The organism is Echinicola salinicaeni (genome assembly GCF_014280965.1).
Lineage (GTDB): Bacteria > Bacteroidota > Bacteroidia > Cytophagales > Cyclobacteriaceae > Echinicola > Echinicola salinicaeni.
In genome coordinates, this window is sequence record NZ_JACODZ010000002.1 from 576,714 (window position 1) to 630,781 (window position 54,068).

At 38.5% G+C, this 54,068-nt stretch carries 49 protein-coding genes (1 of these 49 only partly in view); 27 read left to right on the forward strand and 22 right to left on the reverse strand.

Annotated elements, in window-relative coordinates:
• On the forward strand, window positions 1-1,168 hold the 3' end of the coding sequence (locus H7U17_RS05595) for a DNA polymerase III subunit alpha (protein WP_186755660.1). It extends 1,757 nt beyond the left edge of the window; the window shows 1,168 of its 2,925 coding nt (coding positions 1,758-2,925); its start codon lies off the left edge, out of view; its stop codon occupies window positions 1,166-1,168.
• Between the two features lie 624 nt (window positions 1,169-1,792).
• On the opposite strand, the gene H7U17_RS05600 is transcribed toward H7U17_RS05595, so the two are convergent.
• The 16 genes from H7U17_RS05600 to H7U17_RS05675 form a co-directional block, all read right to left on the reverse strand.
• The gene (locus tag H7U17_RS05600; protein WP_186755661.1) at window positions 1,793-2,044 is read right to left on the reverse strand and encodes a hypothetical protein; all 252 of its coding nucleotides are present in this window, start codon (window positions 2,042-2,044) and stop codon (window positions 1,793-1,795) included.
• 1 nt (window position 2,045) lies between these two features.
• Complete coding sequence (locus H7U17_RS05605) at window positions 2,046-2,285, reverse strand: hypothetical protein (protein WP_186755662.1); 240 nt, start codon at window positions 2,283-2,285, stop codon at window positions 2,046-2,048.
• A 360-nt stretch (window positions 2,286-2,645) separates the two neighbouring features.
• Window positions 2,646-3,059, reverse strand: coding sequence for a hypothetical protein (locus H7U17_RS05610; RefSeq protein ID WP_186755663.1), 414 nt, complete (start codon window positions 3,057-3,059; stop codon window positions 2,646-2,648).
• 793 nt (window positions 3,060-3,852) lie between these two features.
• On the reverse strand, window positions 3,853-4,119 hold the full coding sequence (locus tag H7U17_RS05615) for a hypothetical protein (RefSeq protein WP_186755664.1): 267 nt from the start codon (window positions 4,117-4,119) through the stop codon (window positions 3,853-3,855).
• Window positions 4,120-4,162: 43 nt separating this feature from the next.
• Window positions 4,163-4,816, reverse strand: coding sequence for a hypothetical protein (locus H7U17_RS05620; RefSeq protein WP_186755665.1), 654 nt, complete (start codon window positions 4,814-4,816; stop codon window positions 4,163-4,165).
• Window positions 4,817-5,134: 318 nt separating this feature from the next.
• Window positions 5,135-5,638: a hypothetical protein gene (locus H7U17_RS05625; RefSeq protein WP_186755666.1), complete on the reverse strand. Its 504-nt coding sequence runs from the start codon at window positions 5,636-5,638 to the stop codon at window positions 5,135-5,137.
• Window positions 5,639-5,747: 109 nt separating this feature from the next.
• Complete coding sequence (locus H7U17_RS05630; protein ID WP_186755667.1) at window positions 5,748-6,638, reverse strand: rhomboid family intramembrane serine protease; 891 nt, start codon at window positions 6,636-6,638, stop codon at window positions 5,748-5,750.
• 308 nt (window positions 6,639-6,946) lie between these two features.
• Window positions 6,947-7,345, reverse strand: coding sequence for a hypothetical protein (locus tag H7U17_RS05635; protein WP_186755668.1), 399 nt, complete (start codon window positions 7,343-7,345; stop codon window positions 6,947-6,949).
• Window positions 7,346-7,558: 213 nt separating this feature from the next.
• Window positions 7,559-8,182, reverse strand: a complete 624-nt coding sequence (locus H7U17_RS05640; protein WP_186755669.1) for a hypothetical protein — start codon at window positions 8,180-8,182, stop codon at window positions 7,559-7,561.
• A 151-nt stretch (window positions 8,183-8,333) separates the two neighbouring features.
• Window positions 8,334-8,975, reverse strand: a complete 642-nt coding sequence (locus tag H7U17_RS05645; RefSeq protein ID WP_186755670.1) for a hypothetical protein — start codon at window positions 8,973-8,975, stop codon at window positions 8,334-8,336.
• 136 nt (window positions 8,976-9,111) lie between these two features.
• Window positions 9,112-9,762: a hypothetical protein gene (locus H7U17_RS05650; protein ID WP_186755671.1), complete on the reverse strand. Its 651-nt coding sequence runs from the start codon at window positions 9,760-9,762 to the stop codon at window positions 9,112-9,114.
• A 78-nt stretch (window positions 9,763-9,840) separates the two neighbouring features.
• Window positions 9,841-10,449, reverse strand: a complete 609-nt coding sequence (locus H7U17_RS05655; RefSeq protein ID WP_186755672.1) for a hypothetical protein — start codon at window positions 10,447-10,449, stop codon at window positions 9,841-9,843.
• A 493-nt stretch (window positions 10,450-10,942) separates the two neighbouring features.
• A complete protein-coding gene (locus H7U17_RS05660) occupies window positions 10,943-11,608 on the reverse strand; it encodes a class I SAM-dependent methyltransferase (RefSeq protein WP_186755673.1) in 666 nt (221 codons plus the stop codon).
• The gene (locus tag H7U17_RS05665) at window positions 11,601-12,677 is read right to left on the reverse strand and encodes a saccharopine dehydrogenase family protein (protein ID WP_186755674.1); all 1,077 of its coding nucleotides are present in this window, start codon (window positions 12,675-12,677) and stop codon (window positions 11,601-11,603) included. Before H7U17_RS05665 ends, H7U17_RS05660 begins: the two co-directional genes overlap by 8 nt.
• A gap of 458 nt (window positions 12,678-13,135) precedes the next feature.
• The gene (locus tag H7U17_RS05670) at window positions 13,136-13,654 is read right to left on the reverse strand and encodes a DUF2947 family protein (RefSeq protein WP_186755675.1); all 519 of its coding nucleotides are present in this window, start codon (window positions 13,652-13,654) and stop codon (window positions 13,136-13,138) included.
• Between the two features lie 264 nt (window positions 13,655-13,918).
• On the reverse strand, window positions 13,919-14,170 hold the full coding sequence (locus H7U17_RS05675; RefSeq protein ID WP_186755676.1) for a helix-turn-helix transcriptional regulator: 252 nt from the start codon (window positions 14,168-14,170) through the stop codon (window positions 13,919-13,921).
• 1,404 nt (window positions 14,171-15,574) lie between these two features.
• Here H7U17_RS05675 and H7U17_RS05680 point away from each other — a divergent pair.
• From H7U17_RS05680 to H7U17_RS05690, 3 genes are all read left to right on the forward strand, one after another.
• Window positions 15,575-16,957: a TlpA family protein disulfide reductase gene (locus H7U17_RS05680; RefSeq protein WP_186755677.1), complete on the forward strand. Its 1,383-nt coding sequence runs from the start codon at window positions 15,575-15,577 to the stop codon at window positions 16,955-16,957.
• Window positions 16,947-20,150: a SusC/RagA family TonB-linked outer membrane protein gene (locus H7U17_RS05685; protein WP_186755678.1), complete on the forward strand. Its 3,204-nt coding sequence runs from the start codon at window positions 16,947-16,949 to the stop codon at window positions 20,148-20,150. The genes H7U17_RS05680 and H7U17_RS05685 overlap by 11 nt, the downstream gene beginning before the upstream one ends.
• A gap of 72 nt (window positions 20,151-20,222) precedes the next feature.
• Complete coding sequence (locus H7U17_RS05690) at window positions 20,223-21,590, forward strand: RagB/SusD family nutrient uptake outer membrane protein (RefSeq protein ID WP_186755679.1); 1,368 nt, start codon at window positions 20,223-20,225, stop codon at window positions 21,588-21,590.
• Window positions 21,591-22,889: 1,299 nt separating this feature from the next.
• On the opposite strand, the gene H7U17_RS05695 is transcribed toward H7U17_RS05690, so the two are convergent.
• A complete protein-coding gene (locus H7U17_RS05695; RefSeq protein WP_222439143.1) occupies window positions 22,890-23,192 on the reverse strand; it encodes a DUF6520 family protein in 303 nt (100 codons plus the stop codon).
• A gap of 696 nt (window positions 23,193-23,888) precedes the next feature.
• The gene (locus H7U17_RS05700) at window positions 23,889-24,344 is read right to left on the reverse strand and encodes a MauE/DoxX family redox-associated membrane protein (RefSeq protein ID WP_186755680.1); all 456 of its coding nucleotides are present in this window, start codon (window positions 24,342-24,344) and stop codon (window positions 23,889-23,891) included.
• 779 nt (window positions 24,345-25,123) lie between these two features.
• Here H7U17_RS05700 and H7U17_RS05705 point away from each other — a divergent pair.
• Window positions 25,124-25,699 (forward strand): cyclic nucleotide-binding domain-containing protein, encoded by a 576-nt coding sequence (locus H7U17_RS05705; protein ID WP_186755681.1) that lies wholly within the window; start codon window positions 25,124-25,126, stop codon window positions 25,697-25,699.
• Between the two features lie 525 nt (window positions 25,700-26,224).
• Here H7U17_RS05705 and H7U17_RS05710 read toward each other — a convergent pair.
• From H7U17_RS05710 to H7U17_RS05725, 4 genes are read right to left on the reverse strand one after another with little or no spacing between them, the layout of a single operon-like run.
• A complete protein-coding gene (locus tag H7U17_RS05710) occupies window positions 26,225-26,467 on the reverse strand; it encodes a hypothetical protein (RefSeq protein WP_186755682.1) in 243 nt (80 codons plus the stop codon).
• Entirely contained in the window at window positions 26,461-26,688 is a 228-nt protein-coding gene (locus H7U17_RS05715) for a hypothetical protein (RefSeq protein ID WP_186755683.1), read from the reverse strand. Before H7U17_RS05715 ends, H7U17_RS05710 begins: the two co-directional genes overlap by 7 nt.
• On the reverse strand, window positions 26,618-27,079 hold the full coding sequence (locus H7U17_RS05720; protein ID WP_186755684.1) for a DUF5675 family protein: 462 nt from the start codon (window positions 27,077-27,079) through the stop codon (window positions 26,618-26,620). The genes H7U17_RS05715 and H7U17_RS05720 overlap by 71 nt, the downstream gene beginning before the upstream one ends.
• Before the next feature lie 2 nt (window positions 27,080-27,081).
• Window positions 27,082-27,846 (reverse strand): hypothetical protein, encoded by a 765-nt coding sequence (locus H7U17_RS05725; protein ID WP_186755685.1) that lies wholly within the window; start codon window positions 27,844-27,846, stop codon window positions 27,082-27,084.
• 1,300 nt (window positions 27,847-29,146) lie between these two features.
• Between H7U17_RS05725 and H7U17_RS05730 the strand changes: the two genes are divergently transcribed.
• From H7U17_RS05730 to H7U17_RS05835, 22 genes are all read left to right on the forward strand, one after another.
• Complete coding sequence (locus H7U17_RS05730) at window positions 29,147-29,344, forward strand: hypothetical protein (protein WP_186755686.1); 198 nt, start codon at window positions 29,147-29,149, stop codon at window positions 29,342-29,344.
• A gap of 1,415 nt (window positions 29,345-30,759) precedes the next feature.
• Window positions 30,760-31,704 (forward strand): hypothetical protein, encoded by a 945-nt coding sequence (locus H7U17_RS05735; protein ID WP_186755687.1) that lies wholly within the window; start codon window positions 30,760-30,762, stop codon window positions 31,702-31,704.
• Between the two features lie 103 nt (window positions 31,705-31,807).
• Entirely contained in the window at window positions 31,808-32,509 is a 702-nt protein-coding gene (locus H7U17_RS05740; protein WP_186755688.1) for a class I SAM-dependent methyltransferase, read from the forward strand.
• Entirely contained in the window at window positions 32,490-33,305 is an 816-nt protein-coding gene (locus H7U17_RS05745; protein WP_186755689.1) for an ABC transporter permease, read from the forward strand. Before H7U17_RS05740 ends, H7U17_RS05745 begins: the two co-directional genes overlap by 20 nt.
• Window positions 33,306-33,503: 198 nt before the next feature.
• Complete coding sequence (locus tag H7U17_RS05750; protein WP_186755690.1) at window positions 33,504-34,751, forward strand: ABC transporter ATP-binding protein; 1,248 nt, start codon at window positions 33,504-33,506, stop codon at window positions 34,749-34,751.
• Window positions 34,735-35,289 carry an acyltransferase gene (locus tag H7U17_RS05755; RefSeq protein WP_222439144.1) on the forward strand — a complete coding sequence of 185 codons (555 nt, stop codon included), beginning with the start codon at window positions 34,735-34,737 and terminating at the stop codon, window positions 35,287-35,289. The genes H7U17_RS05750 and H7U17_RS05755 overlap by 17 nt, the downstream gene beginning before the upstream one ends.
• Before the next feature lie 46 nt (window positions 35,290-35,335).
• Window positions 35,336-36,064 carry an FkbM family methyltransferase gene (locus H7U17_RS05760; RefSeq protein ID WP_186755691.1) on the forward strand — a complete coding sequence of 243 codons (729 nt, stop codon included), beginning with the start codon at window positions 35,336-35,338 and terminating at the stop codon, window positions 36,062-36,064.
• Window positions 36,057-36,968 (forward strand): hypothetical protein, encoded by a 912-nt coding sequence (locus H7U17_RS05765; RefSeq protein ID WP_186755692.1) that lies wholly within the window; start codon window positions 36,057-36,059, stop codon window positions 36,966-36,968. Before H7U17_RS05760 ends, H7U17_RS05765 begins: the two co-directional genes overlap by 8 nt.
• A 4-nt stretch (window positions 36,969-36,972) precedes the next feature.
• Window positions 36,973-37,956: a glycosyltransferase family 2 protein gene (locus H7U17_RS05770; protein WP_186755693.1), complete on the forward strand. Its 984-nt coding sequence runs from the start codon at window positions 36,973-36,975 to the stop codon at window positions 37,954-37,956.
• Window positions 37,957-37,963: 7 nt separating this feature from the next.
• Window positions 37,964-38,725, forward strand: coding sequence for a glycosyltransferase (locus H7U17_RS05775; protein WP_317172695.1), 762 nt, complete (start codon window positions 37,964-37,966; stop codon window positions 38,723-38,725).
• A 2-nt stretch (window positions 38,726-38,727) separates the two neighbouring features.
• Window positions 38,728-39,651, forward strand: coding sequence for a hypothetical protein (locus H7U17_RS05780; protein WP_186755695.1), 924 nt, complete (start codon window positions 38,728-38,730; stop codon window positions 39,649-39,651).
• A 5-nt stretch (window positions 39,652-39,656) separates the two neighbouring features.
• Window positions 39,657-40,829 (forward strand): glycosyltransferase, encoded by a 1,173-nt coding sequence (locus H7U17_RS05785; RefSeq protein WP_186755696.1) that lies wholly within the window; start codon window positions 39,657-39,659, stop codon window positions 40,827-40,829.
• A gap of 11 nt (window positions 40,830-40,840) precedes the next feature.
• Window positions 40,841-42,016 carry a glycosyltransferase family 4 protein gene (locus tag H7U17_RS05790; protein WP_186755697.1) on the forward strand — a complete coding sequence of 392 codons (1,176 nt, stop codon included), beginning with the start codon at window positions 40,841-40,843 and terminating at the stop codon, window positions 42,014-42,016.
• Between the two features lie 3 nt (window positions 42,017-42,019).
• A complete protein-coding gene (locus H7U17_RS05795) occupies window positions 42,020-42,946 on the forward strand; it encodes a glycosyltransferase family 2 protein (RefSeq protein WP_186755698.1) in 927 nt (308 codons plus the stop codon).
• Window positions 42,943-43,815 (forward strand): glycosyltransferase family 2 protein, encoded by an 873-nt coding sequence (locus H7U17_RS05800; RefSeq protein ID WP_186755699.1) that lies wholly within the window; start codon window positions 42,943-42,945, stop codon window positions 43,813-43,815. The genes H7U17_RS05795 and H7U17_RS05800 overlap by 4 nt, the downstream gene beginning before the upstream one ends.
• 312 nt (window positions 43,816-44,127) lie before the next feature.
• Complete coding sequence (locus H7U17_RS05805; protein WP_186755700.1) at window positions 44,128-45,078, forward strand: glycosyltransferase family 2 protein; 951 nt, start codon at window positions 44,128-44,130, stop codon at window positions 45,076-45,078.
• Window positions 45,079-45,423: 345 nt separating this feature from the next.
• Complete coding sequence (locus tag H7U17_RS05810) at window positions 45,424-46,362, forward strand: glycosyltransferase family 2 protein (protein ID WP_186755701.1); 939 nt, start codon at window positions 45,424-45,426, stop codon at window positions 46,360-46,362.
• On the forward strand, window positions 46,359-47,447 hold the full coding sequence (locus tag H7U17_RS05815; RefSeq protein ID WP_186755702.1) for a glycosyltransferase: 1,089 nt from the start codon (window positions 46,359-46,361) through the stop codon (window positions 47,445-47,447). The genes H7U17_RS05810 and H7U17_RS05815 overlap by 4 nt, the downstream gene beginning before the upstream one ends.
• A 419-nt stretch (window positions 47,448-47,866) precedes the next feature.
• Window positions 47,867-49,012, forward strand: a complete 1,146-nt coding sequence (locus tag H7U17_RS05820; RefSeq protein ID WP_186755703.1) for a glycosyltransferase — start codon at window positions 47,867-47,869, stop codon at window positions 49,010-49,012.
• Window positions 49,013-49,450: 438 nt separating this feature from the next.
• Window positions 49,451-49,750: a GIY-YIG nuclease family protein gene (locus H7U17_RS05825; RefSeq protein ID WP_186755704.1), complete on the forward strand. Its 300-nt coding sequence runs from the start codon at window positions 49,451-49,453 to the stop codon at window positions 49,748-49,750.
• Between the two features lie 497 nt (window positions 49,751-50,247).
• On the forward strand, window positions 50,248-51,435 hold the full coding sequence (locus tag H7U17_RS05830; protein WP_186755705.1) for a hypothetical protein: 1,188 nt from the start codon (window positions 50,248-50,250) through the stop codon (window positions 51,433-51,435).
• A 1,179-nt stretch (window positions 51,436-52,614) separates the two neighbouring features.
• Entirely contained in the window at window positions 52,615-53,634 is a 1,020-nt protein-coding gene (locus H7U17_RS05835) for a glycosyltransferase family 4 protein (protein ID WP_186755706.1), read from the forward strand.
• Window positions 53,635-54,068 lie beyond the last annotated feature (434 nt).

Consider the following 54,068-nt stretch of genomic DNA (forward strand, 5'->3'; position numbering starts at 1 on the left):
CTACCTGCATCCCAAGATGAAGGAATTGCTGGAGGAAACCTATGGGGTGATGGTCTACCAGGAGGATGTGATCAAGGTGGCCCACCATTTTGCCGGACTGGATATGGGGGAGGCGGATATCCTCCGCAGGGCCATGTCGGGCAAGTACCGATCCCATAACCGCTTTAAGCTGATAGAGGAAAAGTTCTTTGCCAACTGCAAGGATAAAGGCTATCCCGATGAGATCAGTAGGGAGGTGTGGAGACAGATGGAATCTTTTGGGGGCTATTCCTTTTCCAAGGCCCATTCGGCTTCTTTTGCTGTGGAAAGCTACCAGAGCCTTTTTTTAAAGACCTATTATCCCATGGAGTTTATGGTGGCGGTAATCAATAACTTTGGGGGCTTTTACAGTACACGATTTTACTTCCATGAACTGAAGAAAGCAGGGGCCAAGGTCTTTCCGCCGTGTGTGAACGAGGGCCAGTACCTGACCTCCATTAGGGGAGATGAGGTGATCGTAGGCTTTGTGCATATCCAAAACCTGGAGCGGAAAACTGTTTCCCGCATACTGGAAGAAAGGCAAAGGCATGGGGCTTATGTTGGACTGACGGACTTTATCGAGCGTAGCAAGGTGGATGCCGAGCAGCTTAATATCCTGATCAGGGTAGGGGCGCTGCGGTTTACGGGCATGGAGAAAAAGGAACTGCTCTGGCATGCCAATTTCAAGCACAAGCGCATGGAGAAGGTACCGTCAAGAGAGGCGATCTTTGCAGAGGAGCCAATCGACTTTAGCTTGCCACGGTTTCCCAAGAAGCCACTGGAGGATGCCTATGATGAGATCGAGCTGATTGGCTTTTCCCTGGATGATCCTTTTAAGTTGGTAGATGATGACCGTCAGGGGCTTTCCTATGTCATGGAAATGCCCCAACTTGTGGGCAAGCAGGTATGTATGCTGGGCAGGATCGTGACCACCAAACCCGTGAGGACGGTACGTGGGGACTATATGGCCTTTGGGACCTTTCTGGATGAAAAGGGTGATTGGCTGGATACGGTGCATTTCCCGCCGGTACTAAAGAAATACCCGCTGAACTCGGGAGGATTTTATAGGCTTTATGGCAAGGTGGTGGAGGAGTTTGGTGTTTATGCCCTTAAGGTAAGTGCCTTGAGGAATGTGGGATTGAGGAAGTAGGTGAGTGTTTATAGGGTAAATGATAAAGCAGTTTATCGTTACTGGAATTACAAATTCCAGGGATAGTAGGGTGGAGTGGATTACTCTACGAAATCAGGTATTCCGGCCTTTGGAGCATTCGGTTTTGGAGCGGTTGCGGAGGGCGTTAAGAAAATGAGTTAGCTTGCGAAGTGGACGAGCGAGATCCACTCATTTTTAGCCCATAGCAAGTGTTCCAAAATCAAATTGAGGAAAATTGTTCTGATCGAAACAGTAATAAGCTCAATTTGAAGAAGGCTCCATCGGCCTAGATTTTTGGTCCTTTTCATCAATGGAAAAGGACAGAAAAAGAATAAACCAAAGAAAATATAGCTACGTGCAACATTACGAATAGTCTTATAATTATATCTCCATTTTCAATTCCTTTTACTCTATCAACCATTAAATCTAAACATCTCCCCATTCCCAGCAAATACCCCACCTAGGGTATTTTTACCAATCCCCAAAAACAAAAAAGCCTCGGCTTTGACAAGATTTTCATGGACATTGTTTTTATTATTGAAATTACAAATTCCAAAGATAGTAGGGTGGAGTGGCATACTCCACCCAGTCGGGGGTGGCATTCTTCACCCGTCAGGGTTATTATTATTGGTCTTTCATTTTTAAAAAGTATCCTCTAAATGAATAGTCTGGATCTTTTAGTTTCCATTTTTGATGACAAGAATTACACTGATAAATATATTCACCGTCATCTTTGTCTCTAACCCCGTCTGGTTTGAACTGAACATGCTTTATTTTTTGAGTCCCTAATTTCTTGGTTAACTCCAGGTCAAACCTTATCCAACTTTCTTCTGTAGGGAAAGAGTCTATTTCATTTTTGAAACAATTCTCACACATTCTAAATAATTTCTGATTCCAACAAGCATAAAGTGAATTGTGAACCTTCATCTTGTAAATGTCCTTTTACTTTAAGTGATTTTAATTGTGCTAATCGTTTTTCGTCACTCTTGTTTTTGAAAATGACAGTCATATTTCTTTTATTTCCTTTAAAGTCAACATTGGTAGATAAGTAAAGATGTCCACCGTCAACTCCGGTCGATTTGATTTTATAGTCTCTTAATTCAAATTCTACTTTCATTTTATGGATTCTGTGTGGCCTTTCTAAATGACCTTTAACTTATTTGTATTCCCTGTGTTCCTCAGACTCACCCTTCCAATTTACCGGAATAAGTCTGCTTTCAATCCCTTCTATTCTATCAACCATTAAATCTAACCATCTCCCCATTCCCAACAAATACCCCACCTAGGGTATTTTTACCATCCCCTAAAACAATAAAAGCCTCGGCTTTGACGAGGTGTTCTATGATCTAGGTTTTCGTTACTGGAATTACAAATTCCCAGAATAGTAGGGTGGAGTGGCATACTCCACCCAGCCTGGGACACCCGAATGCTTAGTTATTTTGTAACATTGTATTCTTTCTTCTTTTCAGTTCTCACATCACTTTTTTACTTTCAATTCTATTTCGCTGCAACAAACACGGATTGTTTTATCGTTTCGAAAGATATAAATAATATCATCATCAATCTCCGGTTTCCTTCTTTCCATAAATCCGTCATTGATATTTCGCATTGACTTTGGGAAATAGCCGATAACACTCAACGTATTTTCATCTTCTGGGTATTCTTCATTATTCCCTTTTTCATAAAACTCATAAGTTATGTTCTTATGTATAAAAGTCAATTTCGAGAATTCCTTTTCATGTACCCAATCTTCATTTCGCCTTAGAAATTCAATCAGTATATTTTTTCCATCAGATTTTTTTGATTTCAGTTCAAAATTGTTGTGCAGGTCAACATGTATTCCGTGATAGTTAACACCAATGTTATCTTCGATCTCAAAATTTGTTTTCATTTTCTATTCTTTTGTTATTTCCAGGATATTGCACCAAATCAGCGCAGTATAAATCAAGCAAAATATCGCAAAGGCTCGAGTTAAAAAATGAAATACTATAAAAAACATTGGTGCTATTTCCACTAAATCTGGGTTCTTTTTTTTTAGTCTTCTTTTTAGGTTTTTCGTTATTATCGGACCTAAAGTCCAAAAGAAGAAAAATCCACCTATGAAAAATAAACTCAATTTAATTTTTAATTCCAATTCTAAATGAATTTTGTCAATGTTGCACAACTCATTTTTACATCCGATTTCCCTGACATACCCTTCCAGTATACCGAAATAAGCCTGGATTTAATTCCTTTTACTTTATGAACCATTAAATCTAACCATCTCCCCATTCCCAACAAATACCCCACTTAGGGTATTTTTAAGGTATTATGCCATACCAAATGGTTATTATGATTAAATTCTCAATTTGTTTTTTGCAAAGATCGCACCCGATTATTTTTTAAAAGCTGAATAGTGAAAATGAGATAAATTATAAGAAAAGGTATTCCGAAAAAAGTGAATAGAAGGGGAGGGAATAGCCAGGTTAGGCCAGATATTACTAAAATAATGGTCCGCGATGATTTGTGATCATATTCTGCTGATAAATATATTGTCAAACCATAATTTATTCCTCCCAATAGAAATGGTAGGAACCATGGGTATTCGATTGAAGAACCAAAAAGAGAGTGTTCCAAAAGTAAATACCCGAAGCCAAGATAATTAATCACTAGGGTAATCCACGTACCGTAGTAAATAGCCTGTTTCATTTATCCAGTATATTTCGGACTTCAGATTCAAAATTAGGGTGTTTTAGTACCCAACTTTCGAATTCATAATTCCCAATGTTGACGAAATAAGATGGTCCACCTCCATGATACTCGGAATAAGGATAGCACCTGATGAAATTATTCTTTTGGTCAGTTAGGTATACTCTCCAGTTAACTGAGTCAAACTTGACTTCAATAAGTTTCTCTGTGAGTGGATCGGAAGCTGGTATTACTTCATGTCCTTGGATTTCTAATCTTTTCATTGGTATGTGGATTTGTGCTAAGCTGTTCCAGCCGTCAGAATGCTTAATTATTAGTTTTCATTTCATTTTCAATATTAATAGCTTGTCTAACCAAATATTCGCGTCCATCTTCTTTTGCTAATTTGATATACTGGGATATTAATGGCGATCCAAACTCATAAAGCACTGTCAATGCCATCATTCTTTGATATTCACTCTTTGGGTCATCTTGATTCCAATTCCAGGCTTGTTCACAATACTTTTCAGTTAAAGACGAATTTAATAGACCTAATGACTTAATTGCCATTCTTGATACATATTCAATATTTTGTTGTAGATAGAGTTCAAGTAATTGTTCTGCTTTTGACTTGTTATCAAGTTTGTAAAGTACTTCAGCTATTTGCCATTTTGTATTAGGACTATTAAAGAACAGACCTTTTTCAGCTATAAATTCAAAAGTCTCAGGTTTTTCTGTAATAATCTCAATTATTGAATTGCATTCATTATCTCGTGCAATTATGTATAGAATGTGATTAATTTCTTCATCAGCCCAATTCGAATAATGACTGTCATTTAAGAAAGCTTCAAATTCAGTCCAGATTATTGGCCAGTCAGAATAATCACATTCCCATTCTCCACCACGTTCATCTTGGGAAATGTCAGAATAGTCCTCAGCCCATTTTTTAAACTTTTCTATTTCGTCAAAAAGCTTGTTCATTTTTTATTGCTTGGTAACAGGCCTAAAAACACATTACGTTTATTCCTCATATATCTTTATTTTAAAAAAAGCCCTCCAATCGGAGGGCTTCCATAATTTATTGAATAGGGTTTAAACAACTTATCTCAATTTCTCAGCTTCTCTAATTTAAGAAATTTGAAGGTTTAAATCCACTAGAGGCCACTTGCTTTATAATACTATTGGCAAATAACAAAAGCTTCCCCCATAATTACCCTGATTCCCAGCAACCATTCTTTCAACACTGCATTCATGCCTGCCGATTTTTGGAAGGTTCGGCCGCTGTGGCCAGCCGAATGCTTAGTTATGTGCTTTCGTTTTTTCTTTTATTTTTTTCAAAATTCTTTCTTCGAATTCCTTTTTATCAGGTTGGTTTTTCCACCACCAAAAACTCTCATTTACTGTTCTCCAATTCCCTAAAGTCAAGCCGCTGTTTATGCCTACAAAAGCAAATGTCGTTGAGTTTTTAGTTTTAGGTCTGGTCCAAGTATGAAGAATTTCGTTTTTGTCTGGGTAATAGAAATATACTGAATACCAATAGTCTTTCTCATCTCGTCTTCCATCTTCTAGGTCAAAATCTTGTCCATTTGGAATATTAACTGTTCGAGGTAAGTCCAATTCAGGATTTTCATTCTTGACTTCATAAATTATAGTCAATAGTGAATCTTCTGGTATGTTGAATTCATAAGTTTCAGCTCTTGCATATGAGCCTGGTGCAATCAACCAAGCGCCCACATAAGCAAATAACAAGAATATTACTATTCCTCCGAGGCATCCGAAAGCTATTTTATTGTTTTTTTTCATTTAATGAAGCACAACGATCAGCTAAGCACAGTCGACTTGGCTTTTCTTAATATTTCAAAAGTATCTGATCCAGATGCTCTTTGCAAATAACTAAGTAAGCCGATTGGGCTTAGCGTCTGTTAGCTTGCGTCACTCTTTCCAGTATTGAAATATTCTTTAATGTTGATAGTCCCAATATAAAGCCAAGCATCATCCCTGTTATCAATCCACCAATATGAGCAGCATTGTCAATTCCAGTTCTTGTTAGACCGAAAACAATGTTGTAACCCACAAACCACAGAATGTTAGGAATGAATGCACGTTTTAAACCTTGCTCATTTGAAGTTATTAAAATTGACAGAGTTAAACCGAACAGCCCAAAGATAGAGCCCGAAGCTCCAACACTTACTAAATTCACATTCCAAGCAGCACTCGCTATTCCTGCTCCTATTCCAGTTATCAGGTATGCAAGAATGAACCATTTGCGTCCAAGAGTTACTTCGACCATTGGTCCAATATAGGCTAGAATCGCCATGTTCATTAATATGTGAATGACACTTCCATGCAGGAAAATATGTGTTACCAACCTCCAAGGTTGATAACCAAGTGAGAGTTCAGTTAGGTTGCCGCCCCAGAGAAGTAAATCGTAAGGTGACGGCTCCATAGGGTGAATTCCGGCAATTAACATTGCCACATATATTATCGTGTTTGCGTAAATAATACCAGGGACAATCCTAGAATGGGCTCTAAAAGTGAAGAAATCGAAATACAATTTTGCTACTTCTTTTGCTTCTCTCTTTTTACGTTTTTCTTTGGCTACAGTTCGCTTTTGTTCTTGTTCGGATTTGGATTCCAACTGTTCAAGTAGTTCCAAATTCGAAGTTGACAGTTCATTTCTCTGTTTTAGAACCCATAAACATGCTAATACTGCATCATCGGTATATTGTCCTCTGAGGCTAATTATTTGTTCCAGTTCTGCGCTGGATTTGGGTGACATTTTTGAGGAGAATAAATTTTCCATTCTGATATGCAAGCTAACTCGTTTATCTTTAAACCAAAGCTTTAAAAAAAAACCGTCATTTGTTGGCTTGGTATATATTTGGTGAGTTTTATTTTAAATATCCTTTGGACATACCCTCCAAAACTAAAAAGTCCATTTCATAAATAAAATACCCCACCTAGGGTATTTTTACCAATCACCTAAAACAATAAAGCCTCGGCCTTGAGAAGTATTTTAAGATATAGTTTCTTTTCCAGGAATTACAAATCCCCAGGATAGTAGTGTGGAGTGGCATACACCTCCTCGTTGGTGGAACCCCATTTGTCATATTACAAATTGTTATGCGCTGCTTTTTTGTTTTTTAATCTTATTAGGTCATTTATTGCTACTAAAGTCACAATCAAAATAATAACAACTCTTATATAAGTTTCACTCGTAAATCTTTCTGCCAGAAACAATGATAATACGGTAATTACAATTATGAAATCAAGAACTAATCCTAAGATTAAAATCCACTTTTTAAACTCAGTCCTTTTTATCTGAGTCCAGCCGCTATGTAGTAGGCATAATCCATAAATCTCAATACAAGCAAATCCAGCAATAAATCCGATTAGTAACTGTGTATTTTCTGCATTTTGTCCTATTGTCATATTAAGTGAAATAACACCAATAATAAGGAAAGTAATGCCAGAAATAAGTTTAAATATTCCGATAATTTTGTTTTTCATGTGAGTTATGCGCTTAAAACATCCTTGGATAGCCTGCCCTGATATTTTCGAGGAAGCCGGTCAAAAGAATGGTTGGCTTACAAGAAGGGAATTACAAATTCCAAGGATAGTAGGGTGGAGTGGCATACTCCACCCAGTCGGAGGTGTGAGAGCCTCAACCTGAGCCAACTGGCTCAGGTCGGGCTACTCGATTGGGCACAGTTTTTATTTTTTTCAATTGCATGTCGTATGAGGATGGGAGCACAAGTTGTATGACGGCATCCATCCAATTTTCGTATTATTTTCTAATGTCAGTTCAACTTTGAACCAATTTCCTTGAACCGCAAGAACTCTTACTTCATGTTCGGTCCATCCCTTACGAGGGTCAAACTGAGTTTTGGTCGAGTTTGTGTCAGGGCTTTCGAAAATGTAAGGTGTTAAGTGGTCTTCATAGTTTCCGTACAACATCCATTCACTTAATTCAGCTTCGCATTCGCTCAGTTTTATCCAACTTCCTTCAAGCTTTTCTATGGTCTCGTTTCCTTTAACATACCCTAGTTCCCATCCTTCGGAGTTATTTTGATTTCCGCCATTCAGAATCATTATTGAGTCAATTTTTACTAGGTCGTCAATTGAAGCGTTGGCATGGAAGTATGCATAAATAAAGTCAAGTGAATCATTATCCCATTTCCAAGTATCGTTTCCTGTCGAATCGTAAAATTGAATCGAAGTATTTCTATCTAAGTCAAATCGGAGCTCAACATCACATGATTTGTAATCATTTGATTTTTTTTGTCCCGAACAACTAGTTATTGTCAACAGGAAAAGAGTCAATATTTGGAAAGTAATTCTTGTCATTTTCAAATTGTGCCCAACGGATGGCAATAAGAAATGTAGGGCATTTCGAAGCACCTACCTATCAAGCTACCAAGCCGTTTATTAAATGTTATGTCGTTCAAATTTAGCACTTTCAGCCCTATATTTTTTATTGCGTGTTGTACCACGTTTTTTATTCATAACAATGCATTTTTCTTTGCCTTTCCTCAAAGTGCTTTAAGACAATTCCGCTTACTGGATTTATATGTAAAATTTCTTCATCGGAAAAGCATTTTTCTTTGTAAAGAGTATTAAATACAATCCAATAATAATCTTTTGTAATAGTGTCAAATTCCAATCGTTTTGAAATTGGTTCAATTGACTTTTTTAAATTCTGTAACTCAATTATACTATCAATTTTATTTTCAGTTAACCAATCAGATGGTTCGTTTCTCAAAAGAAATTTAGGGATTTGGTCAACGTAAACTTCTCTGATTAAATTCAGGTTTGAATCTAATTCCACGTAAACTGTTTTTCTTGTGTATGGATATTGAAAATCAGGATGATTTAATACAAAATTTATATGTTTCCCATCGATAAATTTCCCTTTCGTTTTTTTTCCTTTGCTAATATCTCTCCATTTATATTTTCCAGTTTTAGTTTGATATTTATAGTCTGAATTATGTCCGAGTTCAAAATATTTAAACAAAGAATCTCCAACTGCTTCTTTCAAATAAAATTCTGCTTTTTCAATTACTTCTGAAGTCAGATAAGTTTGAGAAAATGATAACTCACAGGTTAAAATCAGTATTAATATAGTTAATGTTCTTTTCATTTCTCAAATGTGGTACAACGATTTGCATATGGCTTGTGGCGGTTTCGAAGCACTTTCCTGTCCACCGAAACCAAAGTTGGCTAAGGAGCAAAAACCTTGGTGGTAGCCGTTCACCCGCCATAAGATATATGCTGTGTTAGCTGCTGGGCTTTTTTCTTTTTAAATACTTTTTTAGTTTTTCTTCCAATTCTTTAATGTCGTTTGAAGAGTAACTAATTGTTCCTTCCTTATCAATTTTCCAAGCTTGATAATCATAATTTTTTCCGTCAATCTCAATTTTCGAGGTACTTGCTCGACCAAAGCACAAATCAACCGTGTCATTTCTGTCTTGAAAGCTTAACCCTGCTTTTGTAAACATCTCTGTTTTAGGCAAGTCCGAATTAATTTTGTTAGAGGTCAATAGAACTCCATTTTCCGGGATTTCTTTTTCATATGTCCACGTAAAAAAGTTGACTGGTAGTTGTTCCGAGTCTTTTACATCATAGATTGTAACTACAAATTCAAAGTCTCTTTGGTCGGGAATTATGTATGTCTTAGTTCTTTCTTGCCATAAAAAGCCAAAAGCAATGACACCTACAAGTCCAATTTCAATTAGGAATAGTTTCCGATAACCTTTAATTGTCTTTTGTCCAAGATAGTCGAGTAGAAGTCCGAAAATAGCAACTGGAAGAAGGTAAAAAAGTCCAAGAAAACCGAAGCCCATTGGTCCTGGGAAAATTGCACCATAAATCGAGGCTATTATCAATAGTCCACAAATGATATTTATTGGTGTCGGTTTGTATTTCATCGTCTTTTTGCCTTGCAGCTAACGCTTAATGTATGAATGGTAGCTTTAGTTTTCACAGCTATGATTTCATACATAATGTTACCAGCTTTTTTTCTTTTTTCCTTTTTTGGTCAAATATATTTCTATTAACCCATTTTGTGCATTCTGTCCGTATACAGATGGGTCAGAAGATTCATAATCAGCTATATACTCAATGTCTTTAACTGTTAAATTATTCACAATTTCCTTTGCATCATAAATTTCATATGCTCGTCCATCAATTATTACTTGTTTGCATTTGCTACATAGAAAATCATGTATTTTAAGTTTAGGAACATTCGCATTGAGGTTTTCTCTAATTCTGCCCAATATTTGACTTTTATCATCATCTGATTGGCTGTAACCTGTTCCCAAAAGAATAATAAAATCACAGTTCTTATGAATCAGTCTTGACTCGGATAAATCAGCTAATTCAGTCACAATAATTTCACTCAATTCATACTTTCTAAACTCACTATTAATTGTTGAGGAATCAAATACAATCCCGTTGAATATAATTGATTCACATAGATTAATAGTATCCAAATCAACCCAAAATTTTGCTTCAATATTGTCTCTGATTGTTGAAAAATCAGCTTTTTGGGCGGTTAAATCCAAAGAGAGGCAAAAACAAATAATAAATATAAGTATGGTGCTTTTATTCTTCATCGTTTAATTGCTGGTAACGAGCGTATAAACGCATTGCGGATATATCGCCTATATTAATATTTTGAAAGAAGGCCTTAAAACCCATTATAAGCTCCTTTTTCCATTTACAAACACTTATAAGCATTTACAAATGGACATACCCCTCAAAACTAAGAAGAGTATAGTTACAAAGAAATACCCCACCTACGGTATTTTTACCAATCCCCTTATACAATAAAGCCTCGGCTTTGACAAGGTCTTCGTGGATAAGGTTCTTCTTTACTGGAATTACAAATTCCCAGGATAGTAGGGTGGAGTGGCATACTCCATCCAGTCGGGGTACGAATCCATGCTTTCCTACTACCTCAAATCGCAACCTACAATCAAGTGAACCGCCGTATACAGCCTGTCCCGAACTTGATTCGGGAAGACCCGTACGTACGGTGGTGTGTGAGGCGCACTCCCGCTTGAGCGGGACAGGCTGTGGGCTTATAGCTCACGGCCGTCTACACGATTAGCAGTTCGGGCATTTTGTTAGTATAATCGTTGTAAAGTCTCTGTTTACAATGTCGCCTGTTTTACTTTTTACGGTTTCTGTCTGTGTGTCTGAACCGACCGTTTGAAATGGTGTTGTGTCAATAAGTTGATTTATTTTTTTGTTGTCGTATAGAGTAAAGCTGAATTGTGTAAACGGTAACTGTTCCATAAAATCTTGTTGAGCAAAGGTTATGTTCAGTATTCCGTTTGGTTTTAATACACGGAACAATTCAGCTAAAAGCAATTTTGGGTCCGTCCAAAAATAAATGGTATTTACCGTAAAAATTTTATCGAAATGATTATCCTCAAAAGGAATATTCTGTCCGTCATACATATAAAAAAGGGCTTGTTTGCCTTCAATGAAACGTTGATTTACTCGTTTCGCTTCATTGTTCATCAGTTCAGAAATTTCAAGTCCGTAATATGTCAGTTTGTTTTTCTGTTTGAGGACATAAGAAAGATGTTTGCAGTTGCCGTGTCCAAGTTCTAAAATATGGTCATTGTTGGATATGTCTAAACGGTCTATGGAATGAAACGTCATTTTAATATTGGTCTCATTCATCTTATCGGCAATTTCGATGCCTTTAAGTCCGTCTGGTTGCCTCAACTGTTCGGCTAATGTTTTTAATTCCTCATTATTCATTGTTGCGAATATTTTTGTATTTTACTTCAATAGTGCTGTCGTACCGTTTCAAATTTTCCAAAAATTCAGGAATGTTTTCTATGATTTGGTGTATATGCCTGACACCATTAGAAAAGTTATTCTGTATTACATAAAGGACTGTTTCAATGGCTATGTATGCAGTTGTTTTCCCTTCGCCTTTCCCCTCAAGGCTACATTCATAAATTTCGTTTGCTGTGTTTCCTGCTACGGCTTTTACAGCAAATTCATCGCTTCCTATTTTCATTTTTTTGAATAGGTAAATACAAATATTTTGAAATATTTTATAGTTGAATATTTTGGTTAAACCTGATTTTCTCAACAAAGCAACTAAAGAAGTCAGTATTGTAGAGTCAAAAGCCATTCTTGTCAATACTTGCTTTGTATTTATCGTTTTTGCGAGCGTGTGTTGGTCTGAAAAATTGAACGTGTAGAATTTTCGTTTCCCTGCAAGATTGCTCTTTTGGGGAAGAGTAAAACTCTTTATCGTTTTTGTTTTACCGCTATCATTAATGTTATATGACGAATGTATATTGTCAAAAGTCCAACGATATGCAGCATCTCCGTGTTTTTCCCCAATACCTAACAGTATAAAAATATCTATAACATTGGTTTCAGAAATCTGATTAGCACAATGCTGAGCCAAGAGATTGGTAATGCCCGGTGCAAGTCCTATACTCAAAGCAACTATTACGTTATTTGATTTTGCTTTCTCATCTAATAGTTCTATTTGGTCAATAAAAGGCTGATTAGCTGTGATGTCAATATAATGCACTCCTGTTGCTATACACAATTCTACAAATTTGGTATCTTTTTGGTCTATACACATAACGGCCAATTTTGTGTTTTCTAAAACGGCATTGTCAGTTTGATTATCTATATCTAAATGATATGGAATGACATTGTGGTCAAGTGTTTCGGACAAGATTTTTGCTTTTTCAAAACTTCGTCCTGCTACAATAATTTTTTTAGGATAAAGTTCGGCTAAATGTCTGCTTATGATACTGCCCACTTTGCCATAACCTCCTACAATAAGAATGTTGTCTTTCATTTCGTTATTCTAGTTGGTGCAAAATTGGCAAATCTATCAGTAACAGATGTTATGGAATTTTGGGAATTATTTATAAAATTTATAACTTTTCATTTGTCTGTGTTTAAAGTTTCATTGTTGTACGGTTGTTTGTCTTGCCTGACTGCTAACGAGCGTATAAACACATTACGTTTATATCTCCTATATCTTTATTTCAAAAAAGCCCTCCAATCGGAGGGCTTCCATAATTTATTGAATAGGGTTTAAACAACTTATATAATTTCTCAGCTTCTCTAATTTAAGAAATTTGAAAGTTTAAATCCACTAGAGGCTGTATGCTTTAAAATACTATTGGTCAATAACAAAATCTTACCCCATAATTGCCTCATTCACATTACCAATTCGTTTAACGGTCCGGCTATGCGCATTGTCCCTAAGGGCATTGCGTATAGGCTTTATTGACGTGTCATGTTTTTTCTTTAATAGGGTAACCATGATTCATCAAATTTATCTTCAGATTCAAATTCTCTGTTTGTCCCCCAATAAATTTCATTTTCATGGAAGAACAATAATGCCCATTCTAAACTTTCATCAAATACGGTTAGGTCGTCAGAACCACCATAGAAAAAAGAGTCCCAATATTTAACTAAAAATTTCCATTTAGTTTTCATAGAAGTTTCTCTGTCCCACGAGAGGAACACTGTCTTGTCAAATGGTAAGGCTCGGTGATAGAGCCATTTTTTAATTTCCTTTTCGTTTCCTTCCAAAATTCTGGCTTTATCAATAACTCTAAAAAAGTCCTTCTTAAAAGGTATTTGATTATGTAGAGTCGTCTTGCTTATGTAATTGTCTAGGAAGTGAGAAGCTTCTTTATCTAATGGTTTTAATTCATTCAAGTAATTATCTGGAAGCAAGTCATATTTTTCTTCTGTAAATCTCCATTTTAAAATGAAGCCATCCATTGGGATTATATGTTTATCTATCTCTTGAAAGTTCATTGTTCTTTTTACATGCACGCCACCGACTGTATATAGGCATTACCTTTATATCTCCTATATCTTTATTTCAAAAAAGCCCTCCAAACGAAGGGCTTCCATAATTTATTGTATAGGGTTTAAACAACTTATCACAAATTCTCAGCTTCTATAATTTAAGAAATTTGAAAGTTTAAATCCACTGTTTATACAAATTTGAATAGGTTCTTTTCTCTTTCTTATAACGTTAGAAATGTTTAAGTCCCCTAAGGTTGAGTGTTATTGTAATTATTTGTTTTTCAACAGATTGTCTGCGTCGGACGGACCTTCTGGCCATTTTAAGTCCATTACAAGCTCCTTTGGACTTACTTTAAGGGCCTTGCAAATCTTATACATGTTTTCAATGGAGGGTTGGGAATTATTTTTACACCATTTTGATACTGTGGTTTCAGAAACACCTACCAATTTTGCTAAATCCTTATTGTCTAGACCATGATCTGCTAGAAGACTAGCAATCCTATAAACCTTTTTTCCCATCATTAATTACTTCTGAATAAAAAATACAAAGCAAATATAATGATTGTAACTAACTGGTATTCAGTTGATTGTTTAACTAATGGTTTCATAAATTAAACTATTAATTAAATTAATTTGCTTATAAGTTAAATTTTTGTCACTTTTGAATAAATTAAACAAATAGATTAGGCCTTATGTTTTTGAAGGCTATCAATTAGCGTACTAAGCTCGGCATAGAAATCTGGTAAATTTCATTCCCTCGAGCTTAAGTGATGCGCCTACCTCTTATATTTGTACTATAAGGGTGGCGCTTACTTAATAATCTGCATGGGAATTTACATTTGTAAATGGGTTTACCAGAGCCTCTATGATGCGGATTAAAGTAAGTTGTCACCCTTTGGCATTTTACTTTTTCCAGATAAAAATATAAAATCTTATTTGTTCTTATGAGGAGCTAATCAAGGATTGAATAAACTTTAACTGTTTAAATTTTGTGAACAAACATGTCCGAATTTGATATTATATTTTCTCGTAAACCAAAAAATCCGATCTAACAGCATTTGGATGGAAGTATAGAGGATATGAATTCTGCGCACATATGCTCCATTCCAAATACCCAAAAACACCATCAAACCTATTTTAAAATGTATACATCGTACCGGGTACCTCATACCCCGTACTTTTCGACGATTCGGAGGCTGCATTCGCCTGGGGGACGCCCCTCGCGTCTGGTAGGGCAGCCTGGCCTGGGGCTTTATTAGCACCGGGATTTAATCAATTTCTTAATGAATGTAGAAAGAAGGAAGCTAAAAGTCGAAAGGCGAAGGCTGAAAGCTTTGGAGTACGTATTGGACGGGGAGATTTATATGCTCTAAGACGGTAATTTACCCCCACCTAACCTCCCCCTGAAAGGGGAGGGACCGATCTCCTTACCGAGATCGAAAAGCCCTCTTTCAGGAGGATTTAGGAGGTAATTACGAGAATAATTCATTCTCGGACCGTGATCCATAATACGGCCCTTGGAGCTGTTGGTTTTGTGGAGTTGATGGAGGGCGTTAAAAAAAGAAGTTAGCTAGCCCTCGGCTAGATCCACTTCTTTTTAGCCCGTAGACAGCGACACAAAATACCTTTGGGATTAACGCCATCTTCATCGTATGAATAAATGGCACAAAGGTAAAACAGCTCCACCGGCCTAGACCTTTTTGCTACTTTTTCCGGCAATGGGAAAAAGTAGGGGAATAAAAAGAGAAAGGGGAATTAAAGGCTTCGGAAGGCGGGATTGGTTCTACCGGCTCACCGGGATCGCAATGACGGATTCGAGGACGTTCTCGCCTCCGTACTCCAGTCTTTAATCTAGCATCTTGTGTCTAATATCTATTAAGACTTTAGACCAAGCATTCCAATATTTCTACAAAGACCTTTATAACTATGAAAGCGTTAACGAAAAACTGCTTCCTGGCATTTCTATGCCTTTTTGGAAGTGATTTATTTCCACAGACGAAAGTTGCTGACACCTTTACTGGAGGAGCGGTCGTGAGTAATGCCGCTCCTTCACAGCTAAGCGAACTGAAAGTAGGGGACCTGGTACCCGACCTGCTGATCGAAAATGTCCTCAACCATCCCGAAGGAAAAGTGCAGCTCTCCGATTACCGTGGCAAACTCCTGATCCTGGACTTCTGGGCCACCTGGTGTGCGCCTTGTATTGCGGGATTTTCTAAAGCCGATAAGCTGCAGAAGGAATTCCAAGACCGATTGGCCATTCTTCCAGTAACCTATCAGGAAAAGGAAAAAGTGGATAAGCTTTTTGAAAAGCTTTCCAGCCTCAAGGACATCCGTATGCCCATGGCCGTAGCCGATAATACCCTCAGAGGATTGTTCCCCCACAGGACCTTGCCGCATTATGTATGGATCGATAGGACAGGGGAGGTGGTGGCCATTACAGAAGCCGATAAGCTCACTGCCGATAATATCCGCAAGTACCTAGCGGGAGATTCCCTTGACCTCAAGCTGAAAGCAGACCGTTACACACCGCTTGAAAAATCAGCTTTCCTGATAGCGGAAAACACCCATATTCCTAGAAAACCCATGGTCTTTCAGTCCGCATTGACCGGATATATCCCAGGACTTATTTCGGAATATGCCTATTTCCCCAAGGACAAAAGGGGAAAGCGGGTCATCATGACCAATCAGCCTCGGATCAATTTTTTCCAGAAAGCCTATGCGGAGGGCAAGGTGGCCAAGGTATTCCATGGAAACCGTATTGAAATTCAGTCAAAGCAGGCCGATAAACTGACCACAGACCTCACCGGAACTGCTTATGAAGAATGGAGCAAAGCAAACGCCTTCTGCCTGGAATACATCGTTCCTTGGGAAGATGCCGAGAACTTTTGGGCCTATTTCCAGCAGGACCTTAAGCGATGGTTTCCGGAATTTGAAAGCAGCATAGTCCTCAGAGACAGAAAAGTCTATGCCTTGGTAAAACTGGACCCGGACAGGAACTATCAGTCGGAAGGAGGAGAAAAAATCTTTAAGATGGATGCTTTTGGAGCCACCCTGCACAATGCCTCCTTGTCCAAGTTCATTGCCCGTTTAAACTACCTCTTCTTGCAGTCCAGCCCTTTACCATTGGTGGACAAAACAGGTATAGATCATCCCGTGGACCTTGACCTAAATGTCTCATTGGGCGATATCGAGCAATTGAGAAAAGCCTTGGAGCAGCAAGGCTATGGATTAGTGGAGACCACCGAAGAAATTGAAATCCTGGTGATCCGTGATGCAAAAGACCATAACCCCATAAGCTATGAAAAATAATTTACTGTTATACTTTGCGCTGCTGTTTTTAGGAAGTAGCGCCTTGGCCCAGGAGGCTAGGCTGATGGGAAGCGTAAAAACTGGCGAGAACCTTCAGGCACTGCCTGGAGCACTGGTCCTCGTACAGGAAACCGGCAAGGGTACGGTCACTGATGAAAAAGGTTTTTTCCACTTTAACCTGGATACGGGGCATTACCATTTGGAAATAAGCTATTTGGGCTATTCGGCTAGGACCGTGGAGGTAACAGTTCCGGCTAGCGGTCCTATAGATATAGTCTTGTCAGGAGAAAGCTTGGCCATGGATGCCGTGGAGGTCGTATCCACAGGCTACCAGTCCATTCCAAAGGAAAGAGCCACTGGATCTTTTGCCCATATCGATAGGCAGCTTTTAAATAGAAAGGTAAGCCCTAATATTTTGGAGCGGTTAGAGGATATTACCCCGGGACTTATCTTCAATAGGGCAGGGCCTGGCGGTGATGATATCAGCATCAGGGGAAGAAATACCATCAATGCCGGCACACAACCCCTGATCGTGGTAGATGGTTTTCCCTATGATGGGGACATAGAAAACATCAACCCCAATGACGTCGAGAGCATCACTGTATTGAAGGATGCCGCTGCGGCTTCGATTTGGGGGGCCAGGGCTGGAAATGGAGTGATCGTCATCACCACCAAAAAGTCGGAATTTGGTGCCTCGCCAAACCTCTCCCTGAATGTAAACACCACTTGGGGCCAAAGACCCGATCCCAATTATGTACCATCCATGTCGGTCCCTGATTTTATAGAAATGGAAAAGGAGCTCTTTAGTAGAGGGTATTACGCCTCGGCCGAACGAAGCCGTAGCAAAGCACCCCTTACCCCGGTGGTCGAGTTGCTCATTGCAGCCAGGGATGGACTGATTTCTTCCGAAGAAGCAGAGCAACAGATAGCCACCTTAAAGGACTTCAGTTATAGGGAGGATCAGGAGCGATACCTCTACAGGGAAAGTGTACACAGACAATATGCACTCAGCCTGGACGGGGGAGGTGAAAATCAGCGGTACCTGCTCAGTTTGGGCTATGACCGGAACTTGGATAACTTAAGAGGAAGAGGCAATGACCGTTGGACACTAAATGCCAACCATACCTTTAAATTCCTGGAGGATAAGCTACAGATCAACTCATCCGCTTACTATACGGAATATGGGAGGGAAAACAATGGGGTTGACCCATCTGATGTGAGGATGTCCTCAAGCAGTATTATGTATCCCTATGCCCGCTTGGCAGATGAGAGGGGCAATCCTTTGCCCATTACCATGGATTACAGGAACGGTTTTAAAGACTCGGCCGAAGGGGAGGGGCTGCTCAATTGGGATTATATCCCTTTGGAAGAACAAAAATGGCAAGAGAAAACCAATCGGACCCAAGAGTATCGGGTGAATTTTAATGCACGGTACAGTTTGACCAATGCCCTAAAAGGGACCATTTACTATCAATACCTCCATAGAAATACCGTCAATAGGGAGTTTTACCACCAGAATGCCTATTATGCAAGGGACCTGATCAATACTTATACCCAAAAAGACGATCAGGGGAACTTGACCTACCCTGTCCCCATGGGCGGTATCCTGGACCTTGGAGATAGACGAAACGCTGTACATATGCTGAGGGGACAGCTATCCTATAATAACGTATGGAACCAAATGCACCGGTTGGATGCCATAGGGGGATGGGAGTTGAGGAACAGTACGACCGATAGTAACCTGGCCAGGTACTATGCTTATGATGATGAACTCGCCACCAACCAGCCTGTGGATTATAAAACCCGTTTCCCTCGCTATTATAATCCTTCTTCCTCCGGCTTGATCACTTTCAGAAATGGACTTTCAGGACGGGCAGACCGCTTTGTTTCCTATTATATGAATGCGGCCTATTCCTATGATGATAGAATTACCCTATCCCTGAGTGGGCGTAAGGACATGTCCAATTTGTTTGGTGTCAGGACCAATCAGAAAGGCGTGCCCCTTTGGTCAGCCGGAGCGGCTTGGACCATCAGTCAGGAAGGTTTTTATAAAATGGATGGCTTGCCTTATCTGAAATTAAGAGCGACTTTCGGTTATAACGGTAATATCGACCGCTCTTTGACTGCCTATACTACAGCCAGACGAACTGGAACAAGCTATTTTACAGGCTTGCCATATGCAGTGGTCCAGAATCCACCCAACCCGGAACTGAGATGGGAAAGGATTCGCATGGCTAATATTGGCTTGGACCTGGAAAACAAAAAAGGCTCCATTGCTGCTTCGGTAGAGTATTTTGTGAAATCTGGATTGGATCTGATCGGTACCACACCATTCGCCCCTTCCTCAGGCATTACCGAATTTACAGGAAATACCGCCAGTACCCGATCACAGGGAATGGACATTTCCTTAAACCTAATGCCTATCAGGACCAAACATTTCACTTGGAACCTGAATATACTTTCCAGTTTTATAAAGGAAAAAGTTACCCGATATGAAATGGAGGCGCCCATGATCAGTTATATCAGGGAAGGTTCCTTCCTGACGATACCCATGGAAGGTAGACCTTTATATGCCTTGTATACCTTCGAGTGGGCAGGATTGGACCCGGATACAGGAGCCCCAAGGGGATACTTGGATGATGAGCCAAGTACTGATTATAGGACCATCATAGGTAATATTACAGCTGAGAACATCAATTATAGCGGTCCGGTGAGGCCTACCGCTTTTGGGGCCATTCGGAATACCTTTTCATGGAGAAGGCTTGCTCTTTCTTTTAACCTTTCCTATAGGGCAGGGTACTACTTCAGACGGCCATCGGTAAACTATTCTGATGTATATACGGCCCAAGGTACCCATGGGGACTTCTATAAAAGGTGGCAGCTGCCGGGTGATGAGCAGCTGACCGAAGTCCCCTCCATGCCTGATTCCCGAGATGCCATAAGGGATATTTTCTATAACCTTTCTGAAGTATTGATAGAAAGGGGAGATCACCTGAGATTCCAGGATATTAGCTTCTCCTATACCTTGGATGAAAACAACTGGCTAAAAGCACCTTTTCAAAAGGTCGAATGCTATGCCTATATCAATAATCTTGGTGTGATCTGGAAGGCCACCGATAAGGTGTCCGATCCTGATTACCGGTCCCAAAAAGCCCTTCGAAGTGTTTCTCTGGGACTAAGGCTTGACTTTTAGTGGAAGTATTCAGGATGAAATAAGCACCTATCAAACCTATTAAAATCATTGTTAGGACAAAAACCAAACACCATGAACATAATCAGATATATCAATAAATTAATGTTTGTTTTAGTGGTCAGCCCGATGTTTAGCTGCGAATCCTTTCTCGACGAAAGACCGGATAAATCCTTGGTGGTCCCATCCACCTTGGAAGATTTTCAGACTCTCTTGGACAATGAGGTTGGCGTGATGAACCATGGCCCTGCCTTGGGACTCATTTCTTCTGACGAATATTATACCTCTTATCAGGGATGGCAGGGCTTCATTACCGCCATTGAGAGAAATGGATATATCTGGAAGAAAGAAATCTATGAGGGTTTTGGAGGAGCCGACTGGAAGGTCCCTTACGAAAGTGTGTTTTACAGTAATATTGTCCTGGAAGGACTCGAAAAAGTAACCATTAATGAAGAAAACCAGGCCTGGTGGAATAGGCTCAGGGGATCAGCGCTCTTTTATAGGTCCTTCGCCTTTTATGGCTTATTGGACATTTACGCACCGGTATATGATCCCAGTAGTGCAGCCACGGATTGGGGAATTCCTATTAGGCTTACTGCTGATGTCAATGCCCCCGTCTTTAGGGAATCTGTCGATAATGGTTATAGACAAATCATCGAGGATCTGGAAGAAGCCAGTAACCTGCTGCCTGAACGTCCGGATTATTTGACCAGACCATCGGCTACAGCTTGTGATGCATTATTGGCAAGGGTTTATTTGGTGATGGGGGATTATGAGCAAGCATTGCAAGCCGCTGAGAGGTCCCTAGGAAAGATGAATGACCTAATAGATTATAACCTCTTGGATGAAACAGCTGCCCGTCCCATTACAGGAGAGAATGTGGAAGTGATTTTCAGAAATCGTATGGTGTCATACAGTTTTGCCAATTCCCCATTGGTTTATGTAGATCCAAATATAATAGGGCTCTACCATGAAAATGATCTTAGGAAGGATATCTTTTTTGAAAAAAGGGGAGAAGGGAAGTATTCCTTTCGTGGAACTTATACCGGCGATCTGGGTCTGTTTTCAGGCTTGACCACTGCAGAACTCTTATTGGTAAAGGCAGAATGTGAAGTACGAGCTGGTAAAATTATTAAAGCAAATGAGGCATTAAACCAACTCTTGGAAAAACGATACAGGGAAGGAAGCTTCTTTCCTCTTGATATTCAGGAAGAAGATGACTTATTGGATCAGGTATTCGCAGAAAGAAGAAAAGAACTCGTATTCAGGGGAAGCAGGTGGACCGATCTGAGAAGGTTAAATAAAAGCGGGGACCTGTCCGAAACACTTACTAGGGAACTAGATGGTCAGGTCTATACCCTTCCACCAAATGATCCTCGCTATGTCCTTCCCATTCCTCCAGAGGAAATCAATGTAGCAGACATCCCCCAAAATCCCAGATAAGACCCAAATATGTAATAAGTAGAGATTATACCATGTTCAGGGGATAAAGACATAGCTCCGTCTGCCGTATTCATGTTTAATTTAAACCGGATTGATTATTAAAGGCGAATCTTGGTGGGCGGAGCTTAATTATAAGTAGCAAGTAACTAGATGATAGTAGCAAGAACTATAGAGAAAAGAATAAAGATGAAAGACTTGATTTCGGAGACGAGAACACCTATTCCTCCGTCATTGCGAACGAAGTGAAGTTTACCTGCCTCAGGTAGGCAATCTCCTCTTCGGAACACGGGATTGCATTACCAAAGGCTTCAAATCGATGTCATCCTGACAAAGGAAGAATCTCGTGCTGTTCCAAGTCTCTAGCAAAGAGGTGACTTGGAACTCAAATAAAAGGGAGCCTGCCTGGAGGCAGACAGGTCTCCAGACTCCCAAACTAAACGCTTTATAATCAAACAAACCAAATTACTAAATACAATGAAAATACAGCTTCGTCCACCAAATCAATCAATGTTCAATTTTAAACAAATATTAACCGGGTTACACATCAACAGGTGGGCGGAGCTTAATTTGAGTAGTAAGTAGCTAGATGATAGTAGCAAGAATTATAGAGAAAAGAATAAAGATGAAAGACTTGATTTCAGAGACGAGAACACCTATTCCTCCGTCATTGCGAACGAAGTGAAGTTTACCTGCCTCAGGTAGGCAATCTCACCTTCGAAATACGAGATTGCCGCAGTCTCCGCCAAGCCTGCCTGGCGTCAGACAGGGCGGATCCTTCGCAATGACGGGTACGATACGACCTCGCTACCGTCAACCAGTCTTAAATCTAACGTCTCAAATCTTAAATCTAATCAAAGTAACAAAGATCAAACAATCTCGCATCCATAAATCATCTAACTACTTGATACTAAGTACTAGCTACTATCAACGAGTCCCTTACCGCGTACTTTCTTCATATGTGATCATACATCATCTTAATAAACAGCGGGACATGTTTCCATAAGGGAAACCGGGACTCTTCTTTAGTAGAAAGAATAAAAATTAAAACGTCACTGCGATCAGCCAAGGTGGAGTGGCAGTCTCCTATCATGTTTACGTCATTGCCTGCCTTCCGGGAGACGGGCTTCTCAATTAGACATTTCGACAGGCCTGTCCTGAGCATAGTCGAAGGGCTCAATGGCCCCTTGCTCTCAAGACTTATATCTCTATTACTAAAAACCAATAAAACAAGGCTGTACCATAAGTGAATACTTCTTATTGCACAGCCTTGAAATTTGCTTACAAACCTACTTTAGTGGCCTATGGTAAAGCTTGGTAGGTACCTGAGACTTCATTGATCATATCGTCTTCAGTATTAGGATCATCATCCTCAAATTGGGCAGTACAAATACTCGTGGATGAATTACATTGATAATCCACATTGTGCTGTTCGCCCGTGATTTCATCCCAATCCCTTTCACCGGTAACTGGGTCCTCGCTTACTAACCGGAAGAGCTTTAGACTAGGATCATTCAGCTCCATAGGCTGTGTAAACGCAAATGCGGCAATGATTGCCAACAAAAATGCACCTCCTCTTAGGAGGTTCTTCATTGAATTTTTCATAATTTTAGTATTATAATGAATAATAAATTCCGGTCGTTTTGGTTTCGTGGACCTTCCGAGAGGGACGGCCGGATTTCTTCCCCCTGCCGATGCCAGGCAAGTACCCCGTACCTTCACTGGCCGTTATAATGTTTTGGTGTCGAATCGTTAATTGTCTAACTGGTTAATCGCTTAATCGGCTGTACTGTTGTATGTTGCTAGTCGGGATTTGCAATCCCGACTCACTTATTATGGGCATTTGCAATGCCCATACCCGATTCGATCTGGTTTAAGTCCCGACTGTTGTCCCGCCAGCTGAGCTGCGGGACCATATAAAAGTGAGTCTCCGACTCACCCAATTCATCTGTATTTGCAATGCCCCTTACGAATCCCTATTTTTTCTTAATTCCTAACCCCGCAGCCCAATTTCATCGCTAAGACTTTCTCAGTCCCATAGGGACGGCTCATACTGTTCCCCTCGGTTTCAACCATGGGGATATTCGTCCAACAAATCTCTTGCTAGTCGGGATTTGCAATCCCGACTCATTTATTCATGCTGGTCCAGATTTGCAATCTGGATCCTTAAATACAGGGCATTTGCAATGCCCCTTACCGATTCTTATTTTTTTAGCTCGTATCCCCGCAGACCAACTTCCTCTATTAAAACTCCGTACTTCCTACTTCGTTCCCTGTACTTCATACCTCGTACTTTATACTTCAGTCTCCCGTCTCCCGTCTCAAATTTAAAGCTTCCGTATCACCCGGCTTGACCAGAATACCGATGATAGCCAAGGCCACAAATCCCAGGTTAAACAGAAAATGTGCTTCCCATCCAAGACTACTGATCACACCACCACAGCTGCAGGGAATCCTGCCAAATACATCCGTCAGAACCAATCCGATATATCCAGTAAAACCGATAAGACAAATAAGACAAGCCCAAAGTGAAATCAATCTCGTTTTCGGGATAAGTAGCAGGATCGCCAAAGACAATTCCAAAACCGGTAGCCCATAGAGCAGGAGAGTAGCCATCCATTCAGGAAACACCTGGTTATACATAGCATTTTGAGTTCCTCCCCAGTCATACCATTTACTGATGGAGGTGTAGGCAAATAGCACCATAACCACCAAAGCAATTCCTTCCCATAAAACTTCTCCCAACTTCCTCATCATACTCCTTCCTTTTCTTTAGCTAGTTTTCGCTAGTGTCCGTTGTCCCGCCAGTTGCATTGCGGGACACAGCCTGATCACAGGCTGATCCAGATTTGCAATCTGGATCCATAAATACAAGGCATTTGCAATGCCCCTTACGGCATCCCATTTTCTTCTCCGTTGTCCCGCCAGCTGAGCTGCGGGACCAAATAAAACTGAGTCTCCGACTCACCCAATTCATCTGTATTTGCAATGCCCCTTACGGAATCCTATTTTTTTGTAGTTCCTATCCCCGCAGACCAACTTCATTAGCGACAAAAAATAACCTTCCGCCCTCAAATGCATTCCCACTTTTTCCACTTCTCAATCCTAACATTATCCATGACGGAAGGTTGTAATGATTTGATTCCAAAGTAGATGAACATTTTGGTAAAGACAAATTTTTGGTGTGTAAATAGTGTTATTTATATGATTTATATTCATTTGTTAAGATGTATTTGACTTGCTAATTCACCCCGCTTTTGAATATAAAGAGCTGTGATGTTAACCTCCTTAACACCTGCTAGATTATATTAGCCTTATAAGATTTCTATTGCTTTTGAGCCTATTTTTGATCATATTCGCTTTTAATATTGAAAAACACCACTTTTAGGTACCTTCTTATTGGGATTGTTTGCTCTTACACGAATACCACATACATAAGAAGATAAATATTGGAATGGGTTAAAAGGTATAAAATAACTATACTTAATTCTTTTATATGGTCAAAAGTATATTAGAATAATTAAATTATTACTATCATGGATCATTCAGACTTTTATTTAAAAAAACTGTACAATTTTTTGTTCAATGAAGGGGTGGGGTTTTATAATGAAACCAATGAATGCATGGATTATATTACACTTTCTAGTGGGAAGTTTTTGGGACCCTTTGACATTTCAGATTCACCATTATGTATTATTGTCAAAGGGGGCATTGCCAAATTCGAACTGCGTGGATCGGAATACCAGTGTACTGATCTTTGTCTCAAAAAGGAAGTGGCATTTGATAATGCCATATTAAATGGGGGAGGAGACAGAAAGATCAAGTTGGTTGCCTCAGAAGAAACAGAAGTAAAGATGATTTCCTTGGCTAAGCTAAGAGACTTGATTGAAAAACATAAGGTAGAAAGCACTTATTTAGCACTTTTGAACCAGTTTTGGACAGCTCGGGAGGAAAAGAGAAATAACTTATTATACATCAAGCCAGGATCCAAAAGAAATCAGGTTTTCAAAAGCTGCAATCCTGACCTGGTACAGCATTTCCCTAAAAAGACCATAGCCAAATACCTCAACCTGCATCCCAGCTCCTACAGTCGGATCGAAGGCGACTTCTAACCCCACCTCGGACTTCATCTATCACAATTCCTATTTAGTCCTTCACATCTCTCCCTTCTTACCTCGAACTTCCCACTTCCTACCTCGTACCTCATACTTCAAACTTCTCCTTTATGGGACTTTGTTCGACCCCTTCAGGGTCGTGTGGATTTGCCTTGGCGATTTCGTCTACGTAGATTTTACCCCTTCGGGGTAAGTAGCAAAACGATTTTACGTCATTGCGAGGAGCCTGCGATGTGGCAATCCCATATCCTGTATCCGTCCGGTTGTCCCGCCAGTTGTACTGCGGGACGATTAAAATTGAGTCTCCAGACTCAAATCTCCCGACTTCCTGCTTCCTTCTTCGTACCTCATACTTTATACTCCCATCTTCAATCCCGATTCAACAATTCCCCAATTCGACAATTCCCCAGTCCTTCACAATTGACCCAGCTGAGCTGCGGGACGATTAAAATTGAGTCTCCAGACTCAAATCTCCCGTCTTCCCACTTCCGTCTCCCTACTTCATACTTCCTACTTCGTACCTCATACTTCACTTCTCTCTTCCACCGTCACCTGGCATAAAGCAGAGATCACCGCGCCCACCAAACTCATATAGCCTCCCCATCGATGTACCATATCCGGTAAGCTATCTGGTGCTCCCATAAATACAGCTCCAAGAGTTGCCATCATAATGCCTGTATTCCGCAGGCTCCTGAAAAATGGTGGAGTAGGCTTTCCTGCCCGCTCCACGATTTCATACCTAAGTTGATTGATTTCCTTTAACATCCTGTTTTTAGTTTAGATGGATGATTGCCAAACTGTTCTTTTATCCAATCCCTAAGTAAACCCTCCATCAGTTGGACGGAGGATTTTAGGGCACCGACATCCCGCTGCATGCTTCGAAAATCTTCATGCAGGATTTTTAGAAAGTACAGGCTACCACTGATCAGTACCAGTTGCAGCCAAAGTCCCGGATGATTGATCATCCATTCTTCTATTTGTTCCATAGGTGATAATACTGAGATCTATAGGGATCCCTTGGTTCATCTGTTCGAAAATAAACTGCTTGAAATTTTGATAGGCTATCCGAGATGCTTTCACCTGAATGGCCTCCTGATGAAAGAATACGGGATGTATACCACCAAATTGCACGGTCATTCCCCTGTCGAAACTACGGATTGGGTACGTATATTGACCATCTTGCACCAACTCGATATTCCAACCTTGTTTGGGGATATGCTTTCTCCGTAAGGGGTAGAGCCCCTCAGGTATAAATGACACCTGGCCATGATTATCCACCTGAGCGAACTCTACCGTCTTTACTATTTGCTCGCCTTTCCAATAAATGGTGCCTTGGCCACATTCATCGATCAGACGTCTGAAAAGATAAAGACGCATACCTAGCTGATCTTTAGGCTTTCCAAGCACCTTAGGGAATTGGTCTTTTGTCCCTTGAAGTCATAGTATTTACCATTAACCTCCTGACTAAATTCCAATCCCAAAATCAACAGCTGAAAAGCAGGGCTGATGCTACTGCTTTGGGTAACAGATAGGTTGAGATCTGCCGCCAAACCTGTTTTCAAATCAAAGAAGTCACTTTTGACAATATCCAGATCAAAAGTATCTTCCTTGTCCACGTCTATGGTCAGTAAGCTAAGTGAAAATTGACCAGCATCTGAACCATCCGGAATAATATCCTCTGGCAATTCAAAACCCGTAGGCAAACTGAAGTCTCCCGATCCGGTGCCCATAGTATACTCGATTTTTTCTCCAAGTATATATCCCATATGGGATTGCACATTAAATTCAAATCCATTTAACGGATCTGGCTCCCCTTCCATGGGAGTACGCATTCCCCTGTCATTGACGGGGTCAGACTTCGTGATCATATGCATGACTTTTGATAGTCGGCCCACCGTTCTTGGGTCAGTATTGGTGGGACTGAGCAATGGCCTCAGCGCCCTCCTGATTTTTCCTCCGGCCCTACAACTTCTTCCAAACTCCGCATTGTTTTGACGGGTCCTCTCATAGCGCGGATCATTTTGGATACGCTCTGCATCCACGCCTCCTTTTCTCCTTACACGGTACACACCATCCTTGGTCTTATAATAGTTAAGATCATCCATGGTGCCTTTTACCTTCAGCAATCCTTCTTGTTTTGGCATAACATTTAAGTTTTAAAATGAAACATACCCCAAGATCAAGAACAGAAATTGTAATATGAAAAAACAAGGAGTGGATAGGATTTAATAGGGTGAATAGAACCGGAAGGGACCAAAGGAAGTAAAAGGAGGAAAAGGTAACAAAAAGTAGTATAACGGAAACATTATACCAGATTATGAAGGTGTTGAACTTTTATTATTAAAACTAATTGTTTATTTTGACGCCTCAATAGATGGTATTATTTATAGTTTAACTTGAAATACCTATAAAAATGAGGGGAAGATAAAGAACCCGGAAAGTCCTTGGTATTCCATGGACGTTCCCTAGACGTCTCCTAGATGTCTCCTCTACGCTTCCTCTTAGTGTCCTCTTTGGAGTCACGATATGGCTATATATAAAATAAACATGTATTCATCCGTTGAAGGACGCTGATAGCTGAAGGTAGATGGTTTGACTTTAGAGGTACTAGGAAGCAAATGATATAGTTATAAGAAATGAATTACAATTCAAAAATGAATAATTGGCCCTTGGAGCATTAGTTTTTGAGACAGTTGCGGAGGACGTTAAAAAAGTGAGTTAGCTTGCGAAGTGGAGGCCCGAGCGTAAATAAAACAGTCAGTGACTGTTTTTAGTGAGTAGCCAGCTTGGTGGGCAGGCCATCTCGTTTATTAGATCTGTTCCTCACGATATTACATCAATAGTCTGTCCCGAAAGTTTTCGGGAGAAATGTGAAGCATTCATGATGACCATCAAGAATAATAAAAAATACCTGAATAAAAGGATAGGAAAAAGAATAGGAAAATAGAGATAGGTATTAGAAGATGATTAATAAAATAATCTGTATATCCGCAAAGGTACCAGTAGCTTTTTGTAAATAAGCTATTCTTTCAGTAAGAACACAAATGTCCAAAGGAATGATATTTTATTCCGTGTAAACCTGTCTTCCGCCAGGTAGATCTGTGGAATCCGTGAGAAATAAGTTTACTGGTGTAAAACGGATAATCATATAAAATAATTAAAATCAAACTTGATTAGTACAGAGAGAAATCCTGATAATGTCGATTGAGATTTGCTAAATGACTATACTTATTCCAATATACGATGTCAGGACGAACTAGATGATTGAAAATAATAAATGCAAAAGGGTGGTGCTTAAGCACTGGGTAGGAACCTCACTGATTAGGAATAATTCCAACAATCGGTGGAGGTACTTGTGAAGAGGGAAGTTTTTATTTTTAACTCGGGAGTTTAGAAGGCTATAATAAAAAAGTCCTAGCTCGGGTTAGGTAAAATAGTTGTAGAATGAAGCAAGGAAGACGATTGTTTATGTACTGCAAAGACGTCATGATGATCACTGGAAAAGGAGAAAAGGCCAGTAGAAACCTTATCAGAAGGATCAAAAGAGCCTTTGACAAAAAAGACCATCAGGACATCACAGTAATTGAATTTTCTGTTTATACCGGTGCAGATCTAGAAGACCTATGGCCTTATATCAGATAGCATATCCAAACGGTATAAATAATTTTTAAGATTTGTTTATAAACCACTAAAGAATCAAAAACACAAAAGATCTCCCCACAAAGGAGGTCTTTTTTTATGCATTTTGGGCGTTTTAGCTCTTGTTCTGCCAGCTTAGCTGTAGGAGGACCTTGTGTGTATTTATTACCTTTGCTGGTCTAGATTTGTAATCTGGACTCATAAATTATGGGCATTTACAATGCCCGCAACCCTAAACAACCTAGCTGGTCCAGATTTGCAATCTGGACCTATCAATACAAGGTATTTGCAATGCCCCTTTATCAAATTAGCTTTGTTCCCTAAGTCTGCAGAAAGTGGCAGTCAGCATCCTGTATCCGTCATTTCTCGTCTACCGCAAGGTAGGTGAGGCGCCCTGCGACGCGGCAATCCCGTATTCTTTATCCGTCACTGCGAGCCTGTCTGCTAAACAGGCAGGGACGACCTTAAGGAGTCCGCGGCAGTCTCCTATTCAGCAAAAGAGATCAACACAATCCTCCCACTTCTCACTTCAATCTTAATACCTGTCTGCCGTAAGGCAGGCTCAAGACTCATGACTCCCTACTCAATACTATCTCCATTTTCCCGTAAACAAACCCCTCCATATCCAAAACATATAACAAACATTTCTTATTTTAAGTCCAATTCCCCAGCCACTCCCTTGCATTTGTCACCCAAACGAGTAAATTTGTTACTCATGAGTAATTTTTTTACTCACTCCCGCTAGGTGCCACCGAAAGATCAAATGGGACCGACCGGGCGAAGCTGAGTTTAAGACTTGAGATTTGAGACGTGAGAAAGGTGACAAGAATCCCGAATCACTAATAACGATTCATCAATAACCAATATCTAAAATACGGCTTTCAGCCTTAGGCATTTATCTTTCGGCTTTTAGCCCAATTCGACGGTTGAACGCTTCACCAAGTCCCCTCAAAGACCCCGACTGGGGTCAAACATACGTAGACGAATTCGCCAACGCAATCCTTCACGACCCTGAAGGGGTCGCACAAAGAACGAATCGAGACAGGAGATAGGGATTGGATAAATCATACGGTTTTAGACCCGATTAAACAATCCAACGATTCACCAACCAAATATCGAATCCACCAGCGCACCCCCGGCCCCTGAAGGGGAGGCCAGCCGCAAGGAAGAGCAAAGAATAAAGAGAATGGAATAAAGACAGCGTTAGGCCCTTAGCCTTAGTCATTCGGCATTCGGCTTTCAACCTTCAGCATTTGACCTTTGGCCTTAGTCATTCGGCTTTCAGCCTAGTTTACCAACCTGGCTGCCGCAAGGCAGGTTCGACAATTGTACAATCAAACACCAAAGGTTCGAGCCCTAGTGGGTCAACAAAGAGTAAAGAGTTAATATTCGTAGCTTGAAACAGCAAGATTACAGTCATGATGACTAAATTTTTTATCAAAATAACCTTATTTTCAATCTTTCCGATTGTATCTCTTTATGGGATATTACTCTTGGATAATGGCCGCACAGATCCATTCTACAGAAGATTCACTACACCTAAGCAAAGTGCTTTAATTTTGGGTAATTCCAAAGCCGCCCAGGGAATTGTGCCAGAGGTGTTGAATAGTGAGTTAGAAGATGTGTTTAATACCAAAATCTATAATTATAGTTTTACGGTTTATAACTCTCCTTATGGACCAGTATACCTCGAGAGCATTAAAAGAAAACTTAAAGATGGGATAAAGGGAAGCTATTTTATTGTGACCGTTGATCCATGGAGTATATCCAGTTATAAAGAAGCACCCAATGACACCGCTCTTTTTGATGAAAATCATCAATTCTTAAAAGATATAGAGAAAGTGGATTTGAATCCCAATTGGTATTATATAAAAGACCATTATAGAAAATCTTTTTATGAAATCCCATTACAATGGATCAAGCCTGGATACAGTAAATTACATCAAGATGGATGGTTTGAAACAACCGGAGAAATGAAAGATGTGGCAATTACTAAAAGAAGAAAATTTATGGTGAATTTTTATGAGGGCTACCTTAAAAAATATTCTTTTTCGCAAACTAGATTCAATTATTTAAAACAAACAATTTCATTCCTTAGTAAATATGGTAAAGTTTTTTTGGTAAGAATGCCATTACATCCTGATATTCTTAATATTGAAGAAAAGGTTATTTATGATTTTGATTTCAAGATGAAACAACTATCAAAAGAAAAAAATATACCGTATAAAGATTTTAATAATATTTCTGATGTGTATGTATTTAAAGATGGTTTGCATTTAGATCCAGAAAGTGGAAAAAATCTTTCAGTCGAAATTTCGAAATGGATTCGAAAAGAAAATAGGCATAATCTCAATGATTATTAGAAATTAGTTGTTTGGTATTTTGTATAACTTTTACCAAAACAATATGTTGTGATTCTCTTAAATTAAATCAAAAAAATAATAAAGGGTCATTTTTGTGGTATATATGATTAAGTGGTTAATTCATCAATTTAAAGTGAGGGTCAAAGGCATTAATGATCCTTTAGAAAAAAGATTTCAGACTATCTATAATTCTAATTATTGGGGTTCAAAAGAAAGCAAGTCTGGTGTGGGCTCGGAGATTAAGGTAACTTCGGTGATTTTAAAAGAAATCAGTAGAGTAATTAATCAATATAATATCACTAAGGTTGTTGATGCCCCTTGCGGTGATTTTAATTGGATAAGAAATTTAGATTTCTCAAAAATTGAATATCTAGGTTTGGATATTGTAAAACCATTAATCGAAAAATTACAGATTGAATATACTAGTGAAAAAAATATCCATTTTAAATATTCTAACATAATAGAAGATGAAATACCCAATGCAGATTTGGTTATTTGTAGAGATTGCTTAGTTCATTTTTCATATGCAGATATTGAAAATTTCATAAGGGGTTTAAGGAATTCGAGAACAAAGTATCTTCTCACAACCAGTTTTTCAAATAGGTTAGAGAATAATGATATTATTACAGGAGATTGGAGACCTTTGAATTTAATGATAGCCCCATTTAATTTTGGAGAGCCAGTTGAAGTCATTAATGAGAAATATAAAGGGGATAATGGTAGATTTATAGATAAGTCCATGCTATTGTTCGATGTCAGCAAATTACCTGAAAGTATAATTAAAAGTGAAGACAACAATAATTGAACCTTCAAAAGGCTGGAGGTTAATTGATTTTAATGAATTATGGAAGTATAAGGACTTATTATATTTCCTGACGGTAAGAGGCATTAAGGCCAGGTATGCCCAATCCATTTTAGGGATTGGCTGGGCAATTATCCAACCTCTATTTACAACTCTGGTGTTTACGGTGGTTTTTGGGAATTTGGCCAAGGTGGATTCGGATGGTATGCCTTATATTCTCTTTTCATACTTGGCTTTATGGCCATGGAGCTATTTTTCCGGAACCTTGACGGACTCCGCCAATAGCTTGGTGGCCAATGCAGGCATGATTACCAAGGTGTATTTCCCTAGGTTGATTCTGCCGCTATCAGCCATATTTTCCAAATTATTGGACTTTATGATCTCTTTTGTAATCCTGCTGGGGCTCTTAATCTATTTTCAAGTGTTGCCAGGTTGGGAAATTATTTTCTTACCGGTTTTATTGGTTCAGCTCTTACTGACTTCATTGGGCATTGGTATGATCTTGTCTGCTATGGCGGTACAATACAGGGATGTGAAATATGCCCTGAGTTTTATTGTTCAGCTTCTTCTTTATGCTGCTCCTGTGGTTTACAGTACTATGGCAGTTCCTGAAGTTTGGAGGTTTGTTTATTCACTTAATCCAATGGTGGGGGTAATAGAAGGCATCAGGGCCATGTTCTTGGCCAGAGAAGTTCCCTGGGAATGGGTCTGGCCGGGAAGTTTAGTGTCAATTGGTCTTTTTACCTTTGGCTTATTCTACTTCAGAAAAATGGAAAAGGTCTTCGCCGATGTAGCTTAACTGCAATTTTCTATACGTCATTGCGACGACCATTGGGAGGAAGCAATCTCATATAAAAATGGACAGATGTCACAAAAAAAAAGCTCCATACTCTATCGTACTGACACCTGACAAATACTAAATAATTATAGATTTATGGTAGGAAAGCCGTTTCAAATTCAAACTATCAAAACTCCCCTTTAGGGGATAGGGGGTAAAATGTCAAAAACAGTAATCAAAGTAGAAAACCTTTCTAAGCGCTACCGAATAGGTTTAAAAGAAAAGAAAGCGGATACCTTAGCGCAGCAGTTAGTGAATACCATCAAATATCCATTTCAGAACTTTCAGCGGATCAAAAACTTAGGCCGCTTTCAGGAGGATCAGGAAGAAGGAGTCCACTGGGCACTGAAAGATGTTTCTTTTGAGGTAAAGGAAGGGGAGGTATTAGGAATTATAGGAAAGAACGGTGCAGGAAAATCTACTTTGCTTAAGATTCTTTCTAAGATCACCGAACCCACCTCAGGGAGGATTGAGATCAACGGCAGAATAGCGGCTTTATTAGAGGTAGGAACCGGCTTCCATCCTGAACTCAGTGGTCGGGAAAATATCTATATGAACGGAACCATCTTGGGCATGACCAAAAGGGAAATCGATCGTAAGCTGGATGAAATTATTGATTTTTCAGGCGTGGAGAAATATATAGACACCCCTGTCAAGTTTTATTCCTCAGGGATGCGTGTACGCTTGGGCTTTTCGGTTGCGGCTCACTTGGAACCGGAAATACTGGTGATTGATGAGGTATTGGCAGTAGGGGATCATGAATTCCAGAAGAAATGCTTGGGAAAGATGGAGGACGTGAGTAAGAATGAAGGTAGAACGGTTCTTTTTGTTAGTCATAATATGGGTGCAGTTCAAAATTTATGCGATAAAATATTAATTATTAAAAATGGATTTTCAGAAAGGATAATTGATACTAATTATGGGATCCTAAATTATTTAGAAAATAATTTTCAAGTGGCCGATTTTTCAAGAAGTAGCTATATTGAAAAAGTTGAGCTTTTAGATAGTAACCAATTACCATCAAATTTAGTCAAGTCAAAGGGACTGGTATATTTAAATATATATACAAAAATCAAAGTGGATTTGTCAAATTACGATATAGGATTTTTTATTAAGGATAAGTTTGGAAATAAAATTTCAGCTGCAAGCACTTCTTTTAAAAAACCGATAGTTGGAAATATTCTAAAATCAGAGGACAATTTGATTCAGTTTATCTTAAAAGACATAAAATTAATTGATGATATTTATAAGGTTGATATTTCAATTGTGAAAAAGGAAGGAGGTAGAATTGAATTCTTTGAAAATATCCTGTCATTTCAAGTGGAATCAAACGACTTTTATAACTCAGGAACAGTGTTAAACAATCATTACGGAAAACTCTACTTAGATTATGATTATTACATATAAGAGGATTCTGGATTTTTTTAGGGGGAAATTTAAGACTAATGTTCAAATAATAGGGGACAAGAGAAAGATTAAGATTGGAAGAGGAGTAGAGTTTTTAGGAAGAGTGATTATTGATTTAAGTCATGATGGTGAGGTTAATATAGGAGATAATGTAGTTTTAATGGAGGGAGTAATTTTAAAGCCATTTGGAGGGAAAATAATTATTGGAAATAATTGTTCAATTAATCCATACTGTGTTTTATATGGTCATGGGGGATTAACAATTGGCAATTATGTAAGGATAGCCACACATACTATTATAATTCCTGCAAATCATATTATTGAAGCGTTAGATATACCGGTTTGTGAGCAAGGATTATCAACAAAGGGGATTATCATAGAGGAGGATGTTTGGATTGGGGCCGGTGTAAAGATTTTAGATGGTGTTAAAATAGAAAAAGGATCCGTATTAGCTGCAGGTGCAGTAATTAATTCTAATGTTGAGCAGTATAGTATTTATGGAGGAGTACCTGGTAGATTGATTAAAAAAAGGTATTAAAAAAATGAATAAAGGCTTTAAACTATTAAACTTAATTAGAAACAGTATGGAGAAAACAGGGGGAATTGATAAAAAAACGGGATTATTTAAATTTGAAAGAAATGGGAAATTATTTTTTACAAATAATCATGATCAATTTAATTCTTGTTATAAATCTATATTTCTAGATAAAATTTATAAGGTTGAATTTTCTAAAACTAACCCTTTTATAATTGATTGTGGGAGTAATATAGGACTAGCGATCATGTTTTGGAAGGAAAATTTTCCTGATTCTCAAATACTAGGTTTTGAGCCAGATCCAGAAATATTTACAGTTTTAAAGGAAAACACAAAAGACTTAGAGGGCGTAGAACTATACCAATTAGCTTTGTCTAATAAAACAAGTGAAGTTGAATTTACCTCAAACGGAAAGTTGTCAGGCTCTTTAAATTTAACTAAGAAATTGCCCAAAGTGATAAAGGTAAAAACTGATAGACTATCTAGGTTTCTTGTTGGTAAAGAGGTAGATCTACTTAAAATAGATATTGAGGGGGAAGAGATAAAAGTGTTATTTGAAATTAAGGAATTTTTAAAAAACATAAAATATTTGTTTGTAGAGTATCACTCATTTATAAATGAAAAACAAAATTTATCAAAAATCTTGGATTTATTAGAGAATGAAGGTTTTAGGTACTATTTAGATTCTGACCTGAAAAACCCTGAGCCTTTTATCAAATCAAATAATTCACTAAATCAAGATTTACAAGTAAATATTTGGGCAAAAAAGGATGCGTAGATTATTACTTGACAAAAATGAATCTTTTACCTATGAGCCAAATGAACTTTTGGTTTTGTCAAATTACTTTACATCGAAAAAGGATCCTCAGAGAAATGTTTTTCAGCAGTTAAATGATTTTAGCTACATAAAATCATGGTATGAAAGTATTGTGAAAAATAAACTAAACGCGATTATATTTCATGATGGATTGAATATGGATTTTGTAAATAAATATCAAACATCAAAAATAAGATTTGTAAAATGCGAAATAGGTGATATGTCCTTAAATGATGAACGTTTTTTTATTTTTTATGAGTTCTTAAAAAAAATGGATAAAAATAATTATGTATTAGTAACAGATATAAATGATGTTATAATTAGGAAGTCTCCATTGGAGTTTTTTTTAAAATCTCCTGATAGGCTATTTTTGGGAAGGGATGAGAAAGTAAATTGGAGATCAGGTACATGGAACCTTAATAAGCTTAAGGAATTTGAATTAAAAACTAAAACAAAATTCCCTTCTAGCTATATCTATTATCCTGTTTTTAATGCTGGTTTAATTGGAGGAAAGGTAACTACAGTTAATAAATTGTTTGGTATGATGACCGAAAATTTCTCCACGCTCAATGATGAAGGTAATTATAACATGGTAAATTTAAATTGGATTTTGTTTAATTATTATTATAAACCTTCTAACAAATTTCTAATAAACTTATTTTCGTATGATTTTATGTGGAAGGTTAATATTTCAATGCATTGTGGGAAGTTATCATTTTTAAAGAGCATTTTTAGAGAAAATATTTCTAATTCTACCCAAGGAATTATTAATTCACAAATGATTTATTCAGGTTTTCCGTTTAATAGCCTTTTTAAAAAATTTGAAGATCCCCAAACAAGTAAGGCTTATTTAATACATAAGTAACTAAATGGTTTCTATAATAATTCCAAATTATAATAAAGTATTATACTTAAATGAAACTTTGAATTCTTTATTGGCTCAAACCTATAAGAATTGGGAGTGCATAATTGTTGATGATCATAGTTCTGATAATTCATTGGAAATTGTTCAGGGATATTGTAAAAAAGATTCTCGTTTCAAGATATACACTAGACCAAATAATAGGAAACCAGGTGGTAATGCGGCTAGAAACTACGGATTTGAATATTCCAAAGGTAAATATATCCAATGGCTAGATTCAGATGATTTGATTCATCCTAGAAAGTTGGAATATCAAATATCTGTATTGGAGCATATGGGAGAATTTGCAATTTCGGTTTCAAACTGGGAATGGTTTGAAAATGTCTATGAAGTTTTGAATAAGGAATTTAAAGTTGAGTCTCATGAATTAAATAAGGATAGATGGAATGAATATCCATCGAATCCATTAGACTTATTAAATAAATTGAACAAGGAAGAGTTATTCATTCCAATTCATTCTTACTTATGTTCTGCAGAACTTATTAAAAGAGCAGGGCTATGGAATGAATCTTTATTGCAAAATCAAGACGGAGAATTTATGACTAGGGTGATATTAAAATCACCGGAAATTATTTTTGAGGACAAGATTTTAACACTTTACAGAAAACCAAATTCATTGCATTTAAGTAAACAAGTTTCTAAGGAGAGTTGGGATTCTTGGTATGATGCTTTGGTATTATGTGATAAGTGGATTTTGGAAGTGGATGAATCCAATTTAATAAAAAAAAATTTAGCATTGAATTATGAACGATTGATTAAAATGATTGGTGTTGAATTTCCAGAACTGACCCAAAAATGCTTGGATAGAATAAAAAAGCATTATCCTAATATTCGTTATAGCTTTTTAAAACCACCACTATTATGGTTAGGAGCATGGATAGGGGTTAAGAACTTTTTAAAACTTAGAGCTATTTTATTAATCAAAAACTAATGAAGGCTTGATTCCCAAAATGATACATTATTGTTGGTTTGGAGAGGGGGAAATGTCTACTCTAGAGTTGGAATGTATAAAAAGCTGGAAAAAGAATTTACCAGATTATCAGATAAAATGTTGGGATGAAAGTAATTTTAATATAAGGTTTTGTGACTTTACAGAAGAAGCATACCATTTAAAAAAATATGCCTTTGTATCTGATGTATGCCGCTTATTTGCCCTATATCAAGAGGGGGGAATTTATTTGGATACAGATATGCTTTTACTAAAATCGTTAGATGATTTGAGATATCATAAATTCTTTTTAGGAGAAGAGAAGAAAGGCCAAATAAATGCTGCCATAATCGGTGCGGAAAAAAATAATATCACCATAAAAAGCTTATTACATGGGTATAAGCAAATACAGTTTAATTATCAATCACCATTGGATATTCCTCATTATTTGACTAATCACTTGAGTGAAGAAGAAAAGAGAAAAGCCCTCTCACCGGAATACTTTTATCCTTTACCCTATACAAAAAGAGGGGAAGATTACCTCCCTTATATTACTGGAAAATCCTATGCTGTACATCTATGGAACCATAGCTGGAAAAATGAATGGGATTACCTGCATGACAAGAATTTTACTATGGCTGTTTATAGTTATTGGAAAAGGCTTATGAAGAAGCCAGCATCCCTATTTCAGGATACATTTATAAAAGACTTTTCAAAATATTTATTGGCAGATAAACTGAAGCCAATTTATAGGTGGCATAATAAAAGATAGAGATGCAGAGGATACTTGATCAGGTTCTGACCATTTTAACAGAATTAGGAGATTTGGAAGGTGATCTAATTGTGCTATCTACTTATTTTTCTTCTAAGCAAGATCCTGTTAGGGGAGGATTCCAAAGAAGAGATGATTTCAGTTATATCCAGCATTGGTATGAAAGCGTGGTCAAACATCGGCTAAAGGCAGTGGTTTTTTATGATCAATTGAGTGAAGGATTTCTAAAAAAATATCAGACAAAGCATATCCGTTTTGTCAAATGCCAATTGGGAAAGATGTCTTTAAATGATGAGCGGTTCTTCATATTTTATGAATTTATACAAAAGCTTCCTGATAATTGTTTTGTATTGACCACAGATATCAATGATGTGATCATTAATAAGAATCCATTTTCCTTATTAGACCAAAATCCAAACAAGCTTTTTGTTGGAAGGGGGGATCGCCGTTGTTGGAAGAATTCTACATGGACCTTAAAGGCATTATATAAATTAAATAAACGTTATCCACAAAAACTTTCTATAAGCTTTTTCTCTTATCCTGTTTTTAATCCTGGTACATTGGCGGGAAAAAAGGATAAATTGGAAGAGTTACTAGGTCATATGACGAGTGAATTTAAAATGCTAAAAGATGATGGAAATTATGATATGCAGGTATTTAACTATGTGCTAAAACAATATTATTACAAAACATCATCTGTTTGGGATAGGCTTGTACCATTTGATTGGGGATATTGGTTTTACTATATACAATACCGGATAATGAGAAGATTAGAGGGGAAATATAGAAAACACAAATATGATTTGTCCCAACCAGAAGATGCAATATTTGATAATGATATAATTTCTACTGGAAGTCCCTTTGTTAGTATGTTTAAATGGTATGAGAAGGAAGATGATTCCAAAGCGTACCTGATTCACAAATAATGCCCATGAAATCAAAAAAGAAAATTCTGGTTATTACCCCTACATATACGATGCCTAGCTATCCTGCAAAAGGTCTCTATGTAAAAGAGCAGGCGCTATGTTTGATCAACGGAGGGATTTGTGATATAGAATTGATTTTTATTGATAGAAAATCAAAACCTTTTCTAACATGTCTCAAAGTTTTTTTACAAAGGTTATTGCTCCGAAGTGTTTCATTAAAACAGATTGATGATAGGCCTGTTTGCTATTATATAGTGTTCCCTATTAATAGACGGATTCCTGACTTTTTGCTTCTAGGAATAGAAAAACAGTACTTAAAACTTATCAAAAAGGCATATTTACGTAAAGCGAATGCCCCTGATCTTTTACATGCGCATACAGGACTTCCTACTGGGCATTTTGCTCATGAATTAAGCAAGGATTTTGATTGTCCCTTTGTAATTACTGAACATAGTCCATTGATGTTTCATTTCGTTTCAAAATCACGGGGGGAAAAGGTTATTGAAGCCTTTGAGAGATCAAATTATGTAGCATCTCTTACAAACTTTCAAGACCAAATTCTGAAAAGACATTCAAGTGAGATTAATTCAATAATAATACCTAACCGTGTAGACGAAAATGTTTTCTATATTAACCCAAAAATAAGTAAGGATGATTGCTTCACTATTATTTCAGTTCTCTACTCAAACCCGGTAAAAGGAAGCAAGTATCTCTTTGAATGCTTTAAAAATTTGATGAATTCGAATTTTAATTTCAAGTATATTATTGTTGGTGAAGGAATTGAAACAATGAAAAGCGATTGCAAGAAATTGGGTGTTTTTGAGTTAGGAGAATTTTATTTCAATTTGAATAATGTAGAACTAGCAAGGTTGTATAATAGATCAAACTTGTTTGTAAGTAGTTCGTTGTATGAAACATTTGGATTGGCTGCAAGAGAAGCGATGTTATCTGGAATTCCTGTATTGACGACAGATAATGGTGGAATTGTAGATAGTATCAATGAAAATACTGGACGTATTGTTCCTGTTAAGGATTCAAAGGCTTTAGCTGATAGTATCTGGAAGATATATGAAAACTATAATAATTACCAACCTGAATTAATAAGGAAACATATCATAAATGAATGTGGCACTGAAACCTTTAGACAAAAAATGTCTCATTTTTACAGTATTGAATAAAACTTTGATTTTTGAAAAAGATTCTGATTATTCCATCTTGGTACCCTTCGAAGTTTAAACCTTATTTGGGATTATACTTTTTAGAACAAGCCCAATTCTTAAATGAGAAAAAAAGTATTGATATTTCGATACTATTTGGGTGTAAAAGTTCCTTTCCATTGGTCAAGTGGGGTCTTGTTTTTATAAATGCTTTTATATTTAGAAAGTTGAAATTGAGTAAGTGTGAGATTTTCAACCATCCTCCAAAATATGAATTTTCAATACCTGCAAACAGAAGAATTCCTGATTTTCTTCAATTATGGTTGGAAAGACTATTGTATAGAATTGCATTCAAAAATTACCAATTAAAAAGAAGTTTACCTGACCTAATTCATGCCCAAAGTGGCATGGATGCCGCAATATATGCAAATGATATAGCTCAATTGGCAGGTTTACCATTAGTGATTTTAGAACATCAGGTTTTTGTGTTTCATTATTACACAAAGTTAAGAGCTAGATTGGTTCTAGATGCCTTTAAAGATGCTTCAAGAGTAGGTGCAGTTAGTTATGCAGAAAAAAGACAAATCCTAATGAATCAGCCAGATTGTAACCCCTTAATCATTCCTAATCTAATTGACGAAAATATTTTTCAGGTAGTGAATATGAAATATAATTCGTGCTTGAAAATAGTTACTATAATGTACGCTGATCATATAAAGGGATATGAAGTTTTTTTTAAGGCTATGCAATGCTTAAAAAAGGAAAAGGTTGAGTTTAAATTTACAGTGGTTGGAAAACCTTGGAAAAATGGGATTAATGTCTTTGAAAAAATTTGTAATGAATTCGATTTAATGAATAATGCCATTTTTATCGATAGACTCCAAAGAGATGCAATTCCGAAGTTTTATCAAGATTTTAATGTATATGTATGTACTTCAGATTTTGAATCTTTTGGAATTGCTCCTAGAGAAGCAATGATGTGTGGCTTGCCTGTTGTTACTACGGCTAATGGCGGGGTTGAAGAAATTATAAATGATAATACTGGATTTATCGTACCATTGAGAGACCATAAGGCTATTGCTGATGCCATCTTAAAAATAAAAAATAATGAACAGAATTATGATCCATTCACAATTAGAGAAAATACTAAAAGAAATTGTGGGGCAGATGCTTTCATAACAAATATGTGGCAATTATATGAGGTTTAAAGGATGGAATTAAAAGTATCGGTAGTAATTCCAGTATATAATGCGGAGAAATATCTAGAAGAGGCGGTTAAATCTGCAGTATTTTTAGACGAAGTTATTGAGATTTTAATTGTCGATGACTTATCTGAAGATAATTCACTTAAGGTTGGAAAATTGTTAGAACAAGAATTTGAAAAAGTAAGAGTAATTCCCAATTCCAAAAAACTATTTGCGGCAGGTTGCAGAAATATTGCTATTAAATCGTCGAAAGGTGATTTAGTGGCTTTTTTAGATGCGGATGATTGGTATTATGAAAATAGGTTTAAAAGAGATCTCGAGATTTTCCGTAATGACTCAAGAGCAAGAATAACCTATAATTTTTCAACTATCAATTTCCCAAATGGAGGTATTATTCCCTATGGGGAAAAAAAAGATTTAATGACATTCTTACCACAAGAAGCGGATAATTCGGAAGCATATGAATTTGCTATTAATAAAGATTTAGTTTTAGGGCATGTGAATGCTAATACAGTTCATAAAGAGGTTTTTAATAATGGAGATTTCTGGGATGACCGTTTAAAAGTCCATGCTGATACTGAATTTTGGTGGAGATTAAATAGAAAGTATAAGTTTCATGCATCAGAATTAGAACAACCAGTATCAGCCGCTCGTAGACATGACCATAATACGATTTATAAGAAGTCAATAAAAACTAAAACAATAATGTTATTGGTTTGGGTTGATAATATAGGTTTAGAAAATTTATATGAATTTGAAAAAAAGGCCTTGATATATCATTTGGCAAGGGCAATTACAAATCCAATAAAAAATAATTTTATCAGGAAATTAATACTTCATGGTGGACAGCTGTTTGTAGGTTTAATAAAACCATTTTTTATACCAGTTTTTTATAAATGGGGAATGAATAGATATAAACTTTATAGGGATTGATATATTTTTCGATTATAATTCCAGTTTATCAGGACGCTGATAGGTTACATAAACTTTTAAAAGCACTGGATAAACAAACTTTAGATGTTAATTATTGGGAAGTAGTCATAGTTAACAATGATTCAAAGAACCCCTTGAGTATTGAAGTAGATTTTATGTTTTCATGGCAGATTATTCAAGAAACTACGCCTGGATCGTATGTTGCAAGAAATACAGGCATTGAAGTTGCTAAAGGGAAAATCTTGGCGTTTATAGATGCGGATTGTATACCAGATGAAAATTGGATATTAAATGCCTACAAATATTTTGAGAGAGACATAAATAGGGAAATAGGTGTTCTCACTGGCTCTGTACCTTTATTTTTTAAAAATGTAAATTCCTTGTCTCCAACAGAAGTCTATGAAAAATATACAGGCTTTACCACTGAAGCATATGCCAGAGAAGGTCATGCCATTACCGCCAACTGGTTTTCCTATAAAGATGTGATCGAGGAATTTGGAGGTTTTAATGCGGCATTAAAATCAAATGGAGATTCAGATTTATCAGGAAAGATCAGCTCCAAATATAAGATTGTGTATAAAGAGGATATCATTGTAAATCATCCTGCAAGGTATCATACAGAGGACTTGGTAAATAAATATAGAAGATTATTAGGTGGTGCATATACCAGAAGGTTTCAGGAGAATAAATGGTCATTTACTCCCCATGTTTTGAACTTTATTTTAAGGAGGTATAGGTTCTCATTGAAGAAATTCTTTACTGTTCCAATTAACGAGTCTTGGGCCATCTTTAAAGTTTGTACTGCCATTAATTTAGGGGCAGTTCAGGAATATTTTAATTTGATCAGAGGTGGAGAGACGAAGAGGTAAACGTCATTGTGGATCGGTCATTGCGAGAGGCATAAATGATTTGATATAATCAAAGAGTCGTTGAATGCCCCGAAGCAATCCTACCTACTGAAGTCGGGATTGCTTTATTCCGCTAAAGCTTCATTCGCAATGACGAAGGCGATGGCGGGACTGCCGCGCTCACTTTGGTCGCTCGCAGTGACGTCTCCGTTATTGCGACGAGAATAAATAACAATATATATCCAAAAGAGTTTTAGAGAGACCCGAAGCAATCTTATCTACCGAAAATGGGATTGCTTCGTCCTCGTACCTTGTCCTTGCAATGACGCAAATATGAACCCATTAGTATCCATCATCATCCCGGTTTATAATAAAGCAGCTTTTGTGGCAGAGACCATAGAGTCTGCCTTGGCACAAACATATCCTCATAAGGAGATCATCTTGGTCAATGATGGTTCTATGGATAATTCCTTTCATATTTTAAGGCAATATCAAGGCAAGCATCCTGAAAAGATTACTTTGATTGATCAGGCAAATCAAGGAGTATCTGCAGCCACCAATAAAGGAATTAGGGAAGCTAAGGGCGATTATATTCAGTTTTTAGATGCAGATGATATACTATCACCTGATAAAATAGAAAAACAGATAATCCTCCTAAAGAACACTGAAAAGAATGTGATCGCATCCTGTGAATGGTTGATGTTTAGAGAAAATTCTGCAGACAGTTTTCATATCCCATACGGTGTGTTTAAGAATTTTGATAATGGGATGGACTTATTACTACACTTTTGGAACCATCAGGAAATGCATCAACCTGCAGTATATCTAACACACAGGGATTTAATTGAATTAGCAGGACCTTGGGACGAATCTTTATCTATCAATCAAGATGGGGAGTTTTTTTGTAGGGTATTATTAAAAGGAGGTATTATAAAGTATGAGGAAAAGGGAAAGGCGTATTACCGTATTCCAGGAGAGACCAATGTGTCCCAACAAAAAAGCCCAAGAGCCTGGTCTTCCTTATTGGATTCGTATCAATGCTATGAAAAGGAAGTACTAAAAGTAGAGGATTCTCCAAGAGTAAGAAAAGCACTTAAGAAAGTATACCAAAAGTTTATTTACGATGTGTTTCCGGAGCATTTAGATTTAATTGCTAAAGCTGAAAACCATATTCAGAAATTGGGGATCTCAGAAAAGACCTATATTGGCGGCCCCAAATTCCAAACCTTATCCAAATACCTAGGCTTTAAAAATGCCTTAAGGTTGAAACGGTTTTTGTCCTAAGCGTCATTGCTAGTTTAGTACTTTATGTCATTGCGATCCCGGTCATCCGGGAGAAGCAATCCCGTTTTTAGAATGTGGGACTGCCATGGCTTCATACTTCCGCCTCACAGTGACGTTGAGCTATACTTCATTGCGAAGGGCATAAACGGAAGTGTTCCTTGATGACGAATTTGCAATGCCCTGAAGCAATCTCATATTCAAAAAGGGAGATTGCTTCGTTCCGCTTAGGCTCTACTCGCAATGACGTTTACCGAAGTTGGGATTGCCGCGTCCTATCTCTGATCGTCCTCGCAATGACGTAAACAAATCTAAAATCTTAAGTCTAGTGTCTTACGTCTAAAAAAGATGTTCTCCGTAATCATCCCTTTATACAATAAAGCCCCTTATATCTGCAGGGCCATTGACTCCGTGTTGCAGCAGTCCCATATGGGTTTTGAGGTCATTGTCATCAATGATGGATCTACGGATGGTGGCGATAGATTGGTGGAAAAGAGATATGGGAATCAAGTTCATTTGATCCATCAAGCTAATCAAGGGGTATCTGCTGCTCGTAATAGAGGCATATCAGAAGCACAAGGAGCATATATTGCCTTTTTGGACGCAGATGATTTTTGGCATATGGATTTTTTGACTTGCATGGAAAAGGTAATAGAGAAGTATCCTGATGCTGGAATTCTGGGAAGTACTTATATTACTGAAGGGGAGTTGAAAGGTGAAAGGCTAATATCTCCAGAAATAAGAATATTAGATAATTATTTCCAGACAGCTAGCTATAATACCTGGTATACCTCATCTTCTACTGTGATCAAAAAGGATTTCTTTACATATAATCAGGGCTTTAAACCTCATTTGACCAAGGGAGAGGATTTGGATGTATGGTTCAGGGCTATTGCATTTTATGGGAAGGGCTATTATGTAAATCATGCCTTGATGCACTATGATCAGCAAGCTTCCCAAACCCAAGAGAATTTCTCTTGTATCGAGAGAACTATTTTTGCTGAAATGGTGGAAGAAGATTATCCAAGTAAAGCGATGAGTTCCTACGGAGCCTGGTTAGATTTTAGGGTGAAGTTTTTGGCCTTGAATTTATTGCCCTATTATGGGATTAGTCATAATAAAGAGGGTATTAAAAGGATTTGGGGAGCTGTTTCTATGCCTTTTACTTTCTTATTATGGGTTTATTATTTGCCATTTAACAGTTTACAAAAATTCGTAGGAAGCAATATTTTAAGAAAATGGCATAGAAAATATTCAAAGTTTTGCATTAGATATATTTATCCTTGAAAGTAATCAAGATACTTACGGAACTGGATTTTGGGGGAGTAGAAAAAGTAACCCAATTGGCTGCTTTAGGGATGAGAGCATACCCTGAAGTAGAATTGCAAATTTGGACCTTGGGCAATGGAGGGAAAGTAGCAGAAGAATTAAGGGAAATGGGCATTCAGGTAAAGGTTTGGGATAGGAATCCCAGAATTCCCAATTGGAAATTAATTCTTGATTTAAAAAAAGCATTAAAATCATTTAAACCGGATATAATTCATACGGCAGGAGCAGAAGCCAATTTTCATGGATTACTAGCGGCCAGGTTAGCAAAAGTACCAGTTAGGATAGGGGAGGAAATCGGTTTTCCTAATCACCATAAAGCCTGGGAATGGATTTTTAAAGGAGTATATGGTACAGCACATAAGGTGATAGCCATTTCTGAAGCAGTAAAGGCATACATTGTAATAAAGGGAGAAATAAGTGCTGAAAAGGTAGCAGTAATATATAATCCCGCCCAACTTGAGAAATCAGATTTGAATGGCATGGATCAAAAACCTCCTTTTACATTTATCATGGTAACCAGGTTGACTGCCATTAAGAATATTGCAGCAGTACTTAAATCATTGGCCAATATCATTCACGGAGCTCCCTTTGACCCTAAATTATTGATAATTGGTGATGGAGAAGAAAGAGATTCCTTAGAGGAATTAGTAAGGAAATTAGAGATAGAAGAGATTGTAACATTTCTGGGCTTTCAAGCGGATGTATCACCTTTTTTATTTCAATCAGATGTATTCTTAATTCCATCGTATTCGGAAGGTTCCTCTGTGGCACTGGCTGAAGCCATGATGGCAGGATTGCCTTCTGTGATTACAAAAGTGGGAGGGGCAAGCGAAATCATCGGGGAAAGTAATTCAGCAAAGATCATTGATCCCCATACGCCCCAATCCATAGAAAATGCCATGCTCCAATTCCTCCAAATGCCTGAAAAGGAACGTTTGGAAATGGGCAAAAGCGCCCAAAAAGAAGCCCAAAAATACACCGTGGAAAACCACGTTAAGAACTTATTAAGCTTATATAATTCCTTATTGGAAAGTAATAGGTAAAATAACACGTCATTGCTAACTCGGTATTATCCGTCATTGCGAGGAGGGGCAAGCCCGACGTGGCAATCTCGTTTACATAATATAAGACTGCCACGCTCCTTTTATTCGCTCGCAGTGACGTGAAATTATCCGTCATAGCCAGCCCGGTCAACTGGGAGAAGCCCGCCTCCCGCCTGCCTTGCTGGTAGGCAGGGAGGGCAGGTAATCTCGTCTAGCGAAGCACTGGCGTGGAATTACCCGTCATTGCGAGGGTTTGTCAAAACCTGAAGCAATCCCATTTATCGAAGTTGAGATTGCTTCGTTTCGCTAGGGCTCCACTCGCAATGACGTATAATAAGTCGAGACTGCCACAGTCTCCGCCCTGTCTGACGCTAGGCAGGCTTAGCGGATCCTTCGCAGTGACGTTTAAAATTTAAAACATGCCCCAAAATAAAATCCGCATCCTCCATTGCATAGAAACCATCTCCTCTGGAGGGGTGGAGCAAACCCGCCTGACCCTGGCAAAAGGACTGGATAAAGAGAAGTACGAACTGAAAATCATCTGTACCTGGAAGGGAGGTCCGGTTGCAGATGCCTTGGAAAAGGAAGGAGTTGAGCTGATACCAATTGGTAGCTTTAAACATCCCTTTGAATGGAAAAAACACAAAAAGGTTAGACAAGTAATCCGGGATTTTAAACCCCATATCATTCATGGAGCCATCTTTGAAGGCATGAGCATGGCCGCCATTGGGGGGAAGTTTGGAAAAGTACCAGTGGTGATTTTGGAGGAAACCTCCGATCCCCAAAACCGCTCCCAAAAGGCCATTTGGCTCCAGCGTTTATGGATAAAAGCAGCAGATAAAATCATTGGAATAGCGCCTGCAGTGATGGGTTTTCTGAGGGATAAAGTCAAGGTTCCAGAGAAAAAATTAAGCTTGATCAATAATGGTGTGGGAGACTTGCAGGGAGAAGAAGAGGACACAATCTTAAAATTAAGAGAGGATTTAGGGATTAAGCCTACCGATATGATCATCGGTTCAGTAGGACGGGTATATGATCATGTTAAGCGCTTCACGGATATTCTAGAGGCAATAAAGCTGCTGGATAGTCCTCATATAAAATTCCTTTTGGTGGGTGATGGTCCAGACTTAGAAGATATAAAAATAAAAGCCGAGGAATGGGGATTAAAAGATCAATTGCTCTCTGTGGGATATCAAAGCCATACCGAAGCCTACTATAAATTAATGGACATCTTCTGCATCGCCTCATCCAATGAAGGCTTTGGCTTGGTAGCTGCAGAAGCCATGATGCACCATTTGCCTGTCGTAGCGACCAAAGTGGGCGGCTTACAAAATGTGGTGGTGGATGGTGAAACCGGTTTCTTAGTACCTCCCTATAACCCCCAAGCCCTGGCCAAAAAGCTCCAACACCTCATCGACCACCCCGACCTCAGAACCCAATTCGGCCAAGCCGGCCACCACCGCGCCAAAAAACACTATTCCGCAGAAAGATACGTAAAGGAGGTAGAGGATTTGTATTTGGGGCTGTTGAGGGAAAAGGCCTATTACGTCATTGCGAATGAGTAGCATTACGTCATTGCGAGGAGGGCTCCGCCCGACGCGGCAATCCCGCCTACCGAAAACGTCATTGCGAACAAAGTGAAGCAATCCCGACTACCGAAGCTGAGACTGCCACGCTCTCTCTGTTCGCTCGCAGTGACGTTTGTTATTACGTCATTGCGAACCTGAAGAATGAAGGTGAAGCAATCCCGCCTACCGAAAACGTCATTGCGAAGGATCCGCATAGGCGGAGACTGCGGCAATCCCGACTACCGAAAACGTCATTGCGAACAAAGTGAAGCAATCTCGTCTACTGAAAATGAGACTGCCACGCTCTCTCTGTTCGCTCGCAGTGACGTTTGTTATTACGTCATTGCGATCCGCCTTGGCGGAGAAGCAATCCCGCCTGCCGAAGTTGAGATTGCTTCGTCGTTCCTCCTCGCAATGACGTTTAGAATTAAAAGCATGAAAAAAGGAGGATGTGTTTACATAATGACCAATCAAAACCATTCGACATTATATGTGGGTGTAGCTGCAGACCTTTTAAGAAGGGTACATGAGCATAAAACTAATATCAAAAGAAATTCTTTTTCCGCTAGATACAACTTGACCAAGCTGGTCTATTATGAAACCTTTCATTCCATAGAAGAAGCAATTCTTAGAGAAAAACAAATAAAGGCAGGTTCCAGACAAAAGAAATTAGATTTAATCAACTCCCTAAACCCTAACTGGAAGGATTTGTGGGATGATATCCAAGAATGGTAACGTCATTGCGAACCCGAAGAATGAGGGTGAAGCAATCCCGTCTATCGAAGCTGAGATTGCTTCGTCGTTCCTCCTCGCAATGACGATGTTCTATCCGTCATTGCGAGGAGGGCTCTGCCCGACGCGGCAATCTCGACTACCGAAGTTGAGACTGCCACGCTCTCTCTGTTCACTCGCAGTGACGTTGGCCTTTACGTCATTGCGAACCCGAAGAATGAGGGTGAAGCAATCCCACCTGTCGAAGCTGAGATTGCTTCGTTGTTCCTCCTCGCAATGACGATGTTCTATCCGTCATTGCGAGGAGGGCTCTGCCCGACGCGGCAATCTCGACTACCGAAGTTGAGACTGCCACGCTCTCTCTGTTCACTCGCAATGACCTATCAAATTAATCTCTATATTTACCGCCACATAAAAACCACAAAAGTCAAAGAAATACTTTGCTCGACCTTATCATCATTATAGTATGCCTAATTGCCCTGGTCAATACCAACCAAAGTATGGCCAAGAAATTTGGCCTGCCCCAAAAATACCAATACCACCTCCATTACCTGCTTTTTTATCACCTCTTTTTTAGTCTTTTTTATACTTGGTACATCATCAATTTTGGTGGAGATTCAAGAGGCTACTGGGTGTTTGGCATGGAGCAGGTATTGATTCGAGGAGAGGAGTCCTGGATGAAATATTTTGGAGAAGGAACTACTTTTATACTTTGGTTATGTTACTTTCCAAGTAAAGTTTTAGGACTGGAATATATCACAGGAAATATACTATACGGATTCTTAGGCTTTATAGGGATCCGTTATCTCTTTATCATGACTGCCGAATATTTTCCGATGAATCATAAGGTGCTCAATATATCTTTGTTTCCAACCATATTTTATATGGCCAATTTTAATTTTTGGTCATCAGGGGTAGGAAAGGATTCTTTATGTTTTTGGGCCATAGCTTGGTTCATGTTTGCGGTTCAAAAATACAATACCCGTTGGTGGCAAGGCCTAATTGCTTTCTTTTTTGTCTATTTGGCTAGACCACATATGGGGCAGGCATTGATTATTGGGACAGCAATTGCAATAGTATTTGGATCGGAAATTAGGAGAGAGTATAAGATAGTATTGACGATTATGGCATTCATTGGTTCGGTATATTTGATGTCTAATACATTAGAAGTCCTTAAGTTAGAGGAAGTGTCCTTAGAATCCTTAGAATCATATACTTCTACAAAAGCAAAAGATCTTGGAAGGGGGAATTCTGGCTCTGCGGTTGATATTTCTTCGTACCCTTTATTGTTTAAAATATTTACTTTTTTATATAGACCGATATTTATAGATGCCCATAATATAATGGCATTATTAAGTTCCATAGAAAATGCACTGTATTTATGGTTGAGTTTGTTTATTATACGAAACTGGACCCCGGAAGCATTAAGGGATATGCCGGTATTCTTAAAAGTGGGTTTTATAACTTCTATTCCAGTTACTTTGGCCTTTGCCAATAGCTTGGGGAACTTGGGTGTGATGATGCGGATGAAAAACATGATCATGATTTATTTTGCCTTATTTATTCTATTTTTGATCACTTATAATAAGAAACTACGCTACCAGAAATACTTGGAAAAACAACGCTATTACCAAAAACGCCAGGAAATCATCGCCCAGAAAGCAGCGGCAAAAGAGGGAAATGCCTAAAGCTGAATGCCCAAAGCAAAAGGCCATTGCCCCCGTTGCCCGTTGTGCTGAGGGCTGTGCCCCAGCACCATTAATATTGAGCCTGCTGTAGGCAGGTCTCTGACTCATTTGATAAAGCAAATATTGAGTCCCATCGGCTTTCGGCCTTTAACCTTAGGCCTTTGACTTATATTCAATCTCAGCGACCTCCGCGCTACGCTGTGGTTTCTCCGAGGGCCAACTCATTTGATAAAGCAAATATTGAGCCCCATCGGCTTTCGGCCTTTAACCTTAGGCCTTTGACTTATACTCAACCTCAGCGACCTCCGCGCTACGCTGTGGTTACCCTTAGATCCGGCTCATTTGATAAAGCAAATATTGAGTCCTATTGGCTTTCGGCCTTTAACCTTAGACCTTTGACTTATATTCAACCTCAGAGACCTCCGCGCTACGCTGTGGTTACCCTTAGATCCGGCTCATTTGATAAAATAAATAATTAGCCCCATCGGCTTTAGGCTTTTAACCTTAGGCCTTTGACTTATATTCAACCTCAGAGACCTCTGCGCTACTCTGTGGTTACCCTTAGATCCGGCTTATTTGATAAAATAAATAATTAGCCCCATCGGCTTTCGGCCTTTAACCTTAGGCCTTTGACTTATACTCAACCTCAGTGACCACTGTGCTATCTCAGCGCTACGCTGTGGTTACCCTTAGACCCTACTCATTTGATAAAGCAAATATTGAGTCCCATTGGCTTTCGGCCTTTAACCTTAGGCCTTTGACTTATACTCAACCTCAGAGACCTCCGCGCTACGCTGTGGTTACCCCTAGACCCTACTAATTTGATAAAGCAAATATTGAGTCCTATTGGCTTTCGGCCTTTAACCTTAGGCCTTTGACTTATACTCAACCTCAGAGACCTCTGCGCTACGCTGTGGTTACCCTTAGATCCGGCTCATTTGATAAAGCAAATATTGAGTCCCATTGGCTTTTGGCCTTTAACCTTAGGCCTTTGACTTATACAATCTCAGCGATCTCCGTGTTATCTTAGTGTTCTCCGTGGTTACCCCAGACCCCGAAGGGGTCAAACATTACTAACGGATCGGTATAACAATCATCCACGACCCCGAAGGGGTCGAATATTACTATAAAAAAGTGCCCAAAAAAAACAAAATACTCTTCCTCCCAAAATACCCACGAATGGGAGCCAGCAGTAGGCTAAGGACCTTTCAGTACCTGCCCTTATGGGAGGCAGCAGGCTTTGATGTGACCCTTTCGGCATTCTTTAATAAGCAGTACCTGGAAGAACACTATGCAAAGCGCCCCATCGATAAAGGCAATGTCCTTGCCTGTTATAAAAGACGCTGGAAGATACTCCAGCAAGCAGGGGATTATGAGTATATCATCATAGAAAAAGAACTCTTTCCTTTTATGCCCTTTGGCTTGGAAAAATGGGCCTTCAAAAAAGGTCCCCAATACATCTTCGATTATGATGATGCCGTATTCCATAATTATGACCTACATGGGAATAAATGGATCAGAAGCTTATTAAAGGACAAAATAGATCAACTAATGGCCAAGGCTGATCAACTATGGCTGGGCAATCAGTACTTGGCCGCCAGGGCACAAGAAGCCGGTGCCCATAATATCATGGACCTCCCTACAGTCATTGATTTAGATAAGTACCAACTAGGACCTGAAAAGGATAATACAACCGTAAAAATAGGATGGATAGGCTCGCCCACCACACTGAAATACCTGAACCAATTAAAACCCGTTTTTGAAGGATTGAAAAAGGAAGAGGCTTTCACCTTAAATATTATCGCCAATGGACAGGGGATAGGCTTGACTGACTTGGAAAAAACATTCAAATGGTCAGAGGAAGAAGAAGTGGAATTGATCCAGCAATTGGATATCGGCCTCATGCCCCTAAACGATACTCCTTGGGAGCAGGGCAAATGTGCCTATAAGCTCATCCAGTACATGGCCTGTGGTCTCCCTGTCATAGCTTCCCCCATTGGCATGAACAAGGAAGTGGTTAGGCACGGAGTGAATGGCTTTTTGGCCAGCAGCCATGAGGAATGGACCCAGTACCTAAAGATCCTCCTGGAAGATCCTTACCTCCGACAAATCATGGGGGCAGCGGGCAGAAAGCTGGTAGAAGAAAAATACACCCTGACCCACAACTGGAAAAAGATCCAGTCCAAGCTAAATAAATAAAATACCAAAGAACCAAGGCCGAAAGCTGAATGTCAAAAGTCTAAGGCTGAAAGCTTAGTCCCATTCTCAGTCTTTACTCTTTGTTCTTTCTTCTATTATCTCAAGTCTCAAGTCTCTTTACCCTTGCTACTAGATACTAGATACTTCAAATAATGCTGTTCCACATTTGTAATGTGGAACCCCTATAAACGGGCATTTGCAATGCCCCTTTGAATCCATGGAAAACGAATATATGCAGATATATGATCCCCAGGCTAGTGTAAAAAATAATGCGATGTCGGAAAGAGACTCTTCCTTGCACTCAGAGTGACAAGGAGCTATAGCTGCTCAGCATTTGTCATATGAAGCGTATCCAGTCTTTACTCTTTGTTCTTTCTTCTATTATCTCAAGTCTCAAGTCTCTTTACCCTTGCTACTTGATACTAGCTACTAGA

What these genes read in the sequence shown, in the direction of transcription:
- H7U17_RS05665 (WP_186755674.1), bottom strand. Translation starts at nt 12,677, where the DNA reads ATGAAAGACAACATTCTTATTGTAGGAGGTTATGGCAAAGTGGGCAGT.
- H7U17_RS05640 (WP_186755669.1), bottom strand. Translation starts at nt 8,182, where the DNA reads ATGACAAGAATTACTTTCCAAATATTGACTCTTTTCCTGTTGACAATA.
- H7U17_RS05630 (WP_186755667.1), bottom strand. Translation starts at nt 6,638, where the DNA reads ATGGAAAATTTATTCTCCTCAAAAATGTCACCCAAATCCAGCGCAGAA.
- H7U17_RS05655 (WP_186755672.1), bottom strand. Translation starts at nt 10,449, where the DNA reads ATGAAGAATAAAAGCACCATACTTATATTTATTATTTGTTTTTGCCTC.
- H7U17_RS05635 (WP_186755668.1), bottom strand. Translation starts at nt 7,345, where the DNA reads ATGAAAAACAAAATTATCGGAATATTTAAACTTATTTCTGGCATTACT.
- H7U17_RS05610 (WP_186755663.1), bottom strand. Translation starts at nt 3,059, where the DNA reads ATGAAAACAAATTTTGAGATCGAAGATAACATTGGTGTTAACTATCAC.
- H7U17_RS05650 (WP_186755671.1), bottom strand. Translation starts at nt 9,762, where the DNA reads ATGAAATACAAACCGACACCAATAAATATCATTTGTGGACTATTGATA.
- H7U17_RS05795 (WP_186755698.1), top strand. Translation starts at nt 42,020, where the DNA reads ATGGAATTAAAAGTATCGGTAGTAATTCCAGTATATAATGCGGAGAAA.
- H7U17_RS05725 (WP_186755685.1), bottom strand. Translation starts at nt 27,846, where the DNA reads ATGCCAAAACAAGAAGGATTGCTGAAGGTAAAAGGCACCATGGATGAT.
- H7U17_RS05755 (WP_222439144.1), top strand. Translation starts at nt 34,735, where the DNA reads ATGATTATTACATATAAGAGGATTCTGGATTTTTTTAGGGGGAAATTT.
- H7U17_RS05620 (WP_186755665.1), bottom strand. Translation starts at nt 4,816, where the DNA reads ATGAACAAGCTTTTTGACGAAATAGAAAAGTTTAAAAAATGGGCTGAG.
- H7U17_RS05715 (WP_186755683.1), bottom strand. Translation starts at nt 26,688, where the DNA reads ATGGAACAAATAGAAGAATGGATGATCAATCATCCGGGACTTTGGCTG.
- H7U17_RS05785 (WP_186755696.1), top strand. Translation starts at nt 39,657, where the DNA reads ATGAAATCAAAAAAGAAAATTCTGGTTATTACCCCTACATATACGATG.
- H7U17_RS05680 (WP_186755677.1), top strand. Translation starts at nt 15,575, where the DNA reads ATGAAAGCGTTAACGAAAAACTGCTTCCTGGCATTTCTATGCCTTTTT.
- H7U17_RS05730 (WP_186755686.1), top strand. Translation starts at nt 29,147, where the DNA reads ATGAAGCAAGGAAGACGATTGTTTATGTACTGCAAAGACGTCATGATG.
- H7U17_RS05830 (WP_186755705.1), top strand. Translation starts at nt 50,248, where the DNA reads ATGGCCAAGAAATTTGGCCTGCCCCAAAAATACCAATACCACCTCCAT.
- H7U17_RS05690 (WP_186755679.1), top strand. Translation starts at nt 20,223, where the DNA reads ATGAACATAATCAGATATATCAATAAATTAATGTTTGTTTTAGTGGTC.
- H7U17_RS05770 (WP_186755693.1), top strand. Translation starts at nt 36,973, where the DNA reads ATGGTTTCTATAATAATTCCAAATTATAATAAAGTATTATACTTAAAT.
- H7U17_RS05685 (WP_186755678.1), top strand. Translation starts at nt 16,947, where the DNA reads ATGAAAAATAATTTACTGTTATACTTTGCGCTGCTGTTTTTAGGAAGT.
- H7U17_RS05735 (WP_186755687.1), top strand. Translation starts at nt 30,760, where the DNA reads ATGATGACTAAATTTTTTATCAAAATAACCTTATTTTCAATCTTTCCG.
- H7U17_RS05780 (WP_186755695.1), top strand. Translation starts at nt 38,728, where the DNA reads ATGCAGAGGATACTTGATCAGGTTCTGACCATTTTAACAGAATTAGGA.
- H7U17_RS05805 (WP_186755700.1), top strand. Translation starts at nt 44,128, where the DNA reads ATGAACCCATTAGTATCCATCATCATCCCGGTTTATAATAAAGCAGCT.
- H7U17_RS05740 (WP_186755688.1), top strand. Translation starts at nt 31,808, where the DNA reads ATGATTAAGTGGTTAATTCATCAATTTAAAGTGAGGGTCAAAGGCATT.
- H7U17_RS05660 (WP_186755673.1), bottom strand. Translation starts at nt 11,608, where the DNA reads ATGAATAATGAGGAATTAAAAACATTAGCCGAACAGTTGAGGCAACCA.
- H7U17_RS05700 (WP_186755680.1), bottom strand. Translation starts at nt 24,344, where the DNA reads ATGATGAGGAAGTTGGGAGAAGTTTTATGGGAAGGAATTGCTTTGGTG.
- H7U17_RS05750 (WP_186755690.1), top strand. Translation starts at nt 33,504, where the DNA reads ATGTCAAAAACAGTAATCAAAGTAGAAAACCTTTCTAAGCGCTACCGA.
- H7U17_RS05695 (WP_222439143.1), bottom strand. Translation starts at nt 23,192, where the DNA reads ATGAAAAATTCAATGAAGAACCTCCTAAGAGGAGGTGCATTTTTGTTG.
- H7U17_RS05765 (WP_186755692.1), top strand. Translation starts at nt 36,057, where the DNA reads ATGCGTAGATTATTACTTGACAAAAATGAATCTTTTACCTATGAGCCA.
- H7U17_RS05720 (WP_186755684.1), bottom strand. Translation starts at nt 27,079, where the DNA reads ATGCGTCTTTATCTTTTCAGACGTCTGATCGATGAATGTGGCCAAGGC.
- H7U17_RS05675 (WP_186755676.1), bottom strand. Translation starts at nt 14,170, where the DNA reads ATGATGGGAAAAAAGGTTTATAGGATTGCTAGTCTTCTAGCAGATCAT.
- H7U17_RS05600 (WP_186755661.1), bottom strand. Translation starts at nt 2,044, where the DNA reads ATGTGTGAGAATTGTTTCAAAAATGAAATAGACTCTTTCCCTACAGAA.
- H7U17_RS05645 (WP_186755670.1), bottom strand. Translation starts at nt 8,975, where the DNA reads ATGAAAAGAACATTAACTATATTAATACTGATTTTAACCTGTGAGTTA.
- H7U17_RS05760 (WP_186755691.1), top strand. Translation starts at nt 35,336, where the DNA reads ATGGAGAAAACAGGGGGAATTGATAAAAAAACGGGATTATTTAAATTT.
- H7U17_RS05825 (WP_186755704.1), top strand. Translation starts at nt 49,451, where the DNA reads ATGAAAAAAGGAGGATGTGTTTACATAATGACCAATCAAAACCATTCG.
- H7U17_RS05835 (WP_186755706.1), top strand. Translation starts at nt 52,615, where the DNA reads ATGGGAGCCAGCAGTAGGCTAAGGACCTTTCAGTACCTGCCCTTATGG.
- H7U17_RS05615 (WP_186755664.1), bottom strand. Translation starts at nt 4,119, where the DNA reads ATGAAAAGATTAGAAATCCAAGGACATGAAGTAATACCAGCTTCCGAT.
- H7U17_RS05625 (WP_186755666.1), bottom strand. Translation starts at nt 5,638, where the DNA reads ATGAAAAAAAACAATAAAATAGCTTTCGGATGCCTCGGAGGAATAGTA.
- H7U17_RS05820 (WP_186755703.1), top strand. Translation starts at nt 47,867, where the DNA reads ATGCCCCAAAATAAAATCCGCATCCTCCATTGCATAGAAACCATCTCC.
- H7U17_RS05810 (WP_186755701.1), top strand. Translation starts at nt 45,424, where the DNA reads ATGTTCTCCGTAATCATCCCTTTATACAATAAAGCCCCTTATATCTGC.
- H7U17_RS05605 (WP_186755662.1), bottom strand. Translation starts at nt 2,285, where the DNA reads ATGAAAGTAGAATTTGAATTAAGAGACTATAAAATCAAATCGACCGGA.
- H7U17_RS05710 (WP_186755682.1), bottom strand. Translation starts at nt 26,467, where the DNA reads ATGTTAAAGGAAATCAATCAACTTAGGTATGAAATCGTGGAGCGGGCA.
- H7U17_RS05705 (WP_186755681.1), top strand. Translation starts at nt 25,124, where the DNA reads ATGGATCATTCAGACTTTTATTTAAAAAAACTGTACAATTTTTTGTTC.
- H7U17_RS05670 (WP_186755675.1), bottom strand. Translation starts at nt 13,654, where the DNA reads ATGAACTTTCAAGAGATAGATAAACATATAATCCCAATGGATGGCTTC.